The organism is Tildeniella sp., assembly GCF_059505325.1.
The window spans coordinates 200,473-258,143 of record NZ_JCACKI010000066.1 but is presented as its reverse complement, the minus strand read 5'-3'; the positions used below and the strand labels follow the sequence as shown (position 1 = coordinate 258,143).

General features: G+C 51.2%; 44 protein-coding genes and 2 pseudogenes (2 of these 46 only partly in view). 25 read left to right on the top strand and 21 right to left on the bottom strand.

What is annotated here, in order from left to right; translation table 11 throughout:
- The 6 genes from AC5JO6_RS24225 to rbsK form a co-directional block, all read right to left on the bottom strand.
- On the bottom strand, positions 1-587 hold the 5' portion of the coding sequence (locus AC5JO6_RS24225; RefSeq protein WP_496083604.1) for a PRC-barrel domain-containing protein. It extends 151 nt beyond the left edge of the window; only the first 587 of its 738 coding nucleotides appear in the window; the start codon lies at positions 585-587; the stop codon falls past the left edge of the window.
- A gap of 123 nt (positions 588-710) precedes the next feature.
- Positions 711-1,544 carry a metallophosphoesterase gene (locus AC5JO6_RS24220; protein ID WP_496083603.1) on the bottom strand — a complete coding sequence of 278 codons (834 nt, stop codon included), beginning with the start codon at positions 1,542-1,544 and terminating at the stop codon, positions 711-713.
- Positions 1,545-1,592: 48 nt separating this feature from the next.
- Positions 1,593-3,272, bottom strand: coding sequence for a GumC domain-containing protein (locus tag AC5JO6_RS24215; protein WP_496083602.1), 1,680 nt, complete (start codon positions 3,270-3,272; stop codon positions 1,593-1,595).
- Positions 3,273-3,295: 23 nt separating this feature from the next.
- Positions 3,296-5,581: a GumC family protein gene (locus AC5JO6_RS24210; RefSeq protein ID WP_496083601.1), complete on the bottom strand. Its 2,286-nt coding sequence runs from the start codon at positions 5,579-5,581 to the stop codon at positions 3,296-3,298.
- Positions 5,582-5,632: 51 nt separating this feature from the next.
- Positions 5,633-7,138, bottom strand: a complete 1,506-nt coding sequence (locus AC5JO6_RS24205; protein WP_496083600.1) for a polysaccharide biosynthesis/export family protein — start codon at positions 7,136-7,138, stop codon at positions 5,633-5,635.
- A gap of 737 nt (positions 7,139-7,875) precedes the next feature.
- Positions 7,876-8,811, bottom strand: coding sequence for a ribokinase (gene rbsK / locus AC5JO6_RS24200; protein ID WP_496083599.1), 936 nt, complete (start codon positions 8,809-8,811; stop codon positions 7,876-7,878).
- Positions 8,812-9,296: 485 nt separating this feature from the next.
- On the opposite strand from rbsK, the gene AC5JO6_RS24195 reads away from it, so the two are divergent.
- From AC5JO6_RS24195 to AC5JO6_RS24165, 7 genes and pseudogenes are all read left to right on the top strand, one after another.
- The gene (locus AC5JO6_RS24195; RefSeq protein WP_496083598.1) at positions 9,297-10,319 is read left to right on the top strand and encodes an ABC transporter substrate-binding protein; all 1,023 of its coding nucleotides are present in this window, start codon (positions 9,297-9,299) and stop codon (positions 10,317-10,319) included.
- Positions 10,320-10,428: 109 nt separating this feature from the next.
- Entirely contained in the window at positions 10,429-11,982 is a 1,554-nt protein-coding gene (locus tag AC5JO6_RS24190; RefSeq protein WP_496083597.1) for a sugar ABC transporter ATP-binding protein, read from the top strand.
- Positions 11,979-12,980: an ABC transporter permease subunit gene (locus tag AC5JO6_RS24185; protein ID WP_496083596.1), complete on the top strand. Its 1,002-nt coding sequence runs from the start codon at positions 11,979-11,981 to the stop codon at positions 12,978-12,980. The genes AC5JO6_RS24190 and AC5JO6_RS24185 overlap by 4 nt, the downstream gene beginning before the upstream one ends.
- 369 nt (positions 12,981-13,349) lie before the next feature.
- Complete coding sequence (locus tag AC5JO6_RS24180) at positions 13,350-14,288, top strand: GAF domain-containing protein (RefSeq protein ID WP_496083595.1); 939 nt, start codon at positions 13,350-13,352, stop codon at positions 14,286-14,288.
- Between the two features lie 120 nt (positions 14,289-14,408).
- Positions 14,409-15,146 carry a hypothetical protein gene (locus AC5JO6_RS24175; RefSeq protein ID WP_496083594.1) on the top strand — a complete coding sequence of 246 codons (738 nt, stop codon included), beginning with the start codon at positions 14,409-14,411 and terminating at the stop codon, positions 15,144-15,146.
- Positions 15,147-15,523: 377 nt separating this feature from the next.
- Positions 15,524-17,203 (top strand): GMC oxidoreductase, encoded by a 1,680-nt coding sequence (locus tag AC5JO6_RS24170; protein WP_496083593.1) that lies wholly within the window; start codon positions 15,524-15,526, stop codon positions 17,201-17,203.
- Between the two features lie 488 nt (positions 17,204-17,691).
- Positions 17,692-18,342, top strand: a pseudogene (locus tag AC5JO6_RS24165) (toll/interleukin-1 receptor domain-containing protein); the annotation flags it as partial.
- Positions 18,343-18,726: 384 nt separating this feature from the next.
- Here AC5JO6_RS24165 and AC5JO6_RS24160 read toward each other — a convergent pair.
- Complete coding sequence (locus AC5JO6_RS24160; RefSeq protein ID WP_496083592.1) at positions 18,727-19,146, bottom strand: hypothetical protein; 420 nt, start codon at positions 19,144-19,146, stop codon at positions 18,727-18,729.
- 35 nt (positions 19,147-19,181) lie between these two features.
- The gene (locus AC5JO6_RS24155) at positions 19,182-19,646 is read right to left on the bottom strand and encodes a hypothetical protein (protein WP_496083591.1); all 465 of its coding nucleotides are present in this window, start codon (positions 19,644-19,646) and stop codon (positions 19,182-19,184) included.
- A 68-nt stretch (positions 19,647-19,714) separates the two neighbouring features.
- Here AC5JO6_RS24155 and AC5JO6_RS24150 point away from each other — a divergent pair, with 68 nt between their 5' ends.
- Positions 19,715-19,861 carry a hypothetical protein gene (locus tag AC5JO6_RS24150; protein ID WP_496083590.1) on the top strand — a complete coding sequence of 49 codons (147 nt, stop codon included), beginning with the start codon at positions 19,715-19,717 and terminating at the stop codon, positions 19,859-19,861.
- A 27-nt stretch (positions 19,862-19,888) separates the two neighbouring features.
- On the opposite strand, the gene AC5JO6_RS24145 is transcribed toward AC5JO6_RS24150, so the two are convergent.
- Together AC5JO6_RS24145 and hpxO are read right to left on the bottom strand one after the other, a co-directional pair.
- On the bottom strand, positions 19,889-20,368 hold the full coding sequence (locus tag AC5JO6_RS24145; protein WP_496083589.1) for a nucleoside deaminase: 480 nt from the start codon (positions 20,366-20,368) through the stop codon (positions 19,889-19,891).
- Between the two features lie 11 nt (positions 20,369-20,379).
- Positions 20,380-21,543 carry an FAD-dependent urate hydroxylase HpxO gene (gene hpxO, locus AC5JO6_RS24140; RefSeq protein ID WP_496083588.1) on the bottom strand — a complete coding sequence of 388 codons (1,164 nt, stop codon included), beginning with the start codon at positions 21,541-21,543 and terminating at the stop codon, positions 20,380-20,382.
- 231 nt (positions 21,544-21,774) lie between these two features.
- Here hpxO and AC5JO6_RS24135 point away from each other — a divergent pair, with 231 nt between their 5' ends.
- Positions 21,775-22,026 (top strand): hypothetical protein, encoded by a 252-nt coding sequence (locus tag AC5JO6_RS24135; protein WP_496083587.1) that lies wholly within the window; start codon positions 21,775-21,777, stop codon positions 22,024-22,026.
- A gap of 9 nt (positions 22,027-22,035) precedes the next feature.
- Here the strand turns inward: AC5JO6_RS24135 and AC5JO6_RS24130 are convergent, their stop codons facing one another.
- Complete coding sequence (locus AC5JO6_RS24130) at positions 22,036-22,704, bottom strand: hypothetical protein (RefSeq protein ID WP_496083586.1); 669 nt, start codon at positions 22,702-22,704, stop codon at positions 22,036-22,038.
- 110 nt (positions 22,705-22,814) lie between these two features.
- Here AC5JO6_RS24130 and AC5JO6_RS24125 point away from each other — a divergent pair, with 110 nt between their 5' ends.
- On the top strand, positions 22,815-23,327 hold the full coding sequence (locus AC5JO6_RS24125) for a DUF4112 domain-containing protein (protein ID WP_496083585.1): 513 nt from the start codon (positions 22,815-22,817) through the stop codon (positions 23,325-23,327).
- Here AC5JO6_RS24125 and AC5JO6_RS24120 read toward each other — a convergent pair.
- On the bottom strand, positions 23,296-23,766 hold the full coding sequence (locus tag AC5JO6_RS24120) for a GNAT family N-acetyltransferase (protein WP_496083584.1): 471 nt from the start codon (positions 23,764-23,766) through the stop codon (positions 23,296-23,298). The two genes, AC5JO6_RS24125 and AC5JO6_RS24120, sit on opposite strands and share 32 nt — an antisense overlap.
- Before the next feature lie 241 nt (positions 23,767-24,007).
- On the opposite strand from AC5JO6_RS24120, the gene AC5JO6_RS24115 reads away from it, so the two are divergent.
- The 6 genes from AC5JO6_RS24115 (at position 24,008) to AC5JO6_RS24090 (ending at position 35,284) form a co-directional block, all read left to right on the top strand.
- On the top strand, positions 24,008-24,619 hold the full coding sequence (locus AC5JO6_RS24115) for a diheme cytochrome C (protein WP_496083583.1): 612 nt from the start codon (positions 24,008-24,010) through the stop codon (positions 24,617-24,619).
- A gap of 395 nt (positions 24,620-25,014) precedes the next feature.
- Positions 25,015-27,843 (top strand): preprotein translocase subunit SecA, encoded by a 2,829-nt coding sequence (secA, locus tag AC5JO6_RS24110; protein WP_496083582.1) that lies wholly within the window; start codon positions 25,015-25,017, stop codon positions 27,841-27,843.
- A gap of 782 nt (positions 27,844-28,625) precedes the next feature.
- Positions 28,626-30,083: an efflux RND transporter periplasmic adaptor subunit gene (locus AC5JO6_RS24105; RefSeq protein WP_496083581.1), complete on the top strand. Its 1,458-nt coding sequence runs from the start codon at positions 28,626-28,628 to the stop codon at positions 30,081-30,083.
- Positions 30,084-30,185: 102 nt separating this feature from the next.
- The gene (locus tag AC5JO6_RS24100) at positions 30,186-33,452 is read left to right on the top strand and encodes an efflux RND transporter permease subunit (protein ID WP_496083580.1); all 3,267 of its coding nucleotides are present in this window, start codon (positions 30,186-30,188) and stop codon (positions 33,450-33,452) included.
- A 466-nt stretch (positions 33,453-33,918) separates the two neighbouring features.
- Positions 33,919-34,662, top strand: coding sequence for a hypothetical protein (locus AC5JO6_RS24095; protein ID WP_496083579.1), 744 nt, complete (start codon positions 33,919-33,921; stop codon positions 34,660-34,662).
- A 247-nt stretch (positions 34,663-34,909) separates the two neighbouring features.
- Complete coding sequence (locus tag AC5JO6_RS24090) at positions 34,910-35,284, top strand: translation initiation factor (RefSeq protein WP_496083578.1); 375 nt, start codon at positions 34,910-34,912, stop codon at positions 35,282-35,284.
- A 16-nt stretch (positions 35,285-35,300) separates the two neighbouring features.
- On the opposite strand, the gene AC5JO6_RS24085 is transcribed toward AC5JO6_RS24090, so the two are convergent.
- A complete protein-coding gene (locus AC5JO6_RS24085) occupies positions 35,301-36,866 on the bottom strand; it encodes a helicase HerA-like domain-containing protein (protein WP_496083577.1) in 1,566 nt (521 codons plus the stop codon).
- Positions 36,867-37,199: 333 nt separating this feature from the next.
- On the opposite strand from AC5JO6_RS24085, the gene AC5JO6_RS24080 reads away from it, so the two are divergent.
- From AC5JO6_RS24080 to AC5JO6_RS24070, 3 genes are all read left to right on the top strand, one after another.
- Complete coding sequence (locus AC5JO6_RS24080) at positions 37,200-38,669, top strand: cellulase family glycosylhydrolase (RefSeq protein WP_496083665.1); 1,470 nt, start codon at positions 37,200-37,202, stop codon at positions 38,667-38,669.
- 355 nt (positions 38,670-39,024) lie between these two features.
- Entirely contained in the window at positions 39,025-41,133 is a 2,109-nt protein-coding gene (locus AC5JO6_RS24075) for a serine/threonine phosphatase (protein WP_496083576.1), read from the top strand.
- 286 nt (positions 41,134-41,419) lie between these two features.
- The gene (locus AC5JO6_RS24070) at positions 41,420-42,718 is read left to right on the top strand and encodes a protein kinase domain-containing protein (protein ID WP_496083575.1); all 1,299 of its coding nucleotides are present in this window, start codon (positions 41,420-41,422) and stop codon (positions 42,716-42,718) included.
- Between the two features lie 52 nt (positions 42,719-42,770).
- On the opposite strand, the gene AC5JO6_RS24065 is transcribed toward AC5JO6_RS24070, so the two are convergent.
- The 3 genes from AC5JO6_RS24065 to AC5JO6_RS24055 form a co-directional block, all read right to left on the bottom strand.
- Positions 42,771-42,992: a DUF4327 family protein gene (locus AC5JO6_RS24065; protein ID WP_496083664.1), complete on the bottom strand. Its 222-nt coding sequence runs from the start codon at positions 42,990-42,992 to the stop codon at positions 42,771-42,773.
- 286 nt (positions 42,993-43,278) lie between these two features.
- The gene (locus tag AC5JO6_RS24060; protein ID WP_496083574.1) at positions 43,279-43,566 is read right to left on the bottom strand and encodes a (2Fe-2S) ferredoxin domain-containing protein; all 288 of its coding nucleotides are present in this window, start codon (positions 43,564-43,566) and stop codon (positions 43,279-43,281) included.
- A gap of 65 nt (positions 43,567-43,631) precedes the next feature.
- A complete protein-coding gene (locus AC5JO6_RS24055; protein ID WP_496083573.1) occupies positions 43,632-44,783 on the bottom strand; it encodes a CobW family GTP-binding protein in 1,152 nt (383 codons plus the stop codon).
- A 185-nt stretch (positions 44,784-44,968) separates the two neighbouring features.
- Between AC5JO6_RS24055 and cysS the strand changes: the two genes are divergently transcribed.
- From cysS to AC5JO6_RS24040, 3 genes are all read left to right on the top strand, one after another.
- The gene (gene cysS / locus AC5JO6_RS24050; protein ID WP_496083572.1) at positions 44,969-46,486 is read left to right on the top strand and encodes a cysteine--tRNA ligase; all 1,518 of its coding nucleotides are present in this window, start codon (positions 44,969-44,971) and stop codon (positions 46,484-46,486) included.
- A gap of 86 nt (positions 46,487-46,572) precedes the next feature.
- The gene (locus tag AC5JO6_RS24045; protein WP_496083571.1) at positions 46,573-47,703 is read left to right on the top strand and encodes an AI-2E family transporter; all 1,131 of its coding nucleotides are present in this window, start codon (positions 46,573-46,575) and stop codon (positions 47,701-47,703) included.
- Between the two features lie 200 nt (positions 47,704-47,903).
- On the top strand, positions 47,904-49,661 hold the full coding sequence (locus AC5JO6_RS24040; protein ID WP_496083570.1) for a serine/threonine protein kinase: 1,758 nt from the start codon (positions 47,904-47,906) through the stop codon (positions 49,659-49,661).
- 141 nt (positions 49,662-49,802) lie between these two features.
- Here AC5JO6_RS24040 and crcB read toward each other — a convergent pair whose 3' ends face one another.
- Complete coding sequence (gene crcB / locus AC5JO6_RS24035; RefSeq protein WP_496083569.1) at positions 49,803-50,258, bottom strand: fluoride efflux transporter CrcB; 456 nt, start codon at positions 50,256-50,258, stop codon at positions 49,803-49,805.
- A gap of 46 nt (positions 50,259-50,304) precedes the next feature.
- Positions 50,305-50,598: a hypothetical protein gene (locus tag AC5JO6_RS24030; protein ID WP_496083568.1), complete on the bottom strand. Its 294-nt coding sequence runs from the start codon at positions 50,596-50,598 to the stop codon at positions 50,305-50,307.
- Between the two features lie 1,093 nt (positions 50,599-51,691).
- Between AC5JO6_RS24030 and AC5JO6_RS24025 the strand changes: the two genes are divergently transcribed.
- Both AC5JO6_RS24025 and glmU read left to right on the top strand, forming a co-directional pair.
- Positions 51,692-52,711 (top strand): HD domain-containing phosphohydrolase, encoded by a 1,020-nt coding sequence (locus AC5JO6_RS24025; protein WP_496083567.1) that lies wholly within the window; start codon positions 51,692-51,694, stop codon positions 52,709-52,711.
- A 120-nt stretch (positions 52,712-52,831) separates the two neighbouring features.
- Positions 52,832-54,217, top strand: coding sequence for a bifunctional UDP-N-acetylglucosamine diphosphorylase/glucosamine-1-phosphate N-acetyltransferase GlmU (gene glmU / locus AC5JO6_RS24020; RefSeq protein ID WP_496083566.1), 1,386 nt, complete (start codon positions 52,832-52,834; stop codon positions 54,215-54,217).
- A gap of 100 nt (positions 54,218-54,317) precedes the next feature.
- Here the strand turns inward: glmU and AC5JO6_RS24015 are convergent, their stop codons facing one another.
- From AC5JO6_RS24015 to AC5JO6_RS24005, 3 genes are all read right to left on the bottom strand, one after another.
- Complete coding sequence (locus AC5JO6_RS24015; protein ID WP_496083565.1) at positions 54,318-54,575, bottom strand: ubiquitin carboxyl-terminal hydrolase 14; 258 nt, start codon at positions 54,573-54,575, stop codon at positions 54,318-54,320.
- 2 nt (positions 54,576-54,577) lie between these two features.
- Positions 54,578-55,981, bottom strand: a complete 1,404-nt coding sequence (locus AC5JO6_RS24010; protein ID WP_496083564.1) for a sensor histidine kinase — start codon at positions 55,979-55,981, stop codon at positions 54,578-54,580.
- A 352-nt stretch (positions 55,982-56,333) separates the two neighbouring features.
- Positions 56,334-56,630: a hypothetical protein gene (locus AC5JO6_RS24005; protein ID WP_496083563.1), complete on the bottom strand. Its 297-nt coding sequence runs from the start codon at positions 56,628-56,630 to the stop codon at positions 56,334-56,336.
- 385 nt (positions 56,631-57,015) lie between these two features.
- Between AC5JO6_RS24005 and AC5JO6_RS24000 the strand changes: the two are divergent.
- Positions 57,016-57,671 (top strand): annotated as a pseudogene (locus AC5JO6_RS24000) (IS1 family transposase) (its annotated part continues 51 nt past the right edge of the window); the annotation flags it as partial.

The window sequence follows — 57,671 nt, the reverse complement described above, 5'->3', positions numbered from 1 at the left end:
AAGGCATCGTAACCAGCGTGACCAACCCCATACGAGGGCGGTGGATCTGCGGGCGTTGCAGGTGCACTATCGTAGCCAGTATACCCAACACCATAGCCAGCGGGTGCCTCTGATGGTGCACTCGGAGCCGTGTCATAACCTGCATAGGCGACCCCATAGGACGGAGGTGGATCGGTTGGCGTAGGAGGGGCACTAGCGGAACCAGCATAACCAACGCCGTATGCGGCTGGAACATCGGCGGTACGGTAAATCTGCCTGGCTTGCTCTTCGTGGTCAAAATCGATGGCTGTGTTTTGAGTGAAAGCAGGCAAAGCCTCTAACTGTGTTTTGCTGAAGCGATCGACGTAAACATGACGTGCAGCATCATCAATGCGAGTACGCGCGATCGGCAACAGCACTTTTTTGCCAAGAATCCAGCCGCTAGTATGGACAACAAAATAGCGGAAGCTGCCATCATCATCGACTAACAGGTCATCAATAGAGCCGATTTGTTCATCTCCGGAGTAAACTCCAAAGCTCTGAATATCTTGATGATCAAAATAATCCCGGTGGCTTGGGTCAAACTCTTTAATACTATGCAGTGCCATGAGCTGTTTCGTTCGTTTCTAAAGGTATTTCTACAGATAGCCAATCGACATTGACGTTCCTACCGTAGCAACTCACTTCCTTTCTCCTGTCTACCTTCTGAAATATCTTGCCAAACGGCGCGATTAAGCACCTTGGGTCAGCGTAATAGCAGTCACTTCAGGGGGACAAAACAACCGACCGGGCAGGTAGGTACCCAAGCCGCGATTCACGTAAAGGCGGTTGCTGCCCACATCATGCAGTCCTTGCGCCCACTCCCAGTGTTTAGAGACCCGATCGCATTCTTTCATCCAGGGTACAAACTGTCGGGCTTGCCTGGGTAACTTGCAGTACGTCGTTGAAATGAGCTGCGACACGTTGCCGATGCCTGGAAGCACCACCTGACCGCCGTGGGTGTGTCCAGAGAGTTGTAAATCAACGCGCCATTGCTGCAACGGTACGGCAGTATCGGGATTATGCGACAGCACGATACGGGGAATGTGAGTCTCGATCGCCGTCATCACAGGCAGAGGATTAAACGAAGCCGACCAAAAATCAGCCAGACCAACCAGCGCGAGTCCAGCTCCTAGCGGATAGGCAGTTTCATTCCACAACACCTGAATGTCAATACTGGTGAGTGCCTCCGTGATTTCACGGCGCGATCGACGGTAGCAAATGTCGTGGTTGCCTAAAACAGCATAGATGCCAGCTCGGCTTTCTAGTGTTTTAAGCCACGGAATCAGGTTATGAATCGCAGCAGGATCAGTCGTGACAAAATCTCCGGTAAGGACAACCAGATCAGGCTCAAGAGCGTTGCTAGCCTCGATCGCTTCTCCCAGCATCCGTTCAGAGAGCCGAATTCCATCGAAGTGAAAATCAGAAAATTGGGTTAGCGTCACGCCCTGGAGCGAAGCGGGTAGATTGGCGATCGCAAGCTGCAATCGCTCTACCGTCAGGGGTCCTGTCAACAGTCTATGCATACGCTCTTCAAGCAGGACATCTCCAGCCTAGCAGTTGTTCACGGAGGCTCAGGCAGTGACTGTTGCCCGCTTTCGCGTCCCTATCCGGGTTGCCGCTGTTAAAAGAAACAGAGTAGTGCGTCGATCGTGCAGCGGCATTGCAAGCGCAGGCATTACCAGAAGTGAGGGCAGCGCAGATGGTTCGGATGAGTCAGATGGTTGCCAGGGCTGAACGGTCGATAGTTGTGCTTGCCACGAGAACTCCGGTTGAAGCGCTGATAGCTGTCGTCGAGGCGATCGCGTGAGCGTAGTGTGTTCGGCAATGGACATAACGAAAACAACCAGCAAAAAGGACAGCAGCAACCCCAAACTCAGTCGATGTTCGGGATCAGAGAGGGTAAAGCCATGAGAAACCTGCTCAATGGCAGGCGCTTCAGTAAGCTGCCAGCGGGTTTGTGCTGGTGCAGACTGTTTAAGTGCTGCACGTTTTGTTTCGTACAGGTTTAGATTATCAGTGGCAAACTTTAACTCCAGATTAAGTTCGTCGTAGTGCCGAGCCAGTGCCGCCCACTGTTTGATTTGCTGCTTGATCGGTTCCTCGGTTTGCGCGATCGCCTGCTGGCTAATAGTCAATGCCTGCACTTGCGTTGCCGCCGTCACGCCTTCTAACAGCGTTTGCTGATGCGTCACCGCTGTATAGTCAGTTGTCTTGTTGGCTTGAAAGTCAGCGATCGCCTGTGCAAGTTTGGCAGCGATCGGTTGTTGCGCTGCCTGTGTCATTTGGGCAGATACCTGCTGATAGCGCTGCTTGAGCGCTTGTAGCGTTGTACTGTCTGGCTGCGGACGGGTAAGCTCGACCGTGAGCTGCTCGGCGATCGTCTGAAACTGAGACAGCAAGGCTTGATAGCGATCGTTCTGGCTGAGCGCTTGCTTTACTTGCCCAGTCTCCGTTTGCCCTGTTCGTCTTTCTAGAATGGCTGCCTGCGTACGTACCTCTGTCAGCCGAATTTGCAGGTCTTGCCGCTGTTGGGTCAAGACAGTCAGGCGTTGAGATAACTGCTGCCCCAGTGCCGTCGGTTCGCTAATGCCATGCTGCTGCTGAAGCGTTTGGAGGTTTTGCTGTGCCACTGCTACCTGCTGTTGTAGTTGAGGCAGTCGTCGCTCAACGAAATCAAGTTCACGGCACAGGCTTGTGCGGCAAGCTTGACTGTATTGTAGGTAGGCTTGCGATACGTTTTCCAGTACCGCCTGCACTTTTTTGGGGTCGGTGTCCTGGTACGTCAGCTCTAGCGTTTTTTCGCCATCGCGGTGAGCAATATCTAACTTCTGCGAAAGCGTGTCGTAGGTAAGGTCAGCGTACTGCGACTGGAGCTGTTGTACAACAGGCGAGAGCAGTTTGGGACTCCACAGCACCTGAATTTGGCTGGCGTAATCAATACTGGGCGCGGCGATCGCTGCTTGATTTGCGGCAGTTTGGGCAGTAGGCTCGATCGTGCCAGCAGACTCAACGAGTAGCTGAAATTTACCCTCATACGTTGCGGGTTGATCAGCTAAGCGGATGAGACCAGTGCCTGCAACGGTGGCGATCGCGGCTCCTGCGATCGCTCCCGTGCGCCGATTGAATAGGCTCGAGGTGATCCATCCCAGATCGTCAGGACTAGCATGGCGATCGGGCAGCGCAGGGGGCAACAGACCCTCATTGGTTGGGGATACTTCGGACGATGTAGACGGAGTGACTGATGAGTGCATATCAGTACAAAGCAAAGGGGCAGCTAGACCTCAACAGGGGCAGAACCATTTTGATTTTGGGACTGAACATAGGGGCGGTAGTAACCGTAGGGAGTATTTGCCGCATCTTTGGCACCGTTTGCCACTAAACCGAGAACGTTAGTAGAAGAAATCTTCACTTCCTCCAGGGTTTGATTCAGGGCGAGGCGCTTGGTCTTGCCCATGCGAATCACTAGCACCAATCCATTCGTTTGGGCAGCAATCAAACTGCCATCGGCTAAACCCAGAAGAGGTGGAGTGTCGTAAATCACCAGATCAAACACCATCTGGAAGCGTTCCATCAATAACTGCATTTTTCCAGAAGACAGTAGTTCAACCGGGTCTAACGTTGGCTTTCCAGCGGTCAACACCATCAAATTGTCTTTTAGAGGTGACTGCTGGAGCACATTCCTGACGTTGATATTTGAGGTAAGGATGTCACTTAAACCGCATTCATTCGATAGGTTCATCTGGCTATGCACCTGAGGATGGCGCAAGTCTGCATCGACCAACAGTACCCGCTGTCCCATTGCCGCTGCTGCTTGAGCCAGGTTGACCGCGATCGTCGACTTACCATCGCCCGGCTCAGGGGAACTGATAGTGAGCGATCGTACAGGTGCGCGCAGCGGGAGCAACCGAATGTTTTTGTACAGCGATCGAAACGCTTCAATAAAGGGGAAGGCATTGTAAAGGCTGTTGCGATCGACTCCTGCCGCTTGGTTGGCATTGGGTTTTGCCGTCGATCGAGCCTGGAAAAGACCGCCCAACCATCCAGGTGAGGCGATCGTTTTGGCATCATTAAAGGGAATATTGCCCAGCAACGGCAGTTGTGCACTGCGTTTGACCTCGTCGGTCGTTTGCAGCACGTCTTTGGAAATTTCGACGAGAAACCCAACGCCAACGCCCAGCAGAAGCCCCAGTATCGCAATGAGCGCCAGGAACCGCACTTTACTCGTAGCATCAACGTTGATCGGCTTCCCCAGTTGATCCTTGACCAATTCGGGCGGTCTGATTAATTCCCACGGCACTTCCTGTTGAACGGCATCAATTTCTAGCGCTTCCTGACGGCTGGAAAACTTATTTAAGCTTTCATTCGCAATGACCAACTCTCGCTGTAAATCGGTGTACTGCCGCGCCACATTCGGCAGTTGCTGAATCTTCTGATTGACCTCTGCTCCCGACTGGGCAATGGCGCGATCGCGAGCCGTTGCTACCGTAATCGAATCGGAGGCTTTACCCACAACCCGGTCAGCTTCCTGGCGCAACACGCTCTGTAACTTCTGGCGTTTCTCTTCAAGCGCTTGAAGTGTCGGGTTGCCAGGCTGTAGGCGAGCAGATTCGATCGCCAGTTGGCTCTCAATTTGCTGGTACTGAGTGAGCAGAGCCTGGTAGTAGGCAGCTTCACCGACAACCGACTGAAGGTTAGAATTTTGCAACTGCTGCTGTAAGGTGCGTTGTTTCGCCTGCGTTTCTGCTAGCTGCGTTTGGCTATCAGCCTGTTGCTGACCCAGCGTCCCAGCGCGTTGGGTTAACTGCTGCCCCTGCAAATCGGGATCGACGATCGTGTACCGCTCACGCAAGGCTTGAATTTGACCCTGCAAAGCGTTGACGCGCTGTCTCAGTTGAGGTAGCTGGCTGTCGATAAATTTCACCCCCTGCCGAATGCTGGATTGTCGCTCCTTAAGGCTGTAACGGAGGTACGCACTGGAAACCTGTTCAAGAATGTACTGGACTTTTTGCGGATCGGAGTCTTGATAGCTCACCTCAATCAGCTTTGTGCCCTGTTCTCTCTTATCAGCGGTTAGAGTCGTCAGGCGAGCAATCTTTAAGCTGTTAATCAGCTGTTCGTAAGTGATGTCTGGATACCTCGTTTGCAGTTGCTTCACGATCGGATTCATCAATTTGGGACCCTGCAAAATGCGGATCTGCGTCTCGTAGTCCAGACTGGATTGCTGAATATTAATCTGCTCAGGTTGAATGGTCTCTGCACCTTGTGCACGAGCAGCCGATCGCGCCTGCTGTTGTTCTGCTGTCACAGGTTCAACCAGCAGTTGAAACCGACCGGAGAACTTAGGAGGCGTAGAGCTTGACATGAAGAAAAGTAAACCACTAGCGACGGCGATCGTACCCAAAGACACACTGGCAATGAGTAAGGCTCGTCGCCGCAAAACCGCACCTAGCCAACCCAGATCCCACTTTTCTTCTTCACTACCAGTGGGCTGAAGCAGCGGTACAGAAAATTGTCCATTTACTTCAGAGAGCGAGGATGAAGCGTTTTGCTTGCTATTCATGTCCGTCCCAAGATTGCATGTTCAGTGAAGTAAGAGGTAGGGTAACAGCCGTTAGAGACCAAAAATGTTGAGGATAGAGAAGATACTGTTGAACGGCGACAGGACAGTGCCTAGACCATCGGTGAAGCTGGTCAGACCAGAACGTCCCACGACAATAATGTCGTTGTTCCGCAGCGCCGGATTCGTTTGGTCGTTAATGCCCCGAGCCAAGTCAATTGAAACTTCTCGCTTAGTGACCGTGCCATCTGGGTTCAAGCGAATCAGGTCAACTGACTTTTTGCGGGCGCGTCGAGGATCAAACCCACCCGCTGCCAGCAATGCCTGGTTGAGCGGCGTGTTGGGTGGTACTTGCACAACGCCGGGTTGTTTCACCTCACCCACTACATTGATCCGAATCGTATCGGGAGAGAAACTGGCGCTGGCAATTTCAGAGGCTTCTGCTGGCGTGAGATTCGTTGCCGTTGGAATGACAACGGTATCACCCGTTTGCAAAATGGTGTCCTGACGAAGATCGCCGTCTTTAATCAGTCGTTGCAAATTAACATCGATCGATCGTTCTTCACCCGATCGCGTGAGTCGTCGAATTTGAATACGGCGAATATCCGCCATCGGTTTAATGCCACCTGCCACTTGAAGAGCGCGTGTCACCGTTGGTAAAGGATTCGTAGTCTGGTTTACGCCCTGGGTTACAGTTGTTTGGGTTGATACCCCTGGTATACCAGCAGTGCCCGTTCGGGCATCACTCGTCACCGTGTAGGAACCTGGACGGAATACTTCACCGACGACCGCGATCGTGATGGGTTGTCCCTGATCGGCAGCAAATGTTGCATCTGCTAACTGTGCAGACTCCGCTAAGTTGACATTTGTTGCCGTTGGAATCAGAATTGAATCGCCATCCCGCAATGCCAGGTCTTGTTGACGATCGCCAGTTTGCAGAAACTGCCAGAGATCAACCGTGACCGTCTGGTTACCGCCGACCCGTTGTGGTCGTCGAATTTGAATGTTTCTGACATCGGCTGCCTGGGTAATCCCCCCTGCCAATTTGAGCGCGCTGGTCAGGGTGGGAAACTGAGTGCCGCTGCTTATATTTTGCTGTGCCAGTGACACGGTGTAAGAGCCTGGTCGATTGATCTCTCCTGCAATGCTGACTGATACCGGACGGGGAGCGAGCAATGTGACCGTTGTCAGAGGGCGCTTAAAAAAGCGCAGGAACTTCTCCGAGAGAAGATTGCTTGCTTGCTTTAGCGTCAAACCTTTTACTGATAGGCTACCCACTAGCGGCAAATTGAGGGTGCCGTCTACTAACACTTGAAATCTGCCGTTTTGCCCACTAAATTCCGGAGCATCGAAGATGTCAAGTTGGATTTGATCGCCTGCCCCAAGGGTATACGCTTCATTGATCGAAGACAGTGGCAGGGCTGTTACGGGCGGGAGAGCAGCCTGTTGTTTTTGAAAAACAGGTGTGGTCGCCAAACTAACAGGGACAGTGCCAACGGTTGCTATGCCTAAGAGGGTGAGACCTACTACCGATCGAAGATTGTGTTTGGAGTCAGCCATACCTTGTAGATACCTGTAAACATCGGGTTAGAAATCGCAGGGAACCCTCTAACTCAATCTTTACAGTGACAGCTACTTTAATCAGGACGTTTTAAGTAACGTAATTTTGAGCTACAGATGACGCGAAAGATGAATGAGTCCTCCTTGTAAAGGAAGTATTATAGCGGTTCCTAATCCGGTGAAATACAGTTGCAAAGAGGCAGAAGGCAGACTTCGGCGTGAGCGCTCAGTCGAACGAAGGCAGAGGGCAGAAGTTCAAAAGCACGGCGGCTTTCCTTCTGCCTCCTGCCTCCTGCCTTCTGCCTTAAAACCTCAGCCCTGATACCGCACTCTAACGGGAACCGCTATATGCTAACAACACAGTAACTTCATCCAAACTTTGCGGTAGGTCTTGGACGTTTTCAAGAAAAGTTTTAGCGTTTGTTCCCTGCCCTCAGTTCTGAGGCTTCTGAAATCAACGTTTCTTTCAAAGGAAGAATGAGTAGACATTTCAGATAGTAATTTTTTGGCAGAAAACTCATACCTTGATCGATTTCATGAAATGAACTACAGACACCTACCGTTGAATTCTTGAAGCCATCAAATACTCTGATCCACTAAGAGCTTGCTAAAAAATAACGGCACACTTTTGGATCAGCGATCAGCTTTTCGCTGACGGTTGACGGCTGACCGCTACAGACCATGCTGTTATTTCTGTACAACTCCTAAGGGCGTTGTTCTCCTGCCGGAACGCTTAGCTAAGCCCGATCGTGCTGCTTGAGAAACACCTCAGCCGTAGCGCGATCGGGCAGCGATGACTGTGCCCCTTCCTTCGTGGCAGCCAACGCTCCAGTTGCTGCACCCCACGTCGTTGCCTGCCGAATGGAACGCCCTTCTGCTAGAGCAGCCGCGAGTCCACCATTGAACGCATCACCCGCCGCTACCGTATCGATCGCCTGCACTGAAAATGCGGGTACAAAAAAAGCGTCGTCCGGTGTCGCGCAAAACGCTCCCTCTGCACCAAGCTTAATTACAACGGTCTCAACACCGCGCTGGTGAAGCACGGCAGCAGCTTGCGCGGCTGTTGCAGGGTCATGCACTGGAAACCCTACCAATTGAGCCGCTTCGACAGCATTTGGCGTCATGATGCTGATGAGGGCATAGAGGTCGGCAGGAAGATCCGCCCGTGCGGGGGCTGGATCAAGAATTACGCGCACGCCTGCTTTGTGCGCGGCTTTTGCGGCTGCCAATACAGCAGGAAGGGGAATTTCCAATTGCAGCAGGAGGGCAGCAGTCCCAGGTAGGCGTTTCGTCAAGCGATCGACATCTGAAGCACCGATCGTTCCGTTTGCCCCCGGAATCACAATGATATGATTCTCGCTCTGATCATCGACAGCGATCATTGCTACACCAGAAGATTGAGATTCATCCACCAACACATCCGTTGTCTCAACGCCAGCCGCTTGTAGGCTAGAGAGCAACGTCTGCCCAAAATCATCGCCTCCTACACGCCCAACCATCACAGTCGGAATGTTTAGCCGCGCTAACGCTACTGCTTGATTTGCACCCTTGCCACCGGGAATAGTTGCAAAGCTGGAGCCAAGCAGGGTTTCACCCGGAACAGGTAATGATCGCGTTCTGGCAACTAAATCCATATTGATGCTGCCAAAAACAATAATGTGTGTTGGGTTCATGAGAGTTTTGTAAGAGCTTAAATGAGCGGTTAGGAGTTACTTTTTATTAAGTCTGCTGCCAGCTTAATAGTAGGAGAAAAGCTGAAACAAGCCAGCAGTAGAGTTTTGAATACATCGACATTAGGAATCTATCTTTAGGAATAGACGATCGATGTATGAGTTTATTTTGCAAACCGTCACGGTAGGATAGACCTTAGAGAGTTGATTGAACCACGATCTGTAACTTCTAATAACAACATTATTTCAGTCGTTTTGGCTGTTGGCTACATTCATCTCGTACTCATTCAAGGATGTTTTAGCAAAAAAAGTGTCGAAGCAATGCATGTCAATAGATTCCTGAATTGAAAAAACGAAGTTGTGAAAAGCTACAGTGTAGACGTTCGTAGCAGCGCTTGATTTGAGCTTAGATAACTCAAGTTGATCTCTGTTGTGGATTGATTTATAGATCTTGATTCTTCTGACTTTCTGTTAACAAATTGGCAGGAATGAACGTGAAGAAGATTGCCGTGAAGAAGACTGCGATGCGTAGCGCGATGCGACAAAGCAGCATTATGGCTGGTATCGTTAGTTTGCTTGTCAGCGTGGTTGCTTGTACACCTGCTACTCAAACGACTGTTAAGCAGACAGTTCAAACGGGTAATTTGAAGTCGATCGCTGTAACCGTTGGTGACCTCAGTAATCCCTTTTTTGTGCTCATGGGTCGGGGTGCCGAAGCTGAGGCGAAAAAGATCGGTGGTGACAGCGTGAGAACGACGATCGTCTCTAGTGGTTATGACCTGAACCAACAGTTTAATCAGATTGAAAACTTCGTTGCGTCGAATACAAATGTCATCATTCTAAACGCAGCTGACAGTAAAGGGATTGCGCCAGCCGTAGCAAAGGCAAAGCAAGCAGGGGCAATCATCATTGCGGTGGATACAAGCGCTGAGGGCGGTGTGGATGCCACGATTACGTCTAACAATGTGCAGGCGGGTGAACTGAGTTGTCAATACATTGTCGATCGCCTCAAAGGTAAAGGCAATGTTGTGATTGTGAATGGTCCGCCCGTAAATTCAGTGCTCGATCGCATCAAAGGCTGTGAAGATGTCTTTGCTAAAAACCCCGGCATTAAGGTGTTATCCAAAGACCAAAATGCAGAAGGTAGCCGCGATGGTGGCTTGCGGGTAATGACCGATTTGCTGACATCCTTTCCCAAAATTGATGCCGTTTTTTCGATCAATGATCCCAGTGGGATTGGTGCCGAACTAGCAGCAAAGCAGGCAAAACGCAGCGAGTTTTTCATCGTCAGTGTAGACGGTGCGCCCGAAGCAAAACAGGCGATCGAAGACCCTAAAAGCCTTTTCGTTGCCACTGCTGCTCAAAATCCATTAGGCATGACGCAAAAAGCAGTTCAAGTCGGCAATGATATTTTACACGGCAAAAAACCAGCCGATCCCAACATTTTGATTCCTGTTAAATTGATTACCCGTGATAACGTCAGCCAATACAAAGGTTGGACAGGAGAATGAAGCGGTTAGGAGTTAGCGGTCAGCCGTCAGCATGGAATTCAAAGCTGATAGCTGATAGCTGATAGCTGAAAACGCAATCTTTAAACAACCATTTCATAGGAAGTCATTCATGACAATCGATACACAAACATCTGGTTCTAATACGTCGATCGCCACACCCGTTTTAGAAATGCGGGACATTACCAAACGCTTTAATGGTGTGCCAGCGTTGCAAAACGTCAACTTAACGATCTACCCCGGTGAAGTTCATGCGCTGATGGGCGAAAACGGCGCAGGCAAAAGTACGCTAATGAAAATTCTGGCGGGCGCTTATATTGCCGATGAGGGCGAAATTCGCATCAATGGCGAAGTCGTAGATATTGCTGATCCAGGTCGGGCACGACGAGCGGGTATCACGCTGATTTATCAGGAGTTGAATGTTGCGCCGAACCTGACCGTAACGGAAAACATTTTCATGGGCAGTGAGTTGCGGCGGGGACAGTTTCTCGATCGCGCCCAGATGGAACGTCAGGCAACCGCTGTGTTGGCAAGTTTAGGGGCAGATTTTGCGCCCAATGATGTGGTGTCTAGCTTGTCGATCGCCGAGCAGCAGCAGCTTGAAATTGCCCGTGCTCTCAAAGACAAAAGCCGCATTTTGGTGATGGATGAACCGACAGCGGCATTGTCCGATCGTGAAGCAGAGCGCCTGTTTGAAGTGATCCAAAAACTCCGCAGCGACGGCATTGCCATCATCTACATCAGTCACCGCATGGAAGAAGTCTATGCGCTGGCAGATCGCATTAGCGTCCTGCGCGACGGCGAATACGTCGGTAGCCTGACCCGCGACGAGATTTCGGCAGACCGTTTGGTGCAAATGATGGTCGGCAGAGACGTTGGAGACTTTTATGAACATCAGCGGCAAACCAATGTGGGTGCGGCTGTTCTGGAGGTGAGAAATATCAGCGATGGACACAAAGTAAAGCCCGCGAATCTGACCCTTCATGCAGGTGAAATTGTCGGGCTGTCGGGCTTAGTCGGCGCAGGACGGACAGAACTGTCGCGGCTGATCTTTGGGGCTGACCCGAAGGCAAGTGGTGAAGTCTTTTTGCACGGAAAGAAGCTGGAGATTCATTCGCCCGGTGATGCGATCGCTGCTGGCATTGGCTATGTGCCCGAAGACCGCAAAGATCAGGGCTTGTTTCTGGAAATGAGTTCGGGTAAAAACATTGCCCTCAATTCGCTCAAGCAAGATTCCAAAGCGGGAATTATCAACTTTGGCACGATCGGCAAAATCGCATCAGAGGCGGTGGAAAACTTCAACATCCGACTGGCAAACCTGGAGATTCGTGCGATGGATTTGTCGGGTGGCAATCAGCAAAAGCTGCTGCTGGCACGCTGGCTGGCAATCAAACCCAGAGTGCTGCTGCTGGATGAACCCACTCGTGGCGTTGATATTGGTGCCAAAAGCGAAATCTATCGCATCATCAGTGACCTTGCCGCGCAAGGCGTTGCCATTCTCATGGTGTCGAGCGAACTGGCAGAAATTGTGGGCATGAGCGATCGCGTCCTCGTCATGCGCGAAGGGCAGCTAGTGGGCGAATTGGGCGGCACCACAGGGATTGACATTACGCAGGAGAACATCATGGCTTACGCAACAGGCGCTTCGGAGGTAACCGCATCATGAGTCAAACGGAATTAAGACCAGTGGGTGGCAATGCAAGCGATCGACCCAAAGCGCGATCGCGGGGCAGCACGAAAAATTGGCTACAACTAGCAGGCATTCTGCCAATTTTGCTGCTGATTTGTATTCTTTTTACCGTTCTCTCGCCGAGCTTTCTCACACCTGGCAACCTGGTCAACATTGCCCGCCAGTCTTCCATCAATATTGTGCTGGCAACTGGGATGACGTTTGTCATTCTGACGGGTGGCATTGATCTGTCTGTGGGTTCCATCCTGGGTGTATCGGCGGTCGTTGCCGTTCTGGTATCACTGTTACCCGCCTTAAGCTGGGCAGCTATTCCTGTAGCACTGCTCACAGGGTTGCTGATGGGGCTGGCAAATGGTGCTCTGATTGCCTTTCTGGATTTGCCGCCGTTTATCGTTACCCTGGGCGCACTGACCGCATGGCGAGGTGGGGCATATCTCGTGGCAAACGGTACGACGGTCATCAACCGCGATCTCGGTTTCGCCTGGATTGGCAATGACTATTTTGGTCCGCTGCCCTGGCTAGTGGTCATTGCGCTGCTGGCGATCGGCGCAAGCTGGTTCGTCCTAAGGCGCACCGTCCTGGGCGTACAAATCTATGCGGTCGGCGGCAATCAACGTGCCGCACGTCTGACAGGTATCAAGGTCAACCGCGTGCTGCTGTTTGTGTATGGTGTCAGCGGTTTGCTGGCAGGGCTGGCAGGCGTTATGAGTTCCAGCCGTCTCTACAGTGCGACGGGGATGCTGGGCAACGGGTATGAACTGGACGCGATCGCCGCTGTCATCTTAGGCGGCACCAGCTTCACAGGTGGCATTGGCACCATGCCCGGAACCTTACTCGGTGCATTGATCATCGCTGTACTGAACAACGGTTTGACGCTGCTGAATATGTCCTATTTCTGGCAGCTAGTCGTTAAAGGTCTGGTGATTATTATTGCCGTGACGATCGATCGACTCCGCAGACGCGGTGCACGGTAAGAGGCAGAAGGCAGTTTATAGAGGTGCTCATACCGAACGAAACATTTGAGTTCGGGGCTTACGCAGGAACCAGGAAGACCTACTGTTGGGTTGACGGACAAAGCTCCTCAAAGGCTGGTCGCTTGGTTTGTAATGCAATAGCTCCACTAGTTGTCGCGGGTTTAAGCGGCTGACCTGCAAAAAAGCAGCGAGGAGGTAGTAACGCTGAGTAGGGATGTAGTAAAAGGTACAAGCTAAAACGGTCAACGCTTGATGGCAATCATAAACTTGACTCAGGTGAATTACTTACGTTGCTTCACTGAGACTTCACAGATCATTCGTGTTTTTTCCTGCAAAATACAGAGACAGGAAGAATAACACGAATGTTCCATGATTGACATTCATGCAGAAATAAAAAGGCTCAAAGCGCTTGCGGCTGAGATCCGAGGGCAGGTTTACTTACAGGGTTGCCGCTTGGAACGAGCGACCGCAGGCGGTACTGCTAGTGGAAGCGGTCGTTTTGAAGCCCGATACGCACGACTTCGCAGCAGCAAAGGCGGGTTACTGCCCAATGGAGCAAAATCTCAATATATTTCATTGGAGCAGATTCCAGAAATGGAGGTTGCGATCGAACGGGGTCGGATGCTGCAAAGAATTGAAAAGCAGATCTCTAGACTGCAAGATAAAGCTGACAAGGCAATGGCAAAAGCAACCAAAGTCAGCACCTCAGTTGAAATTGACCGCTTCTGCAAGCACCTGTTTCGGTGGCTAAAAACCTACATGGCTGTCGATACGGTCACGCTTCTGCTGTCGGAGGCAAATACTCAAGACCTGACCGTCCGCTCCACGATCGGGCTTGAAGAGGAGATCACTCAACAGATTCGCATTCCGATTGGGCAAGGGTTTGCTGGTGGTATCGCTGCAAAGCAAGCACCGATGCTGGTCGAGGATTTGGCAGCGGTAGCTGTTGTAAGTCCAATTTTGCGGCATCGGGGTTTGCAATCAATGGTTGGCGTTCCCCTACAGCTTGGTTGTCATGGTGTCGGAGTGTTGCATGTTGGCACCTTTCGATCGCGCAAGTTTAATGAACGGGAGATTCAGCAGCTTCAACTAATGGTCGAGCTGCTGCAATCAGTGATTGCGAATGGAGCACTGTTGAACGTTGGATTCTACGGTACCTTCAACGCCACTTTCATCAGATGGTCAATCGTGCACTACTCAGGCTTTAAACAGCTTCGTCATCTGTTTTCTCAGATCACATCAGCGATTCAAACAGCGTTGTCTCTTAGATCCTGGTGGTTGATTAACTGGTCATATCGTCAGACATAACTTGCAGATGTCGCTCTTAAAGTGCGTCTGTAGTTAGGTTTAAGGGCTTAGCGACAATCTTCTACGTCACGTGCCAGGGCAACTCTGCTGCTGGAACAATTATTCTTTTAGGAGTCATCAGTGCACTTAATCGACTTTTTCGATCGCATATACATCATTCATCTGCCCGAGCGAGTTGATCGCTACCAAGCGCTAAGTTATGAACTAACGGGTTTGGGTATCGATATCAAAGACCCAAAGGTGCGCTTTCCAGCACCACCTCGCCCGACTGAAGCCAACGGCTTTCCTTCGATCGGGGTTTACAGCAATTTTATTAGACACCTGGGCATTCTCAAAGAAGCCCTTCAGGACGGTTTAGAACGGGTTTGGATTCTTGAAGACGATGCTATTTTTCGTCATACGCTGCGCCAAAAAGATGAACAGGAAAAGCTGATTCAGCGACTGTCTCAAAACGACTGGGATTTGTGCTACGTCGGTCATGCGATCAAGCGTCAGGCTCTGCGCCCCCATCAATCCGGTCTAGTGCCCTTCAAGGGAGAGTTTCTCTGGTCGCACTGCTACTGCGTTCACCCCAGAATTTTGCCGCAGTTGGTGCAATATTTTGAGGAGACGATCGTGAACCCGCCTGGGCACCCCAGAGGTGGACGCGTCTACATTGATGGCGCGTTCAACCTGTTCCGTCGTCTGCATCCAGAGGTTGTTACGTTGGTGAGCAATCCCAATTTATCGAGCCAAAAGGGGTCATGCAGTAACATAGCGTCGGGCGAGTGGTACGACCGTGTCCGGGTCACTAAACCTTTGGTCAATGCCAGCCGAGCGCTCCGCGATGAGCTATGGCGGGTAGGGAGTTTGCAGTAAGTCGTTGGACAGCAAACTATCTTAGAGCTTGCTAAAAAATAACGCCACACTTTTGGATCAGCTATCAGCTATCAGCTATCAGCTATCAGCTATCAGCTTTTCGCTGACGGCTGACGGCTGACGGCTACAGACCATGCTGTTATTTCTGTACAACTCCTTAGCACTTGTTTGCACTTGCCCGCTTGTGTAGATGGGTGCGTAACGAAATCATTCGGTTCGTAGTCTTTCGTCCTTTGACTTAGTGCCAGTCTCGCTCTCAACTGGCACAGACTAATTAGTTCTGGCACTCAGGTGTCATCGGACGACTTTGTGCTTGCCTTGCGTCCATTTGACGTGGCGATCGAATCAACCGCAATTCATTCTTATAGGAGTTTCTAATGCTGATTGATGCGTATACGCTGCCGGAGGATCACGTCGTTGAAACGGACATTTGTATTGTTGGCAGCGGTCCCGCTGGCATCAGTCTGGCTCGCGAATTTATCGGGTGCAATACCCAAGTATGTATGCTTGAAAGCGGCGGTCTGGACGCTGACCCACAGATACAAACTCTTACGCAGGCTAGCACAACGGGTGATTCCCGGATGTCACTGTTTTTAAGTCGTTACCGTCAGGTCGGCGGCAATTCTAATCAATGGGCGATTAAAATCGGCAACGGGCAAATGGGCGTGCGGTATGCACCCTTAGATGCGATCGATTTTGAGCAGCGTGATTGGCTGCCTTATAGCGGCTGGCCGTTTTCAAGAGCGCAGCTTAACCCCTACTATAAGCGTGCTCAGGCGGTCTGCAAAGCAGGTGTGCTGGATTATGAGGCGGATTGCTGGGAGAGCAAGGAGGTACGGCGGCTACCTCTGGATCGCGATCGCTTCACAACAACGATGTTCCAGTTTGGTCCCCGCAATGTCTTTGCTCAGGAATATCGGCAGGCATTAGCTCAAGCAGACAACATTACGCTTTACTACAACGCGACCGTTGTGGAACTTGTGGCGAATGAAGCCGCTAAAACCGTCACCCGTGTTCGCGTGACAAACCTTCAGGGCAGCCACTTTACCGTTGCCGCAAAAGTGTTTATCTTAGCCCAGGGTGGGCTAGAAAATGCTCGCTTGCTACTTGCATCCAATCAGCAGCAGACGTGCGGTTTGGGCAACCAGCATGACCTCGTGGGTCGCTTTTTCATGGATCATCCGTTGGTTGGCGGAGGGATGTTCAGACCCAACAACCCTAAACTGTTTGACCAGATGGCGCTCTATGATTTGCGGCAGGTGAATCAAGTGCCAGTGATGGGCAAGCTGACTCCAGCAAAAGCCCTCATGCAGCAGGAACAGTTGCTAAACGTGGGTGTTTTGCTGTTTCCTAGACCCAGTTTGCGACAGTTGAAGGCGATCGCCTCCTTCAAGTGTCTGCTCGAAGAGCTGGTTGATGGTAACCTGCCAGCTCAAATTCCTCAACAGTTGCTCAAGACACTTCAGGGACTCGACTATGTTGTGCTGGCTAACTACTTGGCAGCTAAGCATAAGCAGTCACTTTTGCACGGCTTTGGACGTGGGGGTTGGTCAGAGTTAGCCAACAATCAGCGTCGCTTCAAACAGTTTCAGTTGTTCTATCAGGTGGAGCAGGCTCCCAATCCTAGTAATCGCGTCACGCTGAGCGCCGATCGCGATCCGCTTGGGTGTCAAAAGCTTGAGTTGCACTGGCGATGGGGTGAACTGGATGCGAGCAGCATTCGCCGCACCCACGCACTGTTAGCCGCAGAGCTTGCTCGATCGGGCTTGGGTGAGCTTTTGTTAGAAGACCCTACTCGTGAACCGCAAGTCTTGACGGGCGGAGTGGCTCATCACATGGGCACAACTCGAATGCATGTTGATCCCAAGCAAGGCGTTGTGGATGAACAATGCCGCGTGCATGGAATTGACAACCTGTTTGTGGCTGGCAGCTCTGTGTTTCCTACAGGAGGCTATGCCAATCCGACACTAACCATTGTGGCGTTGTCTCTGCGACTAGCCGACCATGTTCAACAAAGGCTGCACCAGACACAGCGAACTGTGGTTGAGGTGATTTGAAAAGCAATGCAGCAGACTTCCTGCATGAATCAGATTTCACTTCCTTAGCGCCCAAAGCTCGGGGGAACCGAGCCTTAGCCTCCCTAAAACTGTAGCCCGATCGAGCATTCAACAAAGGGCGACGGTGAGGGTTTAGTCTTTGCGCAGGAGGTCTAATGGATTTCACCTATTAGCCTGTAATTGATTGCAGGGTAGGTGAGGGCGCTTGCAGAAAGAGTTTGCCCAGTCAAGCAACACTGCCTCTGTAACTGTATTTTCTAAATGCATCTACAGAGACTTTTTATGGAGGCACGATCGCACACGCTTTTGCAGGTTTGGGGATTGTGGCATAAATTGAGAGCGGGAAGACACTGTCGAGCAACTCTCACCCACAGCCTTATACTGATAAGCCGCTAACGCCTGCCATGAAAGGTTTCTTTGTCAGCGACACCGGAAACGATCGCGCCTGGGCAGAATGGGTGGCGTAGGTGCTGTAGGAGGCTGGCTACACGGTAGTCATTCAGGTATGGGACTTTCGCCCCGGCGGTAACTTTGTGCTGGATATGCAGAGAGCCGCGATCGACGCAACGAGGACGATCGCTATTCTCTCAACACTCTACCTGGAGAAAGCATTTCCACAGCCAGAGTGGGCAGCAGCGTTTGCCCAAGACCCAACCAGCGCTCAGCGCAAACTCATCCCAGTCAGAGCCGAGGACTGCCATCCACCCGGACTATTAGCACAGATTATCTATATCGATGTCTTTAACTGCGAGGAAACGGAGGCACAGCAGCGGTTACTTTCCGCAGTAACGGAGGGACGCATGAAACCTGCTCAGCGTCCCCGATTTCCAGGCAAAGTACCAGAGCGACTTGTACCAAACCATGTGCCTTTTCCGGGAGTTCCTACAATCAATCCTCAATTGGTTAGCTCAACCAGTTCACTGACAATCAGCGTAACGCCCTGGCAGCGACGACAACTAGAGGCACGACGAGAAACACTACTACCAGAGTGGAGGCTTCGCAGTCAGAAGCTGAAGCAACTGCGGACAGCATTGGCGATCGCAACAGACCCATCCACCAAGTTCCAGTTAGAACAGCAAATTCAAGCCGAGGAAGCGCACTTGACACAGTTAGCAACAGAACTTGATACCTTTGAATAAGTAAGCGGTTACCTGAGCTTGTGGATTGCGCGATCACCCCCTTCCCGTCGCGCTTCAAGCGCTGCTACTAGACAACATGCGCTAAATTCGATATTACAACGTGCATACAGACTTTTGACAGAGAAGATTTCTGTCCATAAGCATAGGGCATGTTACAAGTAACAATTGGAACCAAGTTACTCGTCCGGTTGATCAGAATGAACCCAGATGATCTCGAATCGCAAGCGGTATCAATCCTGGAATTGCTTGTGCATGTTTGACTCTTTGGGCATGGTGTTCAAGGCAATCAGTTCTACGACAGAATATTTGCCTGATTCTTTCCCAGTGCCCCGTTCTCTGGCAGTGCATCAGTAACGCGCTACTAGCTGCTGGTCGTCAGAAGCCTCAAGTGAAAAAATGCTTTACTGTGTTGGGGAAATGTCCTGGTAATAAATCAATGCCGATCGCAGATTTTAGTAGATAGATTGCCAGAAGAATGAATGCGCTAACTGTTAAGTTTGCTCCTAGCAAAATGATGACGATGGCGATCGTATTGCCAATCTGAGTCATGACGCGAGGAAGATATCTTCGCTGTTTGGCACGTCGATCTTTGCCAATAAAGAGCACTACGTAAAAACGGGAAACAATTAGATCAATGACAAAGCGCAGATCAACCAGCTTGGCAGATGGTTTAGGCATTGCTTCACTCAAAATCTGATGAAAGGCATCTAATTGCTCTGGTGTCAGGCTTTCTCGAATTGGCGAGGCAAGTTTTGACAAATAATAACTGGGTGTATGCGATGAGTAGTCAGAGCGATTCACCATTATTTCCTGTGTCTAAATTCCTACGTTTAAAGAGGCTATGGCAGCAAAAATCTGCTGTACTGTCCCAGGCTGAAACCAAGATTTGCCACGATCGCCAGCAAGCAAACCGTTTTTGTTCTGTTCCAACCGTTTGAGCGGAGAAATTGCTGAGTGAACGCCAGCTTGAACGTTAAAACCGTTGTTAAGAGCCAATTCAATAAAAGTTCAATTGCCCAATCCTGAGCGGGCGAGAGAGATGTATTACCCCCTACCAAAAACACTGCTTCACGGTGGAACAGTGTTGCGATCCAGAGCACACCGAGACCACAAACGATCGATCCGGCGATCGCGCCAACGCCAGCCCAAGCAAGGTAGAGCACAATAGCTTCGATGATCACCCAAATAGCAAAGGACGCGTTGTAGCTAATCAGCACCCAGCCTGCCATCCCACAGCCACAGAACAGCGTTAGCAATCGTACATTGGTTTCTCGGACGCTGCTTGACGACACTCTAAATTTCATTTGTCGGTCTCATTAGGCTATAACGCTTCTTCAGTGTTCCCAAAGATGCTGAAGAGAACGAGATTGTAGTGAGCATCTATGGAATCGTTTCGGACGCAACAGCAAAATTGTTGCTGTTGCTTGATGGTAAACCCGCTCCTACAGGTGTCTGCCGCGATCGCAATTTAATCTGGCATGACTGTAAAGGCTGTCTAAAGCCAATCATCAGAACGTGATAGCTGGCGGGTGATTGGCTACGAGGATCACCAAAAGTTGCGATGTACGTCGGTAATTTCCGCTTCCATTTCGGGAAACGGTCCCCAGACTTGGATGGCTTTTTGACCGCGATCGAACACGTCACGACATGGGAGATTCAACGTTGGATTCGCCTCATGATTGCCCGTTAATTCGAGCAACCGTGTCTCCGCAATGCCGTATACAAGGCGACCAACGTTTGCCCAGTACTGCGTTCCAGCGCACATCGCACAAGGTTCAGCCGTTGTATAAAGCGTGCAGCCCCAGAGGTAGTCCGATGAAAAATTGAGCCATGCCGTCCGAATCAGTACCGCTTCTGCATGATTGACCGTATCCACATTGCCCTGTTCCAACAGTACCGTTTCGCGATCGGGTGCCACTAACAGCGCTCCAAAGGGGTGATGCCCAAACTGACGCGACCGTATCGCCAGCTGATTTGCCCGCCGCAGATGCTGAATCATTTGTTCCTGCGTTGGCTCAGGCGGCATAGGCTACTCCGTCAACGCAACGGTCCACCTAAAATGGTCTTGGCGATGCCGTCGATCGTCTGTGTCCCATCGTCATACTTCAGCTCTTCGTACCACTGTTGAGTTTTTTCGGGATCTTTGCCATGAATCATGTCAGCGCGTTTGCGGGCACGCGTGATGATATCGGCAACGCGATCCTTTCGCTCTGCCTCATAGCGCTTGAGAGCATCGGCAACGCTGAGGTTGGTCGTTTTCAGATAGTTAGTGAGTACGAACGCATCCTCGATCGCCTGACTGCCGCCCTGCCCTAAATCGGGAGCAGTACCGTGTGCCGAATCGCCCAACAGTGCCACGCGACCACGCACCAGCGTTTCTAACGGCTCAATGTCGTGAATGAGCACACGGTTGGTTTTGGTCGGTTCCAAGCGTTGAATCAGCGCCTGCACGGGTAGTGCCCAACCGTCAAAGAAGTGCTTTAGCTCGGCACGAATGTCTCCCGCATCCTGTGCCTGTTCCTTTGGCATCGGCACATCAAAAAAGAAGTAGAAGCGATCGTCTGCGATCGGCATCAACGAGGCGCGTTTGTGCTCACCCACGTAGATCACCCAGCTCGTTTTGGGCGCGAGATCGTCTGTAGCAGGCACTAGACCGTTCCAGTTGACATAGCCGACATAGCGGCGATCGAGGGGATGCCCTACTACATAAGGACGTAGGCGCGAGTGGGTGCCATCTGCTGCCACCAGTACATCGCCTGTGGCGCTACTACCATCCTCAAAGAGAGCGGTGACGCTGTCAGCATCCTGCTCAACACCCACACACTTTGCACCCAGTTGTACATTTTCGGTGCCAAGCGCTTGCAGCAACATCTGCTGAAGTTCTGACCGCGCTACGGGATACGGTCGCTGCCCAACCTGCTCAATTAACGGCAACAGGCTAAAGTCGTTCAGCGTTTCCCCAGTGTGACGGTGATAGGACATGCGATCCATCTGTCCACCAATGCTGGCAATCTCGCTGGCTAACCCCAGATGATTCAACACTTTTACTCCGTTTGACCAGAGCGAAATGGCTGCTCCCGCAGGACGCAGTTCGCTGACGCGATCGTAAACTTTAACGGTGTAGCCCGCTTGCTGTAAGGCAATGCCTGTGGTCAAGCCACCCATCCCGGCACCGATGACGATGACCCTCAGGCTATCCATAACGCGCTCCTCCCAATACTTTCAAAAGACTCACAACTACTCCCAAAAAACTGAACTCTACGATACAAAATCCACCACCTGGATGATGTGTTTCTCAGCTTACCGTCTTACTCTAAAACCATTGGTCTAGGCGCGATTGATCAACATTTCGCTATCCCAGCCACACACTAACGCAAAGTGTGGGTGCGAGGCATAACGTTAATGACTTAAACCGCTAGGGATGGGAGTTTTATGAAACTACAATGGCAAGCTTATAAAGAATTGGAACTGATTCCTGACTCTGCACCGGAACCAAAGACGAATCGCTTAAATGGACTGTTACTTAATTACTTCTGGCGATCGCTCATTAATGCCCTTGCGCAAGAGCACTTTTATGAACAGCGACGAGACTATTTTGAACGATGCTGGGCGATCGACTACACCGATCCTTACACAACAGGGCACGCAGACCAACTCAAAAAGCTGCTAACGCTCATGAATTAGCATGAGACATTAGGTGAAAGAGTGAAAAACAGCGACCATTAACCCGTAGCCGAGAAATACCAATAACGTACCGATGAGGTCAAGCCTGGTCGTCGTTTGCTGCGGTTTGAGCCAAAAACTGAGTAGCCATGTCACCGATGGCATCACCGCCCATGTCAACAAAGAGCAACTGACCAAATTGCTCACAAACATTTGATACGGCTGTGCCCACGTTTCCATCAGCCGCAGTTTAGAAAACAGTAGCGTTTCCACCATCACCGTTGGATACAGCCCAAAGAGAACCGCAAAATTCTGTTTCCAGGCAGGTGGATTTGAACGCTTATCATTGGCATCAACGCGTTTAGAAAACCAGGCTTCCAAGCCCGTCAAGCCATTGCCAATATGATAACGATAGGCACCAAACCGTCGCTTTCCCAGGCTGATGAGACGATGGCGTGTATCTGAATCGAGCCACTGACTCAGGTTCGCAGGCGTGTCGAAATGCACCACGACATACCACTTATCTTGCGCTCCTTGAATGGCTGGAAAAACATCGGTTCGCAGGTAACCTTCAAACTCAGTCAAGCCCGATCGAATATCTGCCTGCCACTGCCGAAACTCTGACTCCTTTTTAGCAGGGATGCGATCATACTCAATCACAATGCTGCTATTGGGCACTGGCTCAACTTGATTAGTCATACATAGAGGATGAATAGAGGTGGCGAGAGCAGCAGTAGATCGCTTTACAGCAGGCATGGTTGGAATGTACCACTGTAGCTTGATGCAGTTTAGAGCAGGATCGGTATTCTGTGGATAGCCCCTACACTAACGCCATGCCCGTCAGCTCCCCTCAAAACGCCAACAAACCCTCGGCGCTTCAACGCATTCGTCTCGTTACCCATCTGCTCGAAAACGCGATCGCCATTCCTGGCACCCGCATTCGGTTTGGGCTTGATCCAATCTTGGGATTGCTGCCTGGTGCAGGCGATTTTCTCGGCGCTGCTGTTTCTGCTTACATTGTTATTGAAGCGGCTCGGTTTGGTTTGCCGCGAGAAACCTTGGTGCAGATGGTGACAAATCTGGTACTCGATTCGGTGGGTGGTTCACTGCCCGTCTTGGGCGATGTGTTTGATGCGACCTGGAAAGCCAATAGCCGCAACTTGGCACTTTTAGAAGCCCATGTTGCCACGCCGTTACCCACTAAAGCTGCCGATCGCCGCTTCGTCATCTTGATTGTTCTTGCACTGATCGTACTGCTGATTGGCATTGCTGCCGTTGCGACGCTGCTGATTACTTGGCTAGTGAAGACGATATCTGGGTAGCTGTAGACTGCGATCGCGGCGTGGCGATCGGCTGATTCTGTAACACCATTGTCGTGCTGGTATTGCACTCAAAACCAATGCGTTTGTAAAACGACTGCTGATGCGTTGTCATCAGATAAATACGCTCAACGCGACTCATCTTGGGATGGCTCAACACTGTCTGGACGAGCTTCCGTCCCAGTCCGGCACCCTGATACTCAGGATGAATCACAACATCCCAAATAGTGGCGCGGTAGACACCATCAGAGGTCGCTCTGGCAAAACCAATTAGATAATCGTCATCCCAGGCGGTAATGACGGGATCACTATTGGCGATCGCCAGTGCCATATCTTCAGCGGAGCGATCGGCTGCCCAAAAAGCAGCAACCTGGAAGAGCGCCTGAAGCTGGATCAAATCCACACGCCTCTGTGCAGCAAATCGAATCTGACGACAATCCATTCAGATATCACTGTAATAACGTTTGTTGCTTTAACATAATCTAACTTCACGTTACCGAATTTCATCAAAGGCGACATTGTCTGCTCAAAGGGAACTCGTTGCCACAATTTAGACTCTTACATCATGAAAGCTTGACCTCTGCCAGCTAGAATACACAAAGCAGTTATCAGCCTCCGGTTTTGCGGTTTGCTGCCATTTGCCCAAAACCTAACGCTCATAACTCAAACATTCTCGTTTCTCTATGCCCCATCCTGTCCGCCAACGTTCTCGTGACGCGCTCCTCCGATTGACTGATCGGTGGCACTTACGCAAGCGAGGACGATCGCTCATCGTTTTGCTGCTTTTGCTGCTGACTTGGAGCCTTTGCCTGGGATGGGGACTGGCGCAAGCAAAAGAACCGCGCGCGATCGCACCAGTTGCACAGCCCCTGCCAGCATCAACGGCTGTACAGCCGATCGGCACCGTTGACGCTATACCAAAAGGCTTCAAGCTCGGTCAGGACATCTATCTTGAGAATTGCGCGAGCTGCCACATCGGCATACCGACACAGGTCATGCCCACCGAAACCTGGCGACAGCTGATTCAAGATTCCCAGCATTACGGTGTCCAGATTCAGCCGCTCGTTGCCCCCAACCTGCAAATCGTCTGGCAATATATTCGTACCTTCTCACGCCCTCAGTCCGCAGACGAAGACATTCCCTATCGAGTCTACCAATCGCGCTACTTCAAAGCCTTGCACCCCAAAGTCAAGCTACCGACGCGAGCCGGACTGAGCAGTTGTCTCTCTTGCCATCCCGGCGCTGATAAATATGACTTCCGCAGCCTCACGGCTGAGTGGCAGAACGCGCCTTAGGAAAGGCTGAGGGCTTAAAGTATAACTAGCGCGATGTGCGACTTTCCTGAAACGCCTGCTGAGACACCCACCCTTCGGGAAGCAAGCTACACCCTAGCCCTCTTCCAGAAGGAGAGGGAACTGAAAAGTCCGAAAGCCCTTCTCCGTAGGGAGAAGGGTGGGGATGAGGGCAAATTTACTTGCACATCGCGTTAACTACTAAGCCTTTAGCCTTGCCAACCCCGCCTCACTTCTAATTGCGGTGATAGGATTAAGGTAGACCAAGCTAATGCTTTAGAGACACGTCTCAGAGGTATGTCCTGACGATTCGAGGGCTTACTAGGCGTAATCAAGGCATCGTATCTTTAGATTATTGAACACACTTTCCAGGACTAGGAACCGTTTATCTTTCTGCCATGCTTAAGACTCTGCTGGGCGATCCCAACGTACGCAAACTCAAAAAGTATCAACCGCTCATTACTGAGGTTGCCTTACTGGAAGCGGAAGTGCAGCCGCTGTCTGATCAGGAACTACAGGGCAAGACAGCCGAGTTTAGACAGCGCATTGAAAAAGGCGAATCGCTAGACGATCTGCTGCCCGAAGCGTTTGCAGTTGTTCGAGAAGCAGCCAACCGCGTATTGGGGATGCGTCACTTCGATGTGCAGGTGCTGGGTGGCATTCTCTTGCACGATAACGAAGGTGGACGGGTCAAGGGACACCTTGCCGAGATGAAGACGGGGGAAGGTAAAACTCTGGTTTCAACGCTGCCAGCCTATTTAAATGCGATCGCGGGTAAAGGCGTTCATGTGGTGACGGTGAATGACTATCTGGCACGGCGCGATGCCGAATGGATGGGACAGGTACATCGCTTTTTGGGCTTGAGCGTCGGGCTGATCCAGCAAAGCATGAGTCCTGGCGATCGTCAGCGTAACTATGCGTGCGATATCACCTACGCCACCAACAGCGAACTGGGATTCGACTACCTGCGTGATAACATGGCAACCGCCATGGCAGATGTCGTGCAGCGTCCGTTTAACTATTGCATTATTGACGAGGTTGATTCCGTTCTAGTTGACGAGGCTCGCACGCCGTTGATCATTTCTGGTCAGGTTGAGCGCCCCAGTGAAAAGTACATGCGAGCCGCAGAAGTGGCTGCTTCCCTTACCCGCAAAGCAAACGAAGACGATCCTGACAATCACTACGAAGTCGATGAAAAACAGCGCAACGTCATCCTTGCGGACGAGGGTTTTATTGCCTCAGAGCAGTTCCTGGGCGTGACGGATTTGTTTGACCCACAAGATCCCTGGGCGCACTACGTTTTCAATGCCATCAAGGCGAAAGAACTGTTCATCAATGACGTGAACTACATCGTCCGCAACGACGAGATCGTGATTGTGGATGAGTTCACTGGACGGGTGATGCCGGGTCGGCGTTGGAGTGATGGTTTGCATCAGGCGATCGAGGCAAAAGAGCGCGTCGAAATTCAGCCCGAAACCCAAACGCTGGCGACGATTACCTATCAAAACTTCTTTCTGCTGTACCCCAAGCTGGCAGGCATGACGGGGACGGCAAAAACTGAAGAAGCAGAATTTGGCAAAATCTATAACCTGGAAGTTGCTACGATTCCCACGAATCGCCCCACAGGACGACGCGATCTGTCTGACGTAGTTTACAAAACTGAAGACGCAAAATGGAACGCGATCGCCGAAGAATGCGCTCAAATGCATGAAGTCGGTCGTCCTGTCCTCGTTGGCACCACCAGCGTAGAGAAGTCCGAACTGCTGGCAAAGCTGCTGCAAGACCGCAATATTCCCTTTAATCTGCTCAATGCGAAACCAGAGAACGTGGAGCGAGAATCGGAAATTATCGCTCAGGCAGGGCGCAAAGGTGCGGTGACGATCGCCACCAACATGGCAGGTCGCGGGACAGACATTATCCTCGGTGGTAATGCCGACTACATGGCACGTTTGAAGATCCGCGAATACTTCATGCCCCGGATTGTGCAGCCAGAAGACGAAGATACGTTTGGTGTCACCGATGTCCCAGCACTGGCAAGCCGTGGCGGTGGGCAGGGCTTTGTGCCTGGTAAAAAGGTCAAGTCCTGGAAAGCCTCGCCCCAGATTTATCCGACGCAGCTTTCTAAAGAAGCGGAGCAACTCCTGAAAGCCGCTGTCGATGTTGGTGTGCAGCAATACGGTGAGCGATCGCTGTCCGAACTAGAGGCAGAAGATCGCGTTGCGGTTGCCTGCGAAAAAGCCCCTACTGACGACCCCGTCATCGCAAAGCTGCGCGAAGTCTACAACCTCATTCGCCATGAATACGAAGCGTTTACCAGCCGTGAACACGATGAAGTGGTGCAGTTAGGTGGCTTACACGTCACTGGTACAGAACGACACGAATCGCGTCGGATTGACAACCAGTTGCGCGGTCGGGCAGGGCGGCAGGGCGATCCTGGTTCCACCAAGTTCTTTCTGAGTCTGCAAGATAATTTGCTGCGAATTTTTGGTGGCGATCGCGTTGCGGGCTTGATGAATGCCTTCCGTGTCGAAGAAGACATGCCGATCGAGTCAGGGATGCTCACGCGATCGCTGGAAGGCGCTCAACGCAAAGTTGAAACCTACTACTACGACATTCGTAAACAGGTCTTTGAATACGACGAAGTGATGAACAATCAGCGTCGTGCCATTTATGCCGAACGTCGCCGCGTTTTAGAAGGGCAAGACCTGAAAGAGCAAGTCGTGAAATATGCTGAGCGCACGATGGATGACATTGTCGAAGCAAAAGTCAACCCCGACTTACCTCCAGAAGAATGGGATCTCAAGAGCCTGGTCAGCAAAGTGCAGGAATTTGTTTACTTACTGTCTGACTTAGAGCCGGATCATTTGGCAGAGATGACGGTCGGCGAAATCAAGACCTTCCTGCATGAGCAAGTCCGCATTGCCTACGACCTTAAAGAAGCACAAATCGATCAGATTCAACCCGGACTGATGCGCCAAGCTGAACGCTTCTTCATCCTCCAGCGCATTGATACGCTCTGGCGCGAACACTTGCAGCAGATGGATGCTCTGCGCGAATCCGTTGGTCTGCGTGGCTACGGACAAAAAGATCCGCTAATTGAATACAAGAGCGAAGGCTACGAGATCTTCCTGGAAATGATGACCGAGATCCGCCGCGATGTCGTTTACTCGTTGTTCCAGTTCCAACCTCAAATGCAGCCTACTGCTGTCGCTTCAGAAGCCGTTTAAAGATCGATACCGCTTATGCCAAGCGTCTCAAGATGCTTGGCACAGCCTGGTTGGTTAAGGGTTTCTGCTTTGACTGTAAAGTTTTTTGCCAAGGCGAGTGCTTTGTGGCAAATCAAGTTCAAACGTTCACTCTATTAGGCAAGCTATTCACTTCACACCTCCAAGCAATGCTTCATGGGCTTTCGAGAAGCCGTAACTCATTTGCTGCTTACTTCGCGTCGAGTCTTACCCGACCACAAAGGCGCTGAGATCCAACCGAAAACGTTACTCTCGTTTTGGAAGGGATAAGTTGCTTGGCTTGAATGAGAACGGCAGGCGGCTGAAGGAACGCAGCGCTACCCCTTTTGCCCTGACGGAACGAGGCTTTTTTGCTTGGCAGTGTTCATGCAGCCTTGAGAGTTTGTCTCAAACTACAACCCGGATGTTTTGAGGCTTTAAGCCGTCAAGCCGCGATCGCACGTCACCTAGCGCACGACCATAAATAGAGTCTGATGGTACACTTGAACTCACTGGTTTGTCGCTTGTTTCGTCAGCTTTCAGATTTGTAATCCTCCAATCAGGGGAGTCTAATGGGCGAGGTCTTTTTTGGAAATCTGCTATAGGCTAGCCGCAATAACATGCTTTACCCGATGAACGATGGCATCTGTCTCCGCGAACAGAAATAGTGTCTAGAGCCTCAGCAAACCACCCCTTTCGGTTTGTTAGAGTACATCTCTCCCTAAAAATAGTGTGCAACAGGTAGTCCGGTTACGCTTTGCATTTTTACTTAATGAATAACCCCTATGAACCTTGAAGGGACAAACAAGAACCAAAACGCTCCGCCTTTACCACAGGAAGGGGGCGATGCGAGAAAGACTCGGGATGCCGAGCTAGACCCACAACCGCCTCGCAAGAGACGACGGCGTTTTCTCGTGCCTGCTTTAATTGCGTTAGCAATTCTAGGGGGTGTTGGCTGGATTGTGTTTAATCGGATTATTCTGCCGATACTTATTTTCACTAGCCTGAAGCCGCAACTGACGCAAGTGGAATTGTCTCAGCCCAAAACAGCGACGATCGCCGACAGCTCAGATTATGCTGCAAACCTTGATTCACGTCAGTCTGTTACCTTGCAACCACGAGTTTCGGGTCAGGTTGCAGCCATCTACGTGAAGGCAGGCGATCGCGTTGAAGCAGGCACACCCATTATTCAAATAGATGCAGAACAACAACGTGCACAGGTTGCCAGCCGGGATGCGGCAGTAGAATCTGCTGCCGCTGATATTTCGGTTGCCCAGTCTGACGTGGCAAGCGCCCGAGAGGCGCTGCGATCGCTCCAGGCAAGGCGGACAGCTAACCAGTCCGATGTGCAGTTCAATGATGCTGAATACAAGCGCTACCAGGATCTTTATGCCCAGGGTGCTAGCAGTAAGCAAGTGCTGGATCAAAGACTGAATGCGGTGCAAACGGCGCGCGCGACTCTCCAGCAGACAGAGGCTGATATACAGGCGCAACGGGCAGCCATTGCACGATCGCAAGCGACTGTTGCGAAAAATCAGCGTGCCCTGCAACAATCACAGGCAATTGTTTCGGAGGGACAAGCAGAGCTTCAGTACTACACCATCAAAGCGCCCTTTGCAGGAGTTGTCGGCAATATTCCAATTAAAGTCGGTGATTTTGTTGACAACGCTAGCCAAATGCTGCGTATCACTCAAAATGAACGGTTAGAAGTACAGATGCAAATTCCCCTCGATCGGGTCGGGGCATTACGACTGGGGTTGCCTGTACAGCTATTAGACGAACAGGGCAAAGCGATTCAAACGGGCAAGGTTTCCTTCATTGCACCAGATGTAGACTCATCCACCCAGTCGGTGCAGGCAAAAGCCGTATTTAGCAATTCTGGCAACCAATTACGCACGTCTCAATTTGCTCGCGTCCGAGTCATTTGGGCGACTCGTTCGGGTGTTTTAGTGCCGACGACTGCTATTTCGCGCCTGGGCGGTAAAGATTTTGTGTTTGTCGGTACGTCGTTCAAAGCATCTGGCTGTAAAGCAGCAGCAGCAGCAGAGGGTGCGCCACCACCGACTAACGTTGACCCTAACCAACTTGTTGCTGCTCAAAAGCCAATTAAGTTAGGCAAGATCATTGGCAATGAACAGGAAGTGCAGGAAGGTCTCAGCGCCAGCGATCGTATTGCCACCTCTGGTATTCTAAGCCTGCAAAATTGCCTTGTGATTGAAGCAGCCACTCCACCACCCAAGTAAGCGCCAACGAATGTATCTCGATCGGGCTACCCATCCATAGACCGTCGCCTTTTAGTACGCGATCACTGACAGCGGGCAGTTTCCTCAGGACACCTGTGCTTTATGATTCTCTCCATCTCTACTTTCTTTATTAAGCGCCCCATCTTTGCAACCGTTTGCTCGATCGTGGTAACGCTCTTAGGGATTGCGTGTATTCCAACGCTGCCGATCGCCCAGTATCCCGACATTGCGCCGCCGCAGGTAACGGTCACATCCAACTACATTGGCGCGAGTGCGGAAACCGTCGAATCAACCGTGACTAATATCCTGGAGCGAGAGCTAAACGGCATCAGTGACCTGCGGTATATCAAGTCCACCAGCGCTAACGACGGCACCAGCACCATCAACCTGACGTTTGGACTCGGTCGCGACCAGGATCTAGCGGCAGTAGATGTGCAGAATAAGGTTTCAACGGTGCAATCGCGTTTGCCGGGTCCTGTGACCCAAACGGGTGTACAGGTGGCAAAAGCAAACAGCAACTTCCTGCTGGCGATCGGGCTGTATTCCGATCGCGATGAGAAAACGGGACAAGACATCTACGACAGTACCTATCTCAGTAACTACGCTGACTTGTACATCGCCGATGCGTTGAAGCGGATTAAAGGTGTTGGTGGAGTACAAACCTTTGGTGAACGAAAATATGCGATGCGCCTCTGGGTTGACCCAGAACGTCTCGCAAGCCGTGGGTTGACACCTCAGGATGTGATCACAGCGCTACAAGAGCAAAACCTCCAGATTGGTGCGGGACAGATCGGGCAACCACCCGTGGACGATGGGCAGCAATATCAATACGCAGTCACGGCTCAGGGGCGCTTTAAAAACGCGGAGGAGTTTAACGACCTGGTTGTAAAAACAACTGATACTGGCACTTTAGTCAAGTTACGGGATGTCGGTCGAGCCGAACTGGGCGCTGAAAACTATGGTTCTGTACTTCGCTTCACACCGAGCGATCGCATTACTCACCAGGGCATTGGGCTAGGCATCAATCAACAGTTTGGCAGCAATGCACTGGAGGCGGCTCAAGCTGTTAAAGATGAGATGAAGCGTCTCTCGGAAAGCTTTCCGCCGAACATGCGCTATGCTGTTGCGTTTGATACGACGACTTTTATTGAAGCGGGCGCAGAAGAGGTTGTTGTCTCGCTGATTTTGTCGATCGGGTTAGTGGTACTCATTATCTTTGTCTTCTTACAGAGCTGGCGATCGGCGCTCATTGCCTCAATTACCATTCCAGTCGGTTTACTCGGCACCTTTGTCTTTGTGAAGCTGTTTGGTTTCTCCATCAACACGCTGACTCTCTTTGCCTTGACGTTAGCCACTGGGTTAGTCGTGGATGATGCGATCGTCATTGTGGAAGATATAACCCGACGCATTCAGGAGGATGGGATGCGACCGTTAAATGCGGCAATTGCTTCCATGAACGCGTTGACGGGCGCGGTGATTGCCACCTCCATCGTGCTGATGACGGTATTTGTGCCCGTTGCCTTTTTCCCTGGCACAACCGGGCAGCTTTACAAGCAGTTTGCGCTGACGATCGCCTTTTCAGTGGGTGTTTCATCCTTTAGCGCGATCATTCTTACACCAACCCTGTCGGCGCTGTTGCTGCGACGCGGACAGATGCCCGATAACTGGTTCTTTAATCGGATTAACTTAGCCATTGATGGCACTCGGCATCGCTACATCCGTTCGCTTGATGGTCTGACACGGCGTAAGGGACTGGTCGTTGGGCTGTTTGCAGGCGCACTGGCACTGACGTACTGGGTCTATACGATCGTGCCGGGAGGGTTTATCCCCGATGAAGATCAGGGCTACTTCATCACGATTGTCCAGGCACCAGAAGGCGTATCGCTCAATTACACCCGTGATGTACTGGAGAAAGCCGAGACAATTCTGAAGCAGCAGCCAGAAATTGAAAACATTTTTGCGGTCGGCGGCTTTAGCTTTAGTGGTGCAACCCCCAACAACGGCTTGATTTTTACCACTCTCAAGCCCTGGGGCGAACGTAAGCAAGCTGAACAGTCTGTAACATCCATTATTGGCGGCTTTTTCCCAAAACCATCGGGTCTGTTCCCCAAACTGCTAGGCATTAAAGAAGCAACGGTAATCCCCGTCTCGCCACCAGCCTTGCAGGGTGTGGGCAACTTTGGTGGCTTTGATTTTCAACTGCAAGATCGGACAGGGTTAGGTTTTGATGTGCTTGGCGAAAATCTCAACAAGTTTATGGGTCGTGCCGCTACCTATCCATCATCCGACAAACCTCAACTGACAGGGTTGAGACCAACGTTCAATGCCAACACACCGCAAATCTCGGTAGAGGTTGATCGTACGCGGGCAAATCAACTCCAGGTACCGTTAGAAGATATCTTCAACACGCTGCAAACGTCATTGGGTTCAACTTACGTCAACGACTTCAACCAGTTTGAACGCACCTATCGGGTTTATGTGCAGGCGGACAAGCAGTTTCGCTCAAACCCAGAGGACATTAAGCGGCTGTATGTGCGATCGCAAACGGGCAGAATGATTCCGCTTAGTAACCTGGTGACGATTACTCAGACGATCGGTCCGTCCATCATCACTCATTACAACCTGTATCGCTCTGTCGAAATTACAGGGGCACCGGCACCCGGCGTTAGCTCTGGGCAAGCGCTACAAGCAATGGAAGCGGTAGCGAAAGAAACGTTACCCAGGGGCTTTGGTTATCAATGGTCTGGGTTGTCGTTGGAAGAAATTGAATCTGGCGGCAGTGCCATCTTTATCTTTGCGCTGGGGGTTGTTTTCGTCTATCTGACTCTGGCAGCTCAATACGAGAGCTACATTGATCCCTTCATTATTCTGCTGACGGTGCCGTTGGCAATTCTGGGCGCGTTGGTTGCTATTTTGCTGAACGGCACGGCTAACGATGTTTACACTCAGATTGGCTTTGTCATGCTAATTGGGATGGCAAGTAAAAACGGTATTCTCATCGTGGAATTTGCGAACCAGCTCTATGAGGAAGGCTGGAGCATTACAAAAGCAGCCGTGGAGGCCTCGCAAGAGCGACTACGACCCATTTTGATGACTGCAATCTCTGCCATTGTGGGTGCTGTTCCCCTTCTGATTGCAACCGGGGCGGGTGCTGCTGCTCGCCGATCGTTGGGAGCGGCGACCGTTGGCGGGATGTGCGTTGCCACTATCCTCAGTCTCTTTGTTGTGCCAATCCTCTATATCGTTATCAAAACGGCTGAAGCGCGGTATCGACGCGGACCCTACAAGCCAAAGCTCGCGGATGTCCCGGATACTGATCCCGATAGTTCTCTTCCAACCAGTAAGGAAGTTCCGTCTAAGCAGCGTTAGAGATTGTTTGGAGCGTCTTTGGTAGTTAAAACCGCGACTACGTAAAAAAATCCCCCGACGCAGACTACCGAAAGACAAGGCTATAACCTACGTTGGCGGGCTATAGCCCTTCGAGCATGGTTACGCTAGTGTCCGTGTAGCTGTGTAAAGCCTTTGTCAGCAAAAAAAGCGAAGCATCTCTGTTGGTGAAGCTACAGGGTTTTGACTTTTCAAACATCTTCTTGGGTACGGAAGCTATGTTAAGCAGGCGAATCAGTACCTATCTGGCGAAGTTACGACAAAGCAACGGTCTCTAATTGCAAAACTATCTTAAAGATTAGCCTCAGCATCCTGATAGCGATCGCTTTGTCTGTAGAAAGGAGAGGTTAGTTAGGCATTTGCATAGGTTGATGACTTCTTTGACGGCATCAGCCTTCAAAGAACTTAACAAATGGTGTGCTTTTGCTTGCGTTCATGAGTGTAAAAAATGATAGACCAAAAGACTTTTCTTCAGGCAGGCTGCCTTCTACAGTCTTGTAGCCCTGTTGCGAAGATTCTTACCGTTACTTTAAGAAGGCTTCTGACGATCGCCGTCTTTACACCTGCAACAATTGTCCTTTTTACCGCTCATCCTCTAAGCGCTCAGGCACAGAGCTGTGCGACTTCGTATGAGCCTGGCGCACTGTCGCAGCGCACCAAGTCAGGCTTGTTAGACAGCAGAATCGGACCGATCAAAGTCATCAATAACACCGAAACGGCGACGGTCATTTCGCTCTACCATCCTGATGCGCCCAAGCGGATCTTTAAGTACTGGTACGCCGAACCAGGCAAGAGCTATCTATTAGGTGCCGATAACTACACTAGCGATTGGGGCATTCAAGTGGATGAAGGTCCCATTTGTGTTGTAGGGCGTGTCGCTAGTTGGGATGGTCGTGTGTTTACCACGTTTCCCAGTCGGTTGTTCATTGCCGATGCACCCACAGCCGCTGAACTGAGCGTTAGCAGAAGTCAAACGCTGGTATCAACACCACCGCTTCCGCAGCCCCCTGAAACCTATGAGGCGATCGCTAGCAGACAGATTATTCAGGGAGACGCACGGAATGGGCTGATTTCCTTACTGCGAGCTGCCGATCTGTATCGGGCAAGTGGGCGCGGAAAAGAAGAACAGCGCGTACGCGATCGCATTCAGGAGATTGGTAACACGGGCAAAGCCTCTGTATCAAAGCCTTAGAGGACGTTTTAAAAGTCCGTATACTTGTAGCCTTGGCGACTGAAGTCGCGGCTACACGGACAAAACCTGCCGTCGCAGGTTATAAAGCCCTCGCGTTTCGGTAGTCCGTGTCGGCGGACTTTGTTTACGTAGTCGCGGTTTTAACCGCCAGACGCTTTTCAAACAGCCTCTTAAGACTCGATCGCAGCGATTGCCGCTAGTATTGTAGTTGCTAGCACCTTGCAATGGTTATCCTGCGCGCCTCGCCATGTCTTCCAAGCAAAAGCCTATTAATACCTCTTCTACAAAACCCGCCGATAAAGGGCGGATTGTTTACTCTGAGTTTGGCAACGCTGACAATGCTGAGGCGTTCAAACGAGCTGTCCCCGACCTGCCACCCAACCAGCAAAACCTGAGAGTTGAAGCCTCGCGGGCTGGACGGAAAGGTAAAACGGTCACGATCGTACGCGGCTTTCAAGCCAATGCAGACACTTTGACAGAGTTGCTCAAACAGCTCAAGGCGCACTGTGGTGCTGGCGGTACGCTGAAAGAAAACGAGCTTGAAATCCAGGGCGATCATAAGCAAAAGGTGGTCGAGTTTCTGATCAAGCTTGGCTACAAAGCAAAAAGTAGTGGCGGCTAGAACCGTTGCAAGGACGCTACCGTCGTCTGGTGCCAAGAATTCCCCCTAACACACCCCGCACAATACTTTTCCCCTGAGAGCCGCCGATCGCTTGGGCTGCACTTCCAGCCAGGTTGACGAGGAACTTCTCACGCTCACGCGCCAGACGAGCGTCTTCCTTTGCCTCGGCTGCTGCCACTTTATCTGCCTGTTTTTGTGCCTGAGCAGCTTCTTTCTCAGCCTGTTGACGTTCCTTCTCTGCCAGCTTTTCAGCTTGAGCTTGAGCGGTAGCGGTGGCAGTTGCTTTAGCGGCTTCAGTTGCCTTCGCTTGCAGCAGCTCGTAAGCTGACTCACGATCTTCGATTGCTTCGTAGTGTCCGTACAGCACTGAGCCGCGAATCTGCTGCTGACGCTGTTGAGGGTCGATCGCGCCGATCTGACTCTGAGGTGGTAATACAAACGCACGTTCCACGATCGTCGGTATGCCTTCTGCATCCAGGAAAGACACCAGCACCTCGCCGATGCCCAACTCTGTAATGACCTGCTCGACTTTTAAGGATGGGTTGGGGCGGAAGGTTGTAGCAGCGGCTTTGACGGCTTTCTGGTCAAGTGGTGTAAAGGCGCGAAGCGCGTGCTGCAACCGATGACCCAATTGCCCCAGCACTTTTAGCGGCACATCGGTTGGATTTTGAGTGCAGAAATAGATGCCAACGCCTTTGGAGCGAATCAGCCGGACGACCTGTTCCAGCTTGTCTTGGAGGGCGCTGGAGGCATCAGCAAAGAGGAGATGTGCCTCGTCAAAGAAGAATACCAGCTTTGGTTTGTCCAGATCACCCACTTCAGGCAACTGCTCAAACAATTCAGAAAGCAGCCAGAGTAGGAAGGTAGCATACAGTTTGGGTGCCTGTATGAGCCGATCAGCGGCGAGGATGTTGACTACGCCGTGACCATTCGCATCGGTTTGCAGCAAATCCATGAGGTCAAGCGCGGGTTCGCCAAAAAACCGATCGCCCCCCTGCTGGTCTAAAGTCAGGAGACCTCGCTGGATTGCACCCACACTGGCAGCAGAGATGTTGCCATACTCCGTTTTAAAGTCTTTCGCCTTGTCGCCAACGAACTGTAAGAGCGATCGCAGATCTTTAAGGTCGAGCAGTAGCAGCCCCAAATCGTCAGCAATTTGAAAGGCAATGTTCAGCACTCCAGCTTGTGTTTCGTTCAGGTTGAGCAGGCGTGCCAACAGCAACGGACCCATCTCTGATATCGTGGTGCGTAAGGGATGACCCTGTTCGCCAAACACATCCCAAAACTCGACCGGGCAACTGACAAACTGAAAGTCTGGTAACTCAAGCTGCTGGATGCGATCGCGAAGCTTCGGCTTGTCACTCCCTGCTTGACTCAGACCAGACAGATCGCCCTTAACATCTGCCACAAAGACGGGTATCCCAATCTGGCTAAACCGTTCAGCCATCACTTGCAGTGTTACTGTTTTGCCCGTGCCTGTTGCTCCAGCAATCAAGCCGTGACGATTCGCCATCGCAGGTATGAGGCAACAACGGCTACTCTGGGCTGAAGCGGTTTTGGCAATGAGCAAGGAGTCGATCATGGCGGTTGGCGATCGCTGAAGAATCTCCTGAAATTATACAGAGAGAACGTCTGTGATGAATTTTGCGGGTGGCTTTGAGGCACCTTTTGAGGGTGATTAGCGTCAGCCTCTACAGCATCCGCATGTCTGATCAATGTGAATCAACGGTTTGCAAATCCGGTAGGGCATATGAGTCAACTTGAGCGATGGCTTCGACGGCTGGGCAATTTCGCAAAAGGGCATAACGGCTGGCGATCGCTACAAACGCGCTTGCGCTGGCTCTGTACTGGACTTGTCTTCTCGACCCTCTTCCTGAGCCTATCGCTGCATCGACTCAATCCAGCAGACGCTGCCATGCAGTTTCCCCTCTCCACCAGCGGTGCTCAAATCGTCGATGCCAGCGGTCAGCCTGTCTTGCTACGAGGCGTGAATTGGTTCGGCATCGAAACCGAAACACAGGTGCCTCATGGTCTCTGGGCGCGTGACTACAAAGAGATGTTGGCGCAAATCAAGAGTCTGGGCTACAACCTCATTCGATTACCGTATGCAGTGCAGAGCTTGCGTGCCTCCACTATCAGCGGAGTCGATTTCAGCCTTGGCAACAACCGCGACCTGCAAGGCAAAACGCCATTGGAAGCAATGGATCTGATCATTCAAGAAGCGCAGCGCCAGGGATTGATGATCCTGCTGGATAGCCATCGCCTGAACAATCAGCGGATTCCTGAGCTTTGGTATGGTGATGGGTTCACCGAAGCAGACTGGCTTGACACCTGGAAACTGCTGGCAACGCGCTATCAAAAGCAGCCCAACGTGATTGGAGCCGACTTGAAAAACGAACCTCACGGTCGCGCCAGTTGGGGCACCAATGACCGGGCAACCGACTGGCGGCTGGCAGCGGAACGAGCGGGTAATGCTGTTTTGGCGATCGCTCCCCACTGGCTCATCGTCGTGGAAGGCGTGGAAAAGAACGTCCCCGGACAACGGCTAACAGGGCACTGGCAGGGTGGCAATCTGGAAGGCGCAGGACGTTATCCGGTGCGCCTCAACAAAGCACGTAAGTTGGTTTATTCGCCTCACGAGTATGGTCCGGGTGTCTTCAACCAGCCCTGGTTTTCGGAAGCCGCCTTTCCAAAAAATTTGCTCAACCGCTGGGAAGTGGGCTTCAACTACCTTGCCAGTCGAAAGATTGCGCCCGTTCTGATTGGTGAATTTGGCGGACGACAAGTGGATGCTAGTTCTAAAGAAGGCATCTGGCAACGTCAGTTCGTCAATTTCATCCAGCAAAAAAAGCTGCACTTTGCCTACTGGAGCTGGAACCCCGACAGTAGCGATACAGGCGGCATCTTGCAGAATGACTGGCGCACGGTGGATCAAGCCAAGCAGCAATTGCTCAGCCAGCTCCTATCGTCGCTTGGAGCGCCACCGCTTACAGTAGCAGTGAGACCATCAGTACCGCCACTTTCCCCTACGGTCTTGCCGTCGCCCCGTCCTTCAGCCGCGATCGTGCCTTCCAGCTCTGATAGCAAACTACAGGTAGAAGCGATCGTGCAATCAGACTGGCAGACTGGGTTTTGTACCGCTATTCGAGTGACGAATCGTGGCAGCGCCAGCAGTCGCAACTGGCGGCTGAAGTTTCAGATGAACCAGGCAACCATCCGCAACAGTTGGAATGGCACGTTTGCCCGCCAAGGTTCCCGATACACGGTTGATCCACCCGAATGGGGACGGGTAATTGAGCCGAACCAGTCGGTTGACTTGGGCTTTTGTGCTGCGAAACGCGGTGCGGACTATCGGTTGAAGAAGCTGGCTGTTTCAAGTTTGTAAAAGAAGGCAGAAGGCAGAGGGTAGAAGGCAGAGGGCAGAAGGCAGAGGGCAGAAGCTAATACTCCTCACACCTCACACCTCACTTCTGCGAAGAGGCAGAAGGCAGGATTGGCTCAGGACTCAAAACGTTCTTTCTCTCTTTTCTTAAAGATGCCGAGTGCCAAACATTCAGATAAGCTGTATGCAGAGGAGCAGTTTTGGGAATTCTGCTTAAATAGGCTACAGTTTTGTCTGACAAGACTCGATCGCCCCTAACGGTCGCAACTCGATCTAACCCTGTGACCGACGCTGGTTTGCCTCTGTAGCCGATGCCCCACCCTGAGCCTCCCCAACGGGGAATGAAGGAAGTCCCACCATGCTTGTCTGTCCTCAATGCCAGTTTGAAAACCCCAACACCAACAAGTTTTGCCAGGAGTGCGGCACATCGCTGACTCAAAATACTTGCCCTGACTGTGATAGCCTTGTGCCTTTTGATGCAGTGCAGTGCCAGGAGTGCGGCGCGCTTGCAGGTGTCATCTGGTGGGCGCTTATAGTGGCTGACCCATCGCGAACAGATAAACTGCCTTCTATCACGGCTACGGCAACAGCGACGGCTGACGAGCCTTTGGAAAAGATTAGTAGCGAAGAATCTACCTATCTCGATCGCCGTCAGCGCTATCGGCTTTTGGAGGTATTACCGTCGCCAGATGAAGCCAAGATAGAAACGCACGTCCGGGTGTTGGATTGCCAGCCGTTTCAAATGTCGCTCTTAGAGGCGCTGGCAAAGCAAGGGGCAGACGAGTCGATCGGTCTTCCTCCAGGTGAGCGTCAAGCTGATGCGGCAGAGGGTGAGCCGATGTCATTAGCGGGTACTCGCTTGCCTTCAGTGCAGTCCATAGCAGTGCCTGCGATCGCTCAACCTTACCTGGCATTAGGCAGCAAATTTCATCAAGCTTTACCGATCATTCACGATGCGTGGCAGCAAGACGGGCAGCAAATTATTCTGTTAGAAGACCGGGCGCTCTTACCGCGACTCATTGATTTGTGGCTGGATGATGATCTTGCCTTGCCAGCCTTACAGCTATTGCATTGGCTCTACGAAATGGTAGAACTGTGGAGCGCGTTGGACGCATGGCACGCCTGCCGCAGTCTGTTAGAAATTGAAAACTTGAGGATAGACGAAGATCAGGCAATCTGTCTGCAACGCCTGTACTCAAACCTGCCGGATGTACCAGTGACCTTGCAAGATCTAGGGCAACTGTGGCAGACTTTGTTCGCTCAATCGCAGCGTACGCAAATTGGTGCCATCTATGTTCTGTTAGCCGATTTAGAGGCTGGCAAGCTAGAAACCGTAGCCGATGTGCGATCGCGCATTGAGGAAATTGCCCACGAACTCCAGGCAAACCAACCTGAAACCGAGATGATGCCCGATCTTGAGAACTTTGAACCGTCTGATGCCGCTATTAGCGATCCGATGAGCAACCCAGAACGATCACCTTCATCCAGCGCAGCAGATCTTAGTACAGCCGATGCCTCAACCCGTTTAGAAGTACCTCTTCCAGAGCCAACACTGCCGCCAGATGTAGAGAGCGACGGCGATAGTGATGATCTGCCAACGGTCGTTTTGCCCATGCAGTTGTTTAATCTGGAGGACGCTGGGCGGACGGACATTGGGCGGCAGCGAGATCACAACGAAGATTACTTTGGCATCGAAACCCAAACGGCAAAGCTTGAAAGCCCTTCTGGTAAGACAGTCCATGCCCGAAACCTCTACATTTTGTGTGATGGTATGGGAGGACATGCAGGCGGTGAAGTTGCCAGTGCTCTAGCGGTCGATACCCTGCGCCGCTACTTTAAAGAAAAGTGGCAAAGCACCCCCTTTTCTGACAGTACCGCGAACAAACTGCCTGGACCAGAGGTCTTGATTGATGCCGTGCAGCTTGCTAACAAAGCCATTTATGATGTCAATCAGCAAAATGCCCGCTCAGGCAGTGGGCGCATGGGCACAACGCTAGTCGTCTTGCTCATTCAAGATACGGAAGCGGCGATCGCTCATGTTGGTGATAGTCGCCTGTATCGCTACACTCGTAAACGGGGCTTGGAGCAGATTACGATCGATCACGAAGTGGGTCAGCGTGAGATCCAACGAGGCGTTGATCCTGATATTGCCTACGCTCGTCCCGATGCCTATCAGTTAACCCAGGCGCTAGGACCCCGCGATGAGCATTTCATTAAACCTGACATTCAGTACGTTGAGCTGAACGAAGATACCCTGCTGCTGCTGTGCTCCGATGGGCTAACCGACAATGATCTCCTGGAAACACATTGGCGCACTCATGTGGAGCCACTGCTCAGTTCGCAAGCCAATTTGGAGCAGGGCGTGACTCAACTGGTTGAACTGGCGAACCAATACAACGGTCACGACAACATTACAGCGATCGCAATCCGCGCTAAAGTTCGCCCCAATCTTGACCATTTACGTTAACATTTGGCGCTGTGAGTCGATCATTGACCGATCGCTAGACGGCTACTGTTAACTTTGAACAGCGCTGAGGATCGTGGATTTAATAAAGTAGGGTGTGTAAAGCCTACTCTTCGAGAAGCAAGCTATGGCATGGCTTCGCTAAAGGCAACGCCGTAGCGCCCCAAACGCTGATCGATGGGTACGTTACGTTGCACTTTTCTTGAATGCCGGAACGGCTATACGCACCCTACAGAATTACTTAGACAATCCGCAGCTTAGAGTCTAACGTCTAGAGTCTAACCTTCACATGGTCATCCTGACCCTCCTTCATCCTCAGCACAGAACTCCTCTCAGGCAGTGGAGTTTCAAAAGTGAACCGCTCATTCAGATTGGTCGTGCACCGGGAAACCATGTGATCCTCGACGATCTCTTGGTTTCTCGGCACCACCTGGATTTGCGTCAGATTGACATGCCTGCTGCTGCTATGTCTGAAAGGACTGTTTCGTGGCATCTGGTCAATCACAGTTCTAATGGCACGTATGTCAACGGCGCTGTGATGTCACAGGGGCTGATTTCAACGAATGCGTTGCTTCAGTTAGCGCAGGGTGGTCCGCTGCTGAAACTACAGATTCTGGCAGCAACAGGTGATGCATCAATGAATGTATTGGCGATCGCTAAAGCGCCCCAACTACCCGCCCTTCCTAAATCGCCACAGTTGAGCAGGCAGCAGAGGCAGCCCTGCACTCATGCTGGCAACCCACCCGATAACCTTTTTTGTGTGCATTGTGGCTTGCCCGTCAAGGTCGAGAAAACGATTCGTCAGTATCAGGTGCTGCGGGTGCTGGGTAAGGGCGGTATGGGCACGACCTACCTTGTGTGGCATCCGGACGTTATACCATCATCCGGGCAACCGCAGAATGCACTCCGGGTGCTCAAAGAGATGAATGCGGACATGGCTAAAATCCCCAAGGCGCAAGAGCTGTTTGAACGGGAGGCAAGCACCCTGCAAACGCTCAGCCATCCAGGTATTCCCCAGTTTTATGACTTTTTCGTTGAGGCAGGCAAAAAGTACCTGGTAATGGCGTTGCTGCACGGTCAAGATTTGGACAGGCGGATTCGCCAACACGGGGCTGTCTCTGGTCAGCAGGCGATCGCCTGGATGATTCAAACCTGCGACGTTTTGACGTATCTCCACACCCGCAGAACGCCAATCATCCATCGCGACATCAAGCCCGGCAACCTGTTAGTACAAACAGTCACTAACCGCATTGCAGTGCTGGATTTCGGAGCCGTCAAAGCAGTCGGCATCCCTTCTGGCACCCGTATCGGCGCAGAGGGCTATGCAGCCCCAGAACAAGCGCAAGGGCGACCCGTCACCCAATCTGACCTCTATCCGATCGGTCCTAGCCTCATCTTCCTCATCACGGGTGAAAACCCAAGCCGCCTCTACAAAAAAGGTAGCCAGGGCTATCGCTTCATGCTGGATGACTATCCAGAGATTACGACAGCCTTGCGTCGGGTTATCGATCGGGTCACTCAACCACGTGTTAGCGATCGCTACCAAACAGCGCAAGAGTTAAGTCAGGCACTGTCAGCCTGTCTTTAAGCGAGGCTAAAGGATGAATGATGAGAATCCTTTTAGCCTTTAGCCTTTCTTGCTACTCTTCCTCTTCCCAGCTTTCTACCGCAAGCAGATCGCTCACCGGGTCTTGCATCGTAAATTCAAACGCCAGCAACTCCTGCTTCCAGTGAGACCAGTCGTCTCCATAAAGAAGCGCAATTTTCCAGATGCTGTCTGTTGGTTTCATCAGCTTGCCATCGACGAGCGAGCGCACCTGACGCTGCAATTTCACCATTGGGTGAATAACCTGCTGGCTCATACCGTTTTTGGTCATGTCGTTGAATTGTGTAAATACTCTGTTTGGCGCTTCCCAATAAAATCTCGGCAACGTGTAGATGAATGCTATGAGCGGGAAGCAGCCTTTCCAGCCATTGATATTAGCATACTCCAATGCGATGACAAGCAATTCCTCAAAACGGTCGATTTAATTGGGGAATTACCGAACTAAACCGTCCAAAATGGATGCAAATGCCAGAGATTACTGACAAAGATTAGCGTTTGACTTAGCGTTTAAAAAAGGGAATGGTGCTTGCTCGACCAAGAACCTAGCCACGGGGATGCAACCGTGGATGGAGGAGTGCTGTCACAGGGCTACCCTGCTTGAGATGGTATTCGACGATCGCCTTCACGTCTTCAGGCTTCACGCGGCAGTACCAGGTGTCATCCGGCAACACACGCACGGTTGCTCCCATATTGCATTGCCCCTGACAGCCACAGCCGATAATCATAGCACCCGCTACTGAATAGCCTTGAAAGGCTGCCAGCACCGCAGCAGAACCATTTCTCAGGCAATTGGTGTACTGGCAGACAAGAATCTGACGGCTGGAATCCATATGAATGTTAGACGTTATGAGTGTTGAGTTCTAAGTGACGAGCCGTTGAGAACTCACACTCAACATTATTTTCCGAAGCCTTTGCCACGACTGGCAGACGCGACGGTGAGGCAGTTTTCGACTTGCGATCGCAATGCGTCGTGATCTAGATTTTGACCAATCAACACAAGCTGATTTTTGGGTTCGCCCTTCCAATCATCATCATCCAGAGAGAACCGTTTGCCGCTGAGATGAAAGATATGACGTTTCGGGCTTTCGCTGAACCACAGAATGCCTTTGGCGCGAAACACGTTGGTGGGTAGCTGGTTGTCAAGAAAGAATTGAAATTTACGGATATCAAACGGTTTGTCGCTGGCAAAGGAGACAGAGGTAAAACCGTCGTTCTCTAAATGGTGAGAATGATGCGCATGGTCGTGATCGTGTTCGCAGTGACCATGATCGTGATCGCAGGCAGCGTGATCAGCGTGGTCATGCTCGTGCTCGTGATGCTCATGAGACTCATGCTCATGAGCATGAGTCTCATGATGCTCGTGCTCGTGTGCTGTGTCAGCGGCATCAAAATACTTGTCTGATTCAAACAGCCCGACACTCAGCAGCATTGCCAAAGGTACCTGCCCTTTCACGGTTCGCAGGATTCTTGCCCCTTCTTTGATGTCGCGGATTCTGACCTCCAGCGCATCCAGATTCGCTTCGTCTACCAGATCGGATTTGTTGAGCAGAATGATGTCGCCGTAGCTAATCTGGCTGTAGGCAGCTTCGCTATTAAACAAATCCAGGCTAAAATTTTCAGCATCGACCAGGGTAATGATCGAGTCTAGCCGCGTCAGATCGCGCAGTTCAGTCCCCAGGAACGTCAGCGCAACGGGCAGCGGATCAGCGAGTCCGGTCGTTTCAACCACCAGATAATCAACCGCATCTTGCCGCTCCAGGACTTTGTAAACGGCTTCTACCAAATCGTTGTTAATAGTGCAGCAGATACAGCCATTGCTCAGCTCCACCATATCTTCGCCTGTGGTGATGATGAGTTCGTTGTCGATGCCGATTTCACCGAATTCGTTGACCAAAACGGCTGTTTTCACGCCTTGCTGATTGGTCAGAATGTGGTTAAGTAGCGTTGTTTTGCCGCTGCCCAAAAACCCTGTAATGATAGTGACAGGTAAGCCATGCTTGGGAGCATCGATCGCAGAGGAAGAGGCAGGAGTGACCGCTGATTGCATATCGCAAATGTCCGAGATGTCAGAAAATAGAGAAAGCGCGTCGGTAGTGATTGTGAATCGCAGGATGCAACGTTCAACATCGATCCACTTTTCCCATTATCACCGATCTGGGCTAGGTTGTTGGTCGGTCGCTGATTAACCGATCGCCAACTCAATAACCCTACCTTTTTTGCTTGAATATTGCCATGCCATTAACGCTTTACAACACGCTTACCCGTCGCAAGGAACCGTTTGCACCCATTGAACCGGGTAAGGTGCGAATGTATGTGTGTGGCATCACGGCATACAACTACTTTCATGTGGGTAATGCCAGAGTCTTTGTAATTTTTGACGTGGTGCGACGTTATTTGCAGTGGCTCGGCTACGAAGTGCGCTACGTCCAGAATTTTACCGACATTGACGACAAGATTTTGAACCGAGCAGTGGCGGATGGCACGACGATGCAGGCGATCGCCGATCGCTTCATCGCTGCCTATTTTGAGGATGCCGATCGCCTGAATATTCTCCGTGCCGACGCTTATCCACGCGCGACGCACACGATCGACGGCATTCAGCGTTTGATCCACGAACTGGAGCAACGCCAGTATGCCTATGCTGCCGATGGCGATGTTTACTATGCGGTACGCCAGTTTCCAGAGTACGGCAAACTGTCGGGGCGCAAGCTGGACGAGATGCAGGCAGGCGCGAGCGGTCGTGTGGATGTTGAAGAAGACGCTGACAAGAAGAAAGATCCCGCTGATTTTGCGCTATGGAAAGCTGCCAAACCGGGCGAACCGTCCTGGGAATCACCCTGGGGAAACGGTAGACCGGGCTGGCACGTCGAATGCTCGGCAATGGTGCGCGATGAACTGGGCGAGTTGATCGACATCCACGCAGGCGGCATGGATTTGACCTTTCCGCACCACGAAAACGAAATTGCCCAAAGCGAAGCAGTGACGGGTAAACCATTGGCGCGGTACTGGCTGCACAATGGCTTCATCAATATGGATGGCGAGAAGATGTCCAAATCGCTGGGCAACTTTCGCCTGACGCGCGATTTGTTAGCGAAGTATGACCCAATGGCATTTCGGCTCTTTGTCTTACAAGCACAATACCGAAAGCCGATCGACTTTACCTCTGATGCTCTAGAGGCTGCTGAAAACGGCTGGAAAACGTTGAAAGAAGCGCTCCAGTTTGAAATGCAGTTTGCAGCGTTATCAGGATGGTCGCCTGTTAATGCAACTGAGCTAAGTCAGAAGTCTGTCGAGCTAGATCAGGAAGCCGTCGATCGCTTTAACGAAGCGATGGACGACGACTTCAACACACCGATCGCGCTTTCTGTAATCTTTGAGCTAGCAAAGACGCTCACTCGTGAAGGTAACCAGCTCGTCCATCAGGGTAAGCCAGATCTGCCGATCGCTCAACTACAGCGTCAATGGCAGACCTTTATCAGCCTTTTAAAGGTTTTAGGATTAGACGTGCAGCAACCTTCAAGATTTGTCGTTCGTACGGGGCAACCGGGGCTGCTGGAGATATTTGGTGATGGTGGAACTTTTGCTGTTGGGTTAACTGATGCCGAAGTTGATGCACTTGTCCAGCAACGGCAAGAGGCACGGCAGGCGAAGAACTGGGCAGAGAGCGATCGCATCCGCAACGAACTTCAGGCACAGGGCGTTACCTTGATTGATCACAAGGACGGCGTGACGCGATGGCACCGCAACTAGAGTTTTTAGTTGTTAGTTTTTAGTTGTTAGGGCTTTAGGGTATTTTCAATCTAAAAACAACCAACCAACCACTAACAACTTTCCCCATGTCTGACCAGCGCATTACCATTTCGCTTTCTACCATCTTCAGCATTTTGTTGACCGTGCTGCTGTTGATCTTGCTGTGGCAGTTGCAGAGTTTACTGATTGTGCTGATGATTTCGGTGGTGTTGGCGGCGACACTTAGCCCGATCGTTAACTGGGCAGAAAGTCGTCGGGTGCCTCGCTGGCTGGCTGTCATTGCCGTTTACTTGACGCTCATTGGCGGCTTTGTCGGCGTTGGGGTATTGATTGGTCCTACGGTTGTAGAGCAAACCGATCGCCTGATCACTCAAATTCCCGTTTATTCAGAAGCCCTATTCAACTGGTTTCAAGGACTCGCGCTGCGGCTGAACACCTCTCATCCAGAACTGGTGCCGCAGTTGGTGAATCCCCAAGCATTGACTAATTGGGTGATTCGCTCCAGTCAACAGGTGTTACTGCGATCGTTTGGCTTGACGAAGAATATTGTGGGCGCGCTATTCAGCGTGATTTTGATCCTGCTCATTTCCGGTTACATGGTCGCAGGTAGCAAAACGCTCATTCAGGGAGTCGTTCAGCTCTTCCCGCAGCCCTGGGATCGTCGACTCTTGGCGCAGGTCAAACCCGTCAGTCAGCGGATGGGCGGCTTTATTCAAGGTCGAGTGGTCGTATCGGCTATTTTGGGCGTTGTGACGACGGTGGGTTTGAACATCCTGGGCTTGTCGGAAGTATCTCTAGCGCTGGGTGTCATCGCTGGATTCACCAACCTGATCCCCTTTGTGGGTCCATTTCTGGGAGCGATTCCGGCTCTGATCGTGGCGCTATCAATGGGTGGAGTTACCTGGCTTTGGGTGCTGTTGCTGTTTGCGATCGTCCAAAACCTCGAAAGCTACATTCTTGATCCGCTGTTGGTTGGGTCATCTGTGAATGTGCATCCGCTGTATCAACTCCTAGCCGTGTTTGGCGGTACGCAAGTGCTGGGAATTCTGGGTGCCATTATTGTGCCGCCCTGGATCGCTGGAGCGGCTGTCCTCCTGGAGAATCTCTACATCAGACCAAAGCGCATCGCTGAAGCCAGAGCAGAAAGGGCACGTGTTGGGGAGGGGAGTGCGATCGCCGAAGAACTCGCGTCCACAGCCAGCAATTCGTTACGGTAACAGAACCTATTCTTAAGAGTGAGGATAAGCACAATCGATTTCCGTGAGCTATGGCAAAATTACGGATAGAGATAGACCATAATCGCAGCAGTCTGAAAGTGAAAACGCCGTTTGGATGCCTCTCCTGGCTTTTACAACTAAACCTGTAAGCCGATCGAACCCCTAGACGTATACTGTTGATGGGATTGTTGATTAGACACATGATGAGTGACTTTCCAGAGCTTTCTGAGCAGGGCTACCAGATTGAGCAAGAACTAGGGCACAACCGCTCTGGCGGACGAGTTACTTATCTGGCAACAAACATCCAGACGCAACAGCAGGTAGTGATCAAGCAGTTTCAGTTTGCGAAGGCAGGGTCAAACTGGTCAGACTACGATAGCTATGAGCGTGAAATTCAAGTGCTTCGTGGCTTGGAGCATCCAGGCATCCCTTGCTATTTAGACTCTTTTCCAACACCAAGCGGGTTCTGCATGGTGCAGGAGTACAAACCCGCATTGTCATTAAGCGCGACGCGCAGTTTTAACCCAGAGGAAATTCGGCACATTGCGATCGCGCTCCTCAACATCCTGATTTACCTGCAAAACCGCCTTCCTGTAGTCATTCACCGGGATATTAAACTTGAAAATATTCTGGTGGATGACCAGATGAATGTCTACCTGATTGACTTTGGGTTTGCTCGCGTTGGCAATGGCGAAGTGGGCATTAGCAGCGTGGTCAAAGGAACGCTAGGCTTTATGCCGCCTGAGCAACTCTTTAACCGCCAACTGACAGAAGCGTCTGATCTGTATGGACTTGGCATTACGCTCATCTGTTTATTGACAGGCACAAAATCCACAGAAGTAGGTAACTTAATTGACATCACTTACCGGGTCAACTTCAAGCAGTTGTTGCCTAAGCTCAGTCAGGGCTGGGTCAACTGGCTAGAAAAAATGGTTGAGCCTCGACTGAAAGACCGCTTTGCCAATGCCACAGAAGCGCTGGCAGCAATTCCCCTGCATCCGATGCGACTAGCCGAAGCGACCTTCAGCCACTCTAGCCTGAAGGTCGTTGCCAGTAGAGCTGGGGAAACGCTAAACCAAACCATCAGCCTCAGCAACTTAGTGCCTGAGACATTACTAGAAGGCACCTGGGAAATTGCGCCTCATCCCAGCGATCCACCCCACAGTCCCAGTTCCCATGCGTGGATTTCAGTCCAGCCCGCTCAATTTGCAGCCAACCAAACGGATTGTCAAATCAGCTTTAACACAAGCAAGTTGATGGACAATAAGACCTACCGCCGCAAGATTCTGCTTCATGCCAATACATCTCAGGAAACATACTCTCTGGAAGTTCAGCTTCAGACCGCCCCGCGATCGCAGTCTCCTCGGTTCCCTTTTCAACTGTTAGGTTTATTGTTTATCTTTACCCTAGCAACGTCATGGGTCATTGCCTGGTTAGTTTTGATTGCTGGAACGGTAACCAACGCCCCTTTAACAGCAGTACTTGGAGCCGCTATTGGTGGCACGATCGGGTTTGAGGTCGCTGCCTGGATCATGACAACAGCGGGGGCAACGGCAGGAGCAACGGCAGGAGCGATCGCTGGCATCGTCAGTGGTGTTGTAGCCCTTGATATCAGTCTATTTGAGGTAGTGGAAGCGGTTAGCAGTGCTGCCCTCATCGGTGCTGGTATTGGGCTAGTTGGTGGGGGTATGGTTGGAGTGGCAACCGGAGCGGCAGTCGAACACTCACTTGAGAAGGGGATGAGCCAGCGGGCAACGATTGGTATGACCCTTCTCATCGCAGCATTAGGAAATAGTTTAGGCTTTGGTCTGATCCTGGGCTTTTTGAACCCATTCATTCTGACCTTTCTTGTCGGCAGCAGTTTGCTAGCTGCCGCTGCCATTCTCTATGGCACCTCAAAACGCGTCAAGCGACAGTCAGACGATCGCAGAGTCGAGCAATATTTAATTAGACCGTAGCAGAACAGCAGCCATCAGGTTTAAGGTCGTTAACAAAATCGGGTCATACCAAATCCAAAAATAGACGCTACAGATCATTTCATACTGCTTTCTCTGTCTAGTTTGGGTTCACTATCACCGATCGCGAGTGTCTTTACGAACTCATGACAACCGTCTTGCCAACAGGTTGCCGAACTCTAGACCCACAAAGCCCAAAACCGCGCTGCCCAACCAATAAACCAATGCCAAGCTCCTGTTGCCTGCTTGTAGCAGGTTGAATGTATCCAACTCATAGCTGGAAAAAGTTGTGTACGATCCTAAAAAACCAGTCGCAACCAGCAACCGCAACTCTGGTGAAGTCATCATGCGCTCCAAGGTCAACGTGATAAAAAAGCCCATTACCAGTGAGCCAGTGATGTTGATAACAAACGTGCCGTAGGGGAAACTAGCTCCCAACCACCGGGCAAATGCCAGCGTCAAATAATAACGACTTAACGCACCCGGAATAGCACCCAAACTCACTGCCAAAGGTGCGCGCAGTGCAGGATCGATCGCAGACACAAGCCCTAACATTTTGTTCAAACCGTTTAAGACGTGGTGAAAGAGGGTCAGTAACATCCTGCCACTCCTGAGCCGTTAGTGTTAGAACGACCGCTGCCAAGCATCATTCCCAGGTTGCGATCGGCTTTAACACGGCTGGTATTTCTACCTCAACCGGAAACTCCAGTTGCGTTTCTCGCAACCCCAAATAGCCCGATTCAGTAAACGAGAGCAACATCCGCTGGAGTGCCAGCCATACCTCCGATTCGTATTCCCAGTCACGCTGACGATACGATCGAGCAGCAATCGATCGCAGCGCCCAAAAATAGCTATTCCTCACGACCGAACCACCTTTTTTGTATTCCGGCACATCCTCATGATGCAAAAACACAACGTCATGCTCGATTCTGGCTCTCATAAGACTGGTGAAGCTAAAAGATGTTGATCGAGTGGTTCTCGCTTGAGTGCAGTACAAGTGCTTAGGTTTTAAGGCAGCAAAAGGCAGCAAGAAAGCTCTAACCCTCTTTGCTTCTGCCTCTGCCTGCCCATTCACGACTGTACTTCACTTAGCTAGGAACCGTTATAGGGAGTTTGACGTTGCTTGAATGCTTCAGCCGTGAAGCAGCAACCGTTAAAGCGTGAAAAAACAGGGTTTTGTAGGCTTTTGTTAGACTTATAAAGTTAGTTTAAGTTGTAGTTGCATATACGGTGTCTTCGTGTTTGTGCAGCAAGAATAGTCAGTATAAGCATCTGAATTGCCAAGGGGGATCACTCGCCACTCAATGATCCCGACAACGGGAAACAGTATGTGGAGAAGATATATCCACAGAGCGTAGCTGCGCGATCGCCCGCCTGCCATAGTCAAAGTAGCACTCCTGACGTATCGATTTTAAAAACAAAAATTCAACTGGTCATAAAATGGCAAGCTGCCCCTTGTGTTCCGATATTTTACTGCGGCACATCCGCTCTGGTAAATCCTACTGGCTTTGCCGCCGTTGTCGCCTTGAGCTTTTAGATAAGAGCGCTCCCATTTGCGACTCGAGTAGTCTGCCTTTATCACAGATTTCGCTTGAGTGGTTGCCAGCACTCCAGTATGATGGCTCCAGTCGTCCTAGCAAACAGCCCCCTCCGATCACCACCGAAGTTTAGCCACGTCGATCGGCTCAATTACTTGCACTTGCTTTACCCTGATTGACTGGCAGAACTCCTGCGGTTGGTCGTTGAGACCGCGCCTACACGGCGAAGTCTGCCTTCGCAGACTGATTAAGCTTGCCTTAACCCGCAGAAGCGAGTCTTGTCTACAACGATCGATCGCTATGTGGTGTGGTCAGATCTACGCTGATCCAGTAGACTTACTCAACTCGTAGCGCCACCAACTTCCGTAGAAAACCCGATTTCTCGCTCCAACCGAAGGCTCATACTAGAGTTCGATGCCAATAAACCAATACAACGTCTGCTTGATTGTGCACCATTAAGCAGGTGGCGTGATCCTTATAGTGAGGTCTGCTTTAGTGAACCGCCTCTATACAGAGCGACCCAGAGTGCTTGTTGTTGATGATAACCCCTCCAGTCGGCTAACAGCCGTTGCTTTGCTTTCAGTTGAAGGCTACGACGTGTTGGAGGCGGACAGTGGTCCAGCAGCGTTAGACTCTATGGCTGCAACCAACCCCGACTTGATTCTGCTCGATGTCATGATGCCTGGGATGGACGGCTTTGAAGTGTGCCGTCGTCTTAAACAAGACGAGCAAACGCGGCTGACTCCTGTAGTGTTTGTCACAGCGCTGGACGATCGCCGTGCTCGACTCAAAGGCATTGAGGCAGGCGGCGATGACTTCTTGACCAAGCCCTTTGATCAGCTTGAACTCTCTGCCCGCGTCAAATCACTCATTCGCCAAAAACGCCTCAACGAAGATCTTGACCATGCCGAACAAGTCCTCTTTTCAATCGCGCAGACGGTAGAAAGCCGTGATCCTAACACAGGTGACCACTGCGAACGCCTCATGGCTCACGGTCGAGCCTTTGGGGAGTTTCTCGGACTATCCCGTATCGAAATCCGCGATCTTATGTGGGGCGGCTATCTACATGACATTGGCAAGGTCGGCATTCCTGATGCTGTTTTGCTGAAACCAGGTAAATTTACGCCCGAAGAATGGACAGTCATGCAGCAGCACGTGCTGATTGGCGTGAAGATTTGCCAACCACTGCGAACCATGCGCGGCGTGTTGCCAATTATTCGTCATCACCACGAGCGCTGGGACGGAACGGGCTACCCAGACAATCTTTTAGGAGAGCAAATTCCGGTTTTAGCTCAGATCTTTCAAATCATTGATATCTACGACGCTCTGACCAGTGAACGTCCTTACAAGAAAGCCTTTACTCCGATCGAAGCACTTGCCATTTTGCAAGAAGAAACCGCAAAAGGCTGGCGCAATCCGAAATTGGTGCATCAGTTTGAAGAATTTATTCATGCCCTCCAAACAGAACCAACCGAATTAGCGCTGGCATTAGCGTCTTTGCCTCAAACTGCTTAATCGCTGCTGATTCCTACGCTACCAGGAATGAATGGTATTCTGTAGAGCGTGAAATGGTGGAGAGACAGACGCGAACGATCGCACTCCTCTCAATTGCAACTATAGGTAGCGCAGACAACAATGGTAGCAGTTGCAATTTTGGCTGCTGGACGCGGCACACGGATGAAATCCGACTTACCCAAAGTGCTCCATCAGTTGGGCGGAAAGTCCCTGGTCAAGTGGGTACTTGGTAGTTTGTCAGACGTTGAAATAACTAGACGGTTGGTGATTGTGGGCTACCGGGGTGAACTGATCACACAAGCGCTTACTGAGAGCGAGGATGGCTCAACGAACATTGAGTTTGTCGAGCAGACAGTACAACTGGGCACCGGACATGCTGTGCAGCAGTTACTGTCGCCTTTGAAGGACTTTCAAGGTGATTTGCTTATCTTAAATGGCGATGTGCCGTTATTGCGTCCTCAAACGTTAAAGCACCTCCTGCAAACTCATCGAGAACACCATAATGCAGCGACGATCTTGACCGCTCAGCTACCCAACCCTAAAGGCTATGGGCGGGTGTTTTGCAATAGCCAAAATGTGTTGCAGCAAATCGTGGAAGACCGAGACTGTACGCCTGCACAAAAGCAGAACCGCCGGATTAATGCTGGCGTTTATTGCTTCCGTTGGGCTGATTTAGCAGAAGCGCTTCCCAAGCTAACGGCTAACAATGATCAGAAAGAATATTACCTGACAGATGCCGTCAACTTCCTCGATCCAGTGATGGCTGTTGATGTAGAGGACTATCAGGAGATTCTAGGCATCAACGATCGCAAACAGCTTGCTACCGCCTATGACATTTTGCAAACGCGCATTAAGGATGACTGGATGGCAGCGGGCGTGACGTTCATTGACCCAGACAGCATTACGATCGACGATACCGTGACGCTAGAAGCGGATGTCGTGATCGAGCCACAAACCCATCTACGTGGTAGAACGACCATCCAGGCTGGCAGTCGCATTGGTCCTGGTAGCTTGATTGAGAATAGCCAGATCGGTAAGCAGGTGACGGTGCTGTACTCAGTTATTACTGACAGCATAGTGGCAGCAAACACTCGCATTGGTCCCTACGCGCATTTGCGGGGGCAAGTGGAAACAGGCTCTGGTTGTCGTATTGGTAATTTTGTGGAATTAAAGAACACAAAGCTAGGCGATCGCACCAACATCGCGCACTTATCGTATCTCGGTGATACGACTGCCGGGAGTCAGGTTAACGTGGGCGCGGGCACGATTACAGCCAACTATGATGGCGTGAAAAAGCACCGGACACAGCTTGGCGATCGTACCAAAACAGGCGCTAACAGCGTTTTAGTGGCACCCATTACGATCGGCGAAAATGTTAACATCGCCGCTGGCTCAACGGTGACTGAAGATGTACCCAACGATTGTCTGGTAATTGCCCGCGCTCGTCAGGTTATCAAACCAGGCTGGCAGCTTAAAGCTAAGTCTGATGGGCAGCCAAGCTCCTGATTCCCTACAGTTCCCTTGGCTGCTACAGTTCGATCGCGGCACAGTGTCAACGCGGTTCCAAAATTGGTTGGATGATGTAAGCCATGACACGATCGCACCATTACACGATCGTATTGTCGATATAGCACCAACGCCAATCTTCGCCACGCTCTAGCGACTTGACGATCGGATGCTTGGTCGCATGAAAATGCTTAGTGGCGTGTTTGTTTTTCGACGAATCGCAGCAGCCAACATGTCCGCAGGTTTGGCAGAGGCGTAGATGAACCCAGCGATCGCCCATTGTCAGACATTCTTCACAGCCATCAGCGCTCGGTGTCACTGGATGGATTTGGTCAAGATGCGTGCAGGGTGTACTCATGGTTATTTCGCGTTAGTTTTGCTAGCTAAATTGGTGGGTAGTCGCACTTGAAAGCGAGTGTTTCCAGGCTTGGACTCAACGCTGATTTTACCCTTATGCTGTCCGATGACAATGCGACGAGCGATGTCCAGTCCTAATCCAGTGCCTTTGCCGACTTCTTTGGTGGTAAAAAACTGGTCGAAGATCCGCGATTGTACCTCAGGTAGAATACCAGCACCGTCATCAGCAATTTCTACCAGGATGTACTCCCCTTCCAGTGAGGTGCGAATCCACAGATGTCCTTTGCCGTTAGTAGCATCTATGGCATTATCAATCAAATTTGTCCACACCTGATTGAGTTGCGGACCATAAGCACAGATGCGCGGCAGTGCTCCATACTCACGTTCCACTACCACGCCGTACTTCAGTTTGTGTTTTAAGATGGTGAGCGTGTTCTCAATGCCCTCATGCACATCGATCGCTTGCAACGATGCTTGATCCATGTAGGAGTAGTTTTTCATTGCGGTAATTAGCTCTGAAATTCGTGTTGAGCCAAGCTTGATGTCTTCTAACAGCTTGATGCCTGTGAGCGTGGTTTCCAGCCAGGTCAGCACGCAGCCTAAACAATCGGGCGCAACATGAGTGGTTATTTCATCCAACTGCGCTATGTCCAGTCCGGCGGTCACCAACATGGGAGCCAGTTTCCAGGCAGCCGCTACCTCATGCGCTTCTAACCAATCTGTGATGGTATCTTCGGCTTCGCTGTGGGCGATCGTATCGAGTGAAACGGCACGAAGCGCAGAGGTTGTAGTGCGCTCATACAAATCACTTAAAAAGGCGATCTGCTTTTCTGTCATTGGCTGCTGGTGTAGCTTGAGCGCCAGCGATGGTAGCGTTTGTAGAGTGGCTTCCAGATTTTTGACGTTGCTGCGAACGGCAGCGGCAGGATTGTTCAACTCGTGGGCAAGACCTGCCGATAAGGTACCGAGAGAAATTAATTTTGCCTGCTGTTGCGTCACGGTTTCGTGGATTTGCGATCGCTGCACAGCAATTTTAAGAATCCGTCGCATCACATCAGGACACAGCGCCAGCATTTTCCAAAAATCATCCGGCGTGAGCTTATACAACTGCACCTCAGTAAGCGTCCGTCCGCTGGTGGGATATGGCTCATCCAACAGCAAAATCAGTTCGGCAAACACCTCTCCTGCACCCAATGTCATTGCTGGAACAGTCTCTCCACCAACGTTACGAGTCCATTCGGTTTGCCCTTCGAGAATGATGTAGAACCCGTCAGGTGGATCGCCCTGCTTGGCGATCTGAGTTCCGCGATCGAGCTTGATCTCAGTTCCCAATCCCGCGATGCATTGCAACTGCTCATCGCTCAGGTTTGAGAATAGTGGCGATCGACGTAAGGTATCAACTTGCATAAGAGGTGAATAGTGATGCTGCAAAAAATAAATAGTTTGATAAAAAGTGTAGTGCGTTTCACTTCAAGGGTAGTGCTAAACAAGTAAGGATGCGTTGTAATGGTAAACAAAGTACCAAATGGCACCGCATCCGATGACGCTGAACTGCGGCTCAAGCGAGTTGATGGGGCGGCATGCGTCTTGGTCAACCGAGATCAGGCGTGGCTGATGTTCTTGCGATCGGAGGGTGATGCTGGCTTTAGTTCTCGTAACCCTGACGCTACCAGGTTGCCGGATGCTAAAGTGGCGTTCTTCTTAAGCAACGGGCAGCGGAACGAGTATTCTGTTCAGTGTGCCTTGCCAAGCACTACAGTCAATCACCGTAGTCTACAAGGATGCCTAGCTGTAGGATCAGGAGCGCGACAAGAGCGAACCAGGCAAAGCGGGTGTTCCGTACCCGAAGGGGCGCGCTGTTTTGCCAGCCTGCAATATACAGAACGATCGCCGCGAACCACCCAATGATCAAGCTGAAGAATCCGGGTGTACCGTAGATCAAACTCTTAGTGAGTCCAAGATGCAGTCCGGCAGGTGTCATTCCCAAAATGACCAGATAAAATGTCAGCGCTGCACTTAACACCAGGCAAACCAGAAAGCCGAGACCCGAAAGCATACGAATCATTCCACACAGGTTTGCCGATCTTTGCGATCATCACGATAGGGATACTACAAGGTAGTGTCAATCGCGTCGCTCCAGATCCTTGATGCTGCCACGGGCAAATTGCTGTGATAAACAACAACACCGTTCAACGACCTGACCACGTCGCATCACGCACAGCGATCGACACGTTTTTCTTGAAACATCGTGGCTAATGCCCCTGGGTAACAACTCCTTTTGGGATAGCGGGCAGTCAACGGTAATTGCTTACGATCTTGACATCGGTTGACCAAGCCGCAGTTTCGTCACGCAAAGTTTCGATATCTCCAAAGCATCTGCCACTGACACACTGCTGGGTAAGCGCACTGAGTTCATTTTCGGACATGTTGAGCCAACTGCATATCATCGCCAAATCACTCCCGAACAGATTCGGCAAGTGTTACCAGCGCATAGCGAAGGCAGTAGACTCAGAGGCATGAGCTGCACTAGTGGGCTTGCCTACAATACGGTTGTGAGCCTTGTCCGGACAGGGAGCCAACAAGCTCAATCGGTGCATAATGCGGCAGTGCAAGCCGTGCAAACCGAGGTAGTCAGTGCGGATGCATTGTGGTCTTTTGTGCAAAAAAACAAAAGCAGTGTTTCCCCGGTGCATTAGCGGTCGGTGACTGCTGGATTGGTGTGAGCTTGGCGGATTTGAGTGGATTGATTCTAGCGGCAAGCGTGGGAAACCATACCGATGAGCTGATTGCAGCGTTGGTCGTTAGCAGTGAGGGAAAAACGGACTGTAAGCAATGGAACAGCGATGACTGGGGCGGCTACGAGCGAATCTTGCCCCCCGAGATCCTCCACTCTATTGGCAAGGACAAGACACAACGATTGGAGCGCACTAATGGCATTGTTCGGCAGCAAACTGGATGCTGGCATCGACGACAGAACAAGTTTGGCAAAGTCTGGTAACAAACGAAGGTAACAACCCGATTGGTCGTGAGCTACTTCAACTGGATTTGGCAGCATAGTCGGTTTAAGACAACAGCAGCCCAACGAGCCAGGTTAGCA

Excerpts from the sequence above, each read along its gene's own strand:
- AC5JO6_RS24220 (WP_496083603.1), bottom strand. The coding sequence starts at position 1,544 with ATGCATAGACTGTTGACAGGACCCCTGACGGTAGAGCGATTGCAGCTT.
- AC5JO6_RS24215 (WP_496083602.1), bottom strand. The coding sequence starts at position 3,272 with ATGCACTCATCAGTCACTCCGTCTACATCGTCCGAAGTATCCCCAACC.
- AC5JO6_RS24210 (WP_496083601.1), bottom strand. The coding sequence starts at position 5,581 with ATGAATAGCAAGCAAAACGCTTCATCCTCGCTCTCTGAAGTAAATGGA.
- AC5JO6_RS24205 (WP_496083600.1), bottom strand. The coding sequence starts at position 7,138 with ATGGCTGACTCCAAACACAATCTTCGATCGGTAGTAGGTCTCACCCTC.
- rbsK (WP_496083599.1), bottom strand. The coding sequence starts at position 8,811 with ATGAACCCAACACACATTATTGTTTTTGGCAGCATCAATATGGATTTA.
- AC5JO6_RS24195 (WP_496083598.1), top strand. The coding sequence starts at position 9,297 with ATGAACGTGAAGAAGATTGCCGTGAAGAAGACTGCGATGCGTAGCGCG.
- AC5JO6_RS24190 (WP_496083597.1), top strand. The coding sequence starts at position 10,429 with ATGACAATCGATACACAAACATCTGGTTCTAATACGTCGATCGCCACA.
- AC5JO6_RS24185 (WP_496083596.1), top strand. The coding sequence starts at position 11,979 with ATGAGTCAAACGGAATTAAGACCAGTGGGTGGCAATGCAAGCGATCGA.
- AC5JO6_RS24180 (WP_496083595.1), top strand. The coding sequence starts at position 13,350 with ATGATTGACATTCATGCAGAAATAAAAAGGCTCAAAGCGCTTGCGGCT.
- AC5JO6_RS24170 (WP_496083593.1), top strand. The coding sequence starts at position 15,524 with ATGCTGATTGATGCGTATACGCTGCCGGAGGATCACGTCGTTGAAACG.
- AC5JO6_RS24160 (WP_496083592.1), bottom strand. The coding sequence starts at position 19,146 with ATGGTGAATCGCTCTGACTACTCATCGCATACACCCAGTTATTATTTG.
- AC5JO6_RS24155 (WP_496083591.1), bottom strand. The coding sequence starts at position 19,646 with ATGAAATTTAGAGTGTCGTCAAGCAGCGTCCGAGAAACCAATGTACGA.
- AC5JO6_RS24145 (WP_496083589.1), bottom strand. The coding sequence starts at position 20,368 with ATGCCGCCTGAGCCAACGCAGGAACAAATGATTCAGCATCTGCGGCGG.
- hpxO (WP_496083588.1), bottom strand. The coding sequence starts at position 21,543 with ATGGATAGCCTGAGGGTCATCGTCATCGGTGCCGGGATGGGTGGCTTG.
- AC5JO6_RS24135 (WP_496083587.1), top strand. The coding sequence starts at position 21,775 with ATGAAACTACAATGGCAAGCTTATAAAGAATTGGAACTGATTCCTGAC.
- AC5JO6_RS24130 (WP_496083586.1), bottom strand. The coding sequence starts at position 22,704 with ATGACTAATCAAGTTGAGCCAGTGCCCAATAGCAGCATTGTGATTGAG.
- AC5JO6_RS24120 (WP_496083584.1), bottom strand. The coding sequence starts at position 23,766 with ATGGATTGTCGTCAGATTCGATTTGCTGCACAGAGGCGTGTGGATTTG.
- AC5JO6_RS24115 (WP_496083583.1), top strand. The coding sequence starts at position 24,008 with ATGCCCCATCCTGTCCGCCAACGTTCTCGTGACGCGCTCCTCCGATTG.
- secA (WP_496083582.1), top strand. The coding sequence starts at position 25,015 with ATGCTTAAGACTCTGCTGGGCGATCCCAACGTACGCAAACTCAAAAAG.
- AC5JO6_RS24105 (WP_496083581.1), top strand. The coding sequence starts at position 28,626 with ATGAACCTTGAAGGGACAAACAAGAACCAAAACGCTCCGCCTTTACCA.
- AC5JO6_RS24100 (WP_496083580.1), top strand. The coding sequence starts at position 30,186 with ATGATTCTCTCCATCTCTACTTTCTTTATTAAGCGCCCCATCTTTGCA.
- AC5JO6_RS24095 (WP_496083579.1), top strand. The coding sequence starts at position 33,919 with ATGATAGACCAAAAGACTTTTCTTCAGGCAGGCTGCCTTCTACAGTCT.
- AC5JO6_RS24090 (WP_496083578.1), top strand. The coding sequence starts at position 34,910 with ATGTCTTCCAAGCAAAAGCCTATTAATACCTCTTCTACAAAACCCGCC.
- AC5JO6_RS24085 (WP_496083577.1), bottom strand. The coding sequence starts at position 36,866 with ATGATCGACTCCTTGCTCATTGCCAAAACCGCTTCAGCCCAGAGTAGC.
- AC5JO6_RS24080 (WP_496083665.1), top strand. The coding sequence starts at position 37,200 with ATGCAGTTTCCCCTCTCCACCAGCGGTGCTCAAATCGTCGATGCCAGC.
- AC5JO6_RS24075 (WP_496083576.1), top strand. The coding sequence starts at position 39,025 with ATGCTTGTCTGTCCTCAATGCCAGTTTGAAAACCCCAACACCAACAAG.
- AC5JO6_RS24070 (WP_496083575.1), top strand. The coding sequence starts at position 41,420 with ATGGTCATCCTGACCCTCCTTCATCCTCAGCACAGAACTCCTCTCAGG.
- AC5JO6_RS24065 (WP_496083664.1), bottom strand. The coding sequence starts at position 42,992 with ATGAGCCAGCAGGTTATTCACCCAATGGTGAAATTGCAGCGTCAGGTG.
- AC5JO6_RS24060 (WP_496083574.1), bottom strand. The coding sequence starts at position 43,566 with ATGGATTCCAGCCGTCAGATTCTTGTCTGCCAGTACACCAATTGCCTG.
- AC5JO6_RS24055 (WP_496083573.1), bottom strand. The coding sequence starts at position 44,783 with ATGCAATCAGCGGTCACTCCTGCCTCTTCCTCTGCGATCGATGCTCCC.
- cysS (WP_496083572.1), top strand. The coding sequence starts at position 44,969 with ATGCCATTAACGCTTTACAACACGCTTACCCGTCGCAAGGAACCGTTT.
- AC5JO6_RS24045 (WP_496083571.1), top strand. The coding sequence starts at position 46,573 with ATGTCTGACCAGCGCATTACCATTTCGCTTTCTACCATCTTCAGCATT.
- AC5JO6_RS24040 (WP_496083570.1), top strand. The coding sequence starts at position 47,904 with ATGATGAGTGACTTTCCAGAGCTTTCTGAGCAGGGCTACCAGATTGAG.
- crcB (WP_496083569.1), bottom strand. The coding sequence starts at position 50,258 with ATGTTACTGACCCTCTTTCACCACGTCTTAAACGGTTTGAACAAAATG.
- AC5JO6_RS24030 (WP_496083568.1), bottom strand. The coding sequence starts at position 50,598 with ATGAGAGCCAGAATCGAGCATGACGTTGTGTTTTTGCATCATGAGGAT.
- glmU (WP_496083566.1), top strand. The coding sequence starts at position 52,832 with ATGGTAGCAGTTGCAATTTTGGCTGCTGGACGCGGCACACGGATGAAA.
- AC5JO6_RS24015 (WP_496083565.1), bottom strand. The coding sequence starts at position 54,575 with ATGAGTACACCCTGCACGCATCTTGACCAAATCCATCCAGTGACACCG.
- AC5JO6_RS24010 (WP_496083564.1), bottom strand. The coding sequence starts at position 55,981 with ATGCAAGTTGATACCTTACGTCGATCGCCACTATTCTCAAACCTGAGC.
- AC5JO6_RS24005 (WP_496083563.1), bottom strand. The coding sequence starts at position 56,630 with ATGCTTTCGGGTCTCGGCTTTCTGGTTTGCCTGGTGTTAAGTGCAGCG.